The sequence below is a fragment of the Pseudomonas lini genome (genome assembly GCF_030812475.1).
Taxonomy (GTDB): Bacteria; Pseudomonadota; Gammaproteobacteria; order Pseudomonadales; family Pseudomonadaceae; genus Aquipseudomonas; species Aquipseudomonas lini_A.
Window position 1 is genome coordinate 1 of record NZ_JAUSSR010000003.1, and the last position, 56,006, is coordinate 56,006.

The window sequence follows — 56,006 nt, forward strand, 5'->3', positions numbered from 1 at the left end:
TCATAACCTCAATCTCTCGAACCGCCCGGTGCGGACCCGCATGCCGGGTGGTGTGGCAGGGGTACGGTCTATGAAGACCGTCCCCTATGCCGATTCTGGTCGGACGCCTTCGCGGGCAAGCCCGCTCCCACAGTGGTTTTTTGTCGTACACAACATGTGTGATCCATGAAGATCCAATGTGGGAGCGGGCTTGCTCGCGAAGAGGCCGGCACATACCCAATTACTTTCCGGGATACTCCCGATGCATCTGCTCCAGCAACGCATCCTTATCCAGCCACAACTGATTGATCCACTCCTGAAACTGCATCCGGTACTCCCCATCCTGCTCATAATTCTTGCCGATAAACTCCGGCGGAATCTTCAGCTCCTGAAAATGCACCACGACATCCTTCACATTCCCACAGAGCAAATCCCAATACCCCGGACGCCCGCCCGGGTAGTGAATCGTCACGTTGACGATCGACTCGAGCTGCTCGCCCATCGCATCCAGCACAAATGCAATGCCAGCCCTTGGGGTTGAGCAGGTACTTGAACGGCGATTCTGTTGCGCATGCTTGCCTTCGGTGAAGCGCCAACTTGCGTCTCGACCTGAACAAAGTTCTGCAACAGGATCGCGCTGGGCGAACCGAGAACTGACGTCGTACCGTGCACGTTGCGCGTCAGCTCAACCACGCCAGTCTGCTGAACTCGGCCCCCTTCGTAGCGCCAAGTGCCATAGTCGTGAGGAGGCCAGGGAACGGATCGGCAAGGAGCGTCTGTCGATGGTCTACGTCCAGGCCTCGCCGACATCTGTGCCGAGGGTGATCCGCAAGGTCTGTACGCAGCCGGTAGCGACAACATCCCGGGTTACTCTTTCCCGTACGACGTGCCGCTGATGCCGACCTCCTGGTCGACACCCAGTCGTTTTCGCTGGCAAGCCAGTTCCTACTGGATGCGTGCTGTCGCACCATTATCGTACTACTTGGACCCTGCAGAAGCTTGCTTACCAGGGAAGAGGCCGGGACAGGCAACTCAAGACTTGGCGCTCGCACTGCATCTGCCGTAACACCCCATCCTTTTCCATTCAAAAGTAGTCTTAAAACTTCAACGCTGTAGGAAAACTCCATTTGTAACCTTTTCCTATATGTAATTACCCAATTGACCATTCTTTGTCAGACGAGGACTACACCTTACTCGGAAGTCGGTAGCTGACATTAATTAAAGTGTCCGGGTAGTATTTTCGGCAGATGGAGCGAGTTGTTTTAGAATATTCAGCGCTTGGATTTGTGTAAGTCGCGAAAGCTATGGGTTGCTGTAGAGCCGGATCGGAGTAAACGATTTGTTTGGGGGTATGGTAATGAATTGGGGTTGTTGATAAGTCGTAAAGATATTTCGCTGTGGGTGCAATACAGGAAATCGGAAAATTATTTTGTGTTTGTTGCATGGGGTTTCTGTCTCTGTATTTGCTGTTGGTGCTTTTCAAACATGGTGTTTGGATAGTTTTTTAGCGGAATGGATAGCGTATGGAAATAGAGCAGATTGATAATGAAATATTCGTAATTGCGTCGGGTGGTGATTTTTGATGGGCGAATTCCCCACGCAGCAAGATCGCCTTCTGTGAAGTGTGATCAGGTAAGAATGACACTTGCATTTAAGACAGTGATTAAGGAGTAGCATATGGCAGGTAAAGCCGAAATATTTGTAGGCGTTATCAATGACGGTGCAACTGTTGGTGCGGGTGCGGGTGCGGGTGCGACTGCAGTCTCAGATCAGTTTTTCGTTAATGGGACTGGAATGGTACTGTTGAACCAAACGGCGCAAACAGATATCAGGGATGGTGCTGAATTCAAGACAGGTGATGTAGTTAGTCTTGTCGGCAATGTAGCAGGCGTGATTGCTACAATGGCAGTCCAGAATGAATGAGCTAAAGTGTGAGCTATGCTCGCATGAAATGTTTGTGTTAACGGAAGGGGAGTTGTAGTGTGCGAAACAGAATATTCACCATTTCTAGCGGGTATGTACTGAGTGGGTTTGAAATTGTTTTATTTATAGTTATCATTGTGTATTTTTCTGTTGTTTCTTTTTTGTGTTTTGAGAAAATAGTAGAAATTCCTTCAGCTCCAGAAAAAGTGGTCTTAGAAAATGCATTCATACATAAGGGGCTTTCGGAGGCGTCAAGGACTACGTCGTTTTTATATCTGAGGGTCGGAAAGGGTAATGATACGTACGATCATGTTATCGAAGTTTCTAGTCGAGATATTCAGCACTTGGATTTCAGTATGTCACGAGAGCTATGGGTCGCTGTAGAATCGGATCGAAGTACGCAATTTGTTTGGGGTGTATATGATGATCGGTTGGAGGTGGTAATAAGCCGTCAAGATATATTGGGGTGGGCCCTGCAGAATAATATTTCAAATTATTTTATAGTCTTTACTTGGAGCGTCGGTTCTATATTTTTGCTGTTTTTGCTGCTTAGAAATGGTGTTTGGAATAGATTCGTAGCGAAAAAATAGCGCGGAAAAATCGAGAATAGTAATGGTGGAATATTAATAGGCGCGGTGATGATAGGCTGGTTAACCTGGAAGAAGTGAAGATTAAATTAGTTTGATTAGTTTCGGATTAGCGATAAAAATCGCCGGTGACCGATTATTGGCGGTGTTTTTTGTGTCCTTTAGATCGTCTTCGCGAGCAGGCTCGCTCCCACTTTTGATCTTCAGCGCACACAAAATGTGTATTCCAAAGAGATCCATTGTGGGAGCGGGCTTGCCCACGAAGAGGCCGGTACATTCACCGCATTACTTCGCTGGATACTCCCGATGCATCTGCTCCAGCAACGCATCCTTATCCAGCCACAACTGATTGATCCACCCCTGAAACTGCATCCGGTACTCCCCATCCTGCTCATAATTCTTGCCGATAAACTCCGGCGGAATCTTCAGCTCCTGAAAATGCACCACGACATCCTTCACATTCCCACAGAGCAAATCCCAATACCCCGGACGCCCGCCCGGGTAGTGAATCGTCACGTTGACGATCGACTCGAGCTGCTCGCCCATCGCATCCAGCACAAACGCAATGCCGCCCGCCTTGGCCTTGAGCAGATGCTTGAAGGGTGATTTCTGCTGCGCATGCTTGCCTTCGGTAAAGCGCGTGCCTTCGACGAAGTTGAAAATTCCCACCGAGTCATGGCGGAATTTCGCACAGGTCTTGCGCGTGGTTTCCAGGTCCTTGCCTTTCTTCTCCGGGTGCTTTTCCAGGTAGGCCTTGGAGTAGCGCTTCATGAACGGAAAGCCCAGGGTCCACCAGGCCAGGCCAATCACCGGCACCCAGATCAGTTCTTGCTTGAGAAAGAACTTCAGCGGTTGGATGCGCCGGTTGAGCACGTATTGCAGCACCATGATGTCGACCCAGCTCTGGTGATTGCTGGTAATCAGGTACGAGTGGCGGTAGTCCAGGCTTTCGAGGCCGCTGAGGTGCCAGCGGGTGCGGCAGACCAGGTCCATCCAGGCTTTGTTGTTGCTGATCCAGGCTTCGTGGGTATGGCTCATCAGCCAGCGCGTGAGGCGCTGGGTGAGGGCGAAGGGCAATACCTTGAGGATCGCCACGCAGAACAGGAACGAGCACAGCAAAATGGTATTGAGGGCCAGCAATAACGATGCAATCACGCCGCGTACGGCGGCGGGCAGGAAATCCAGCATTTAAAGGTCCAGAGGTCGGTTGGCCGCTTGAATCGCGGTCAACGCGATGGTGTAGACGATGTCATCGACCTGCGCGCCGCGGGGCAGGTCGTTCACCGGTTTGCGCAGGCCTTGCAGCATCGGCCCGAGGCTGACGCAGTCGGCGCTGCGCTGCACGGCCTTGTGGGTGGTGTTGCCGGTGTTGAGGTCGGGGAACACGAACACCGTGGCGCGACCGGCCACCTGGCTGTTCGGTGCCAGTTGCCGGGCCACGTTTTCGTTGGCGGCGGCGTCGTATTGCAGCGGGCCGTCGATCAGCAGCGAGTGCTGTTGTTCATGGGCGAGCAATGTCGCCTCGCGCACCTTCTCGACTTCTTCGCCGCTGGCCGATTCGCCGCTGGAGTAGCTGATCATCGCCACACGCGGGGTAATGCCGAATGCCGCGGCCGAATCGGCGCTTTGCAGGGCGATCTCGGCCAGTTCGCTGGCGCTCGGGTGCGGGTTCATCACGCAGTCGCCGTAGACCAGCACCTCTTCGGGGAACAGCATGAAGAACACCGACGACACCAGGGTGCAGCCCGGTGCGGTCTTGATCAGCTGCAGCGCCGGGCGGATGGTATTGGCGGTGGAGTGAATGACCCCGGACACCAGGCCGTCGACTTCATCCAGCGCCAGCATCATGGTGCCGATCACCACGGTGTCTTCCAGTTGCTGCTCGGCCATCGGCGCGTTGAGGCTTTTGCTCTTGCGCAGGGCGACCATGGGTTCGACGTACCGCTCGCGGATCAGGTCCGGGTCAAGAATCTCCAGCCCCGGTGGCAGCTCGATGCCCTGGGCGCGGGCCACGGCTTCCACGTCCGCGGGTTTGGCCAGCAACACGCAACGGGCAATGCCACGGGCCTGGCAGATCGCCGCCGCTTGCACGGTCAACGGCTCGCTGCCTTCGGGCAGGACGATGCGCTTGTTGGCGGCCTGGGCGCGCTGGATCAATTGATAGCGGAACACCGCCGGCGACAGGCGCATTTCCCGTGGCGTGCCGCAGCGCTGGTGCAGCCAGTTGGCGTCAAGGTGGCTGGCGACGAAATCGGTGATGATCTCCGCACGTTCGCGGTCGTCGATCGGGATTTCCTTGTTCAAACCGTTCAACTGGTTGGCGGTTTCATAGGAACCGGTGCTCACCGACAACACCGGCAGGCCGGCCTGCAAGGCGCCGCGACACAGGTCCATGATGCGCGGGTCGGGCAGGGTGTCGCTGGTCAGCAGCAGGCCGGCCAGGGGCACGCCATTCATGGCCGCGAGGCTGACGGCGAGGATGATGTCGTCGCGATCGCCCGGGGTCACCACCAGCACGCCGGGCTTGAGCAGCTCCACGGTGTTGCGCATGGTGCGGGCGCAGATGATGATTCGGGTCATGCGCCGGGTTTCGTAATCGCCGGCATTGAGGATCTGCGCGCCCATCAGGTCGGCCACGTCGCGGGTGCGCGGCGCGTTCAGTTCCGGCTGGAACGGAATGCAGCCGAGCAATTTGAAGTCGCCGCTGCGCAGCAAGGGCGAGTGTTCCTTCATGCGCGAGGCGAAGGCCTCCATGCTTTCGTCGGTCTTGACCTTGTTGAGGATCACGCCGAGGACTTTCGGGTCTTTCGGCCCGCCGAACAATTGCGCCTGCAATTCCACCCGGCCGGACAGTTCGGCCAGCACTTCGTTTTCCGGGGCCGAGACCAGGATCACGTCGGCGTCGAGACTTTTGGCCAGGTGCAGATTGACCCGTGCGGCATAACTGGCGCTACGGGTCGGAACCATGCCTTCGACGATCAGCACGTCCTTGCCGACGGCCGCTTGCTGATACAGGGTGATGATTTCTTCGAGCAGCTCGTCGAGCTGGCCGTCGCCGAGCATGCGCTCGACATGGGCCAGGCCCAGGGGCTGTGGCGGTTTCAAGCCGTGGGTGCGGGCCACCAGTTCGGTGGAACGTTCAGGCCCGGTATCACCTGGATGGGGCTGGGCGATCGGTTTGAAAAAGCCGACCTTGAGGCCGGCCCGCTCGAGGGTACGCACCAGCCCGAGGCTGATGGAGGTCAGACCCACACCAAAATCGGTGGGTGCGATAAAAAAAGTCTGCATGCGGATTCTCTGGGGGTGCATGGCAATGGCGATCATCTATATCTGACGATCTACCGAATTTCAGTCGCCAAGGTTATCGCTAACCGAGCCTTGTGCACACCAACCGCAAGCAAAGGGCTGGCCTATTTTTTCATGACGCAGCAAAGGGTTCAGCACCCAGGCCCGGGACTGCCACGGTGGCTGATGGCGCAGGTGCTGGGTGTGGCCGCAGGAAAGCTCGACCACCCAGTGGCCATCTTCGTCCTGGTGAAAGCCTGTCACCGTCGAGCCTTGCGCTGCCGCGGTCCGTCTGTCCGGGTTGTGTTCGCTTTCGGGCGATGGCTTCGCTAAACTGGGTCTTTCAATATTCTTATGCAAAAGGTCTCGCCCCATGCTGATCGCCGCCAATAAGGCTGTCTCCATCGACTATACCCTGACCAACGACGCTGGTGAGATCATCGACAGCTCCGCCGGCGGCGCGCCGCTGGTCTACCTGCAAGGCGCAGGTAACATCATTCCGGGCCTGGAAAAGGCACTGGAAGGCAAGGCCGTCGGTGACGAACTGACCGTCGCCGTAGAACCTGAAGATGCTTACGGCGAGTACGCTGCCGAACTGGTCAGCACCCTGAGCCGCAGCATGTTCGAAGGCGTCGATGAACTGGAAGTGGGCATGCAGTTCCACGCGTCCGCTCCGGACGGCCAGATGCAGATCGTCACCATTCGCGATCTGGACGGCGACGATGTCACCGTCGACGGCAACCACCCGTTGGCCGGTCAGCGCCTGAATTTCCAGGTCAAGATCATCGACATCCGTGACGCCAGCCAGGAAGAAATCGCTCATGGCCACGTCCATGGCGAAGGTGGCCATCACCACTGATTTCTGCGCTAAGCTTTCGAGAACTGGAGAGGCGCCCGAGGGCGCCTTTTTAGTCCGCGGCTGTCCTTGATGGCACCGCCAAGTGGCTGTTTTGAGAAGAACGGGAATCTGGAGTTCGTCATGAGTGCTTTTCACGACCTTAAATTGACAGCCCTGGATGGTCAGGCGCTACCGTTGGCACCCCTGAAGGGGCATGTCGTGCTTGTGGTCAACGTCGCCTCAAAATGTGGATTGACCCCACAGTATGCGGCGCTGGAAAACCTCTACCAGCAATACAAGGCCCGAGGTTTCAGCGTGCTGGGCCTGCCGTGCAACCAGTTTGCCGGACAGGAACCGGGCACCGAGCAGGAAATCCAGGATTTCTGCAGCCTCAACTATGGCGTGACCTTTCCGTTGTCCCGCAAACTGGAGGTCAACGGGCACGAGCGCCATCAGTTGTACCGTCTGCTGGCGGGCGAGGGCGCCGAGTTCCCGGGTGACATCACCTGGAACTTCGAAAAATTCCTGCTCGGCAAGGATGGGCGCGTACTCGCGCGGTTCTCGCCGCGTACACCACCGGACGATCCTGCGGTCATCCAGGCAATCGAAAAAGCCCTGGGCTGATATCCCCTTGGTTATAGGTGTAGGAGCGAGCTTGCTCGCGATGGTCGTTAACGATAACGCTGACAGCCTGACATCCCGCGGCGCTCTCAGGTATATCGCGAGCAAGCTCGCTCCTACAGTATTCGCACCTTGTAGACCTTGATCACCGCAATCAATAGTGCTGTTCAATCCGTCGCGCACTCCATATTATCGCCATCATAAAGTCTATTCCCGTGGAGCGCCCCCATGCCCGTCAAAGCCCTGTTCAAACCGTTCCGCCTCGGCACCCTCGAACTGCCGACCCGCATCGTCATGGCCCCGATGACCCGTCGGTTTTCGCCGGGTGGCGTGCCGGATTCCAAAGTGATCGAGTATTACCGTCGCCGCGCCGCCGCCGGCGTTGGCTTGATCATCACCGAGGGCACCACCGTCGACCACAAGGCATCCAACGGCTATCCGAACGTGCCGCACTTCTACGGTGAAGCAGCATTGGCCGGTTGGAAGAAAGTCGTCGACGCAGTACATGCCGAAGGCGGCAAGATCGTGCCTCAGTTGTGGCATGTCGGCAGCGTGCGCCGCATCGGCACCGAGCCGGATGCCAGCGTGCCGGGTTACGGTCCGTCGGAAAAGCTCAAGGACGGCCAGGTCGTGGTTCACGGCATGACCCGCCAGGATATCCAGGACGTGATCGCAGCGTTCGCCCAGGCGGCCACAGACGCGCAGAGCATCGGCATGGACGGCGTGGAAATCCACGGTGCCCACGGCTATCTCGTCGACCAGTTTTTCTGGGAAGGCAGCAACCAGCGCACTGATGAATACGGCGGTAGCCTGGCCAAGCGCTCGCGTTTCGCCATCGAACTGATTCAGGCGGTGCGTGCCGCAGTCGGTGAAGGGTTCCCGATCATCTTCCGTTTCTCCCAATGGAAGCAGCAGGATTACACCGCGCGTCTGGTGCAAACCCCGCAAGCCTTGGGCGAGTTCCTCAAGCCGCTGTCCGACGCCGGCGTGGATATTTTCCACTGCTCGACGCGCCGTTTCTGGGAGCCGGAATTCGACGGTTCCGATCTGAACCTGGCAGGCTGGACGCGCACGCTCACCGGCAAGCCGACCATCACGGTTGGGAGTGTCGGCCTGGACGGCGAATTTCTGCAGTTCCTGGTCGAAACCGACAAGATCGCCCAGCCGGCCAGCCTGGAAAAACTGCTGGAGCGGTTGAATAACGATGAGTTCGATTTGGTGGCGGTGGGGCGTGCGTTGCTAGTGGACCCGGATTGGGCGCAGAAGGTGCGTGATGGGCGTGAGGGAGATATTTTGCCGTTCAGTCGTGAGGCGTTGATGACCCTGGTTTAAGCGGCGTCTGGAAGGGCCTCTTCGCTGGCAAGCCAGCTCCTACAGGTTTTGTGGTGATCACATGATATGTGAACACCCCGGAACCCTGTGGGAGCTGGCTTGCCAGCGAAGACGGCCTCAAGGTCAGCAAAGATTCAGGGCATGGTCGGTGCATTCGGCACCACCACCTCCCCCACACAAGCCCCCCGCAACTGCCCCTCGAACTGCTCGATAATCGCCGCCCAGCCCTGACGACTGGCATGCTGACGCGCATTGAGCCGCACGCAGCGCAAGGTCTCTTCCTCCTCCAGCAACCACACCGCTGCTTCGCAAAACGCTTCTTCATCTCCCGGCATCGCCAATACACCGTTGTAGCCATGGCGAATATGCTGAGCAGCCGCGGCCATATCGTAGGCCACTACCCCCAGCCCGGAAGCGAGCGCCTCAAGCACCACATTGCCGAAGGTTTCGGTCAGGCTTGGAAACAGAAAAAGATCCCCCGACGCATAGTGACTGGCCAAGGCTTCTCCACGTTGCGCACCACAGAAAATCGCCTCGGGCAGTTCCTTCTCCAGAATCACTCGCTGCGGCCCGTCACCCACCACGATCAGCTTGATCGTACGCTTTGGATACGCCGCTTTCAGCGCATCGAAACTGCGCTTGAGCAAACCGGTATTCTTCTCCGGTGCCAGGCGTCCCACGTGAATGACGGCGACGTCGTTCTCGGCCAGGCCCCACTGATCGCGCAGCGACTGCAGGCGTTTGGCCGGATGAAACAACAGGCTGTCGACACCGCGCGACAGCAACGCCAGGCGCTCGAAATGCCGGCGATCCAGCTCCAGGCGCTGGCTGATGCTCGGCACCAGGGTCAGGGTCGAACGATTGTGAAACCAGCGCAGATAGTGGGTCAGCAGGCGCGTCAGCAGTCCCAGCCCGTACTGGCTGGTGTATTGCTGGAAATTGGTGTGAAAGCCACTGACCACGGCGATCCCCAGGCGCCGAGCCGCGCGCAGCGCGGACAGTCCCAACGGTCCTTCCGTCGCGATGTACAGCACGTCCGGGCGACGGCGTTTCCAGCGTCGCAGTAATTTGTGCATCGATGACTGACCCCATTGCAACCCGGGATAACCCGGCAGCGGCCAGCCCCGACACAACAGCAATTCATCATTGCTGCCCAGATACTGGTCGCCAACCTGTCGAGGCCGCACCAGTTCCACCTGATGCCCCCGCGCGCGCAAGCCGTCGCACAAGCGGCCAAGCGTGTTGGCCACGCCGTTGATTTCCGGAGGAAAGGTTTCGGTGATCAGAGTGATATGCAGAGCTGTCGTCATGACCCCAGTATCGGCTGAGGCCATGTCGTCATTGTGGCGGTTTGATGATGGTTTTGTGACCCGTCAGCGCTGGACCACCAGGTTTTCCGCGCCGCGTTCACGGACCCAGAACAGCGTCGCCCCCGCCACGGCCGCCGGCATCATCAGGATGTTGACCACCGGAATCAGCAACACCAGGTACACACTGCCGCCGAAACCCAGGCTCTGCCAGCGTTTCTGCCGCAGCCAGGCGAGCATTTCGTTCCAGCCAAGCTTGTGGTTATCCGCCGGGTAGTCGATGTACTGGATCGCCATCATCCACACCCCGAACAGCAGCCACAGCGGCGCGGCGATGAGGTTGACCACCGGGATGAACGAGAGGATGAACAAGCCGATGGCGCGGGGCAGGAAGTAGCCCAGCTTGCGCATTTCCCGGGCGAAGGTGCGGGGAACCATGGCAATCAGTTCACCCCAGCTGAAGGCAGGGAAGTCGTCGGTGCCGCGCACCACCACTTCGACTTTCTCCGCCAGGAAGCCGTTGAATGGCGCGGCGATGACATTGGCGAGCATGGTGAAGGTGAAAAACACCATCAACACCACCAGCACCACGAACAGCGGCCAGAGGACGTAACTGAGGAAACTCAGCCATTCCGGCAGGGACGGCATCAAGGTATCGACCCATAGACTGAATTGATGGCTGGCCAAATAGATCAATCCGACGAACAGCACCAGGTTGATCACGAGCGGCAACAATACGAACAGGCGCAGGCTGGGACTCAGGACCAGCCTGAGGCCTTCGCGCAGGTATTGCGGGCCGGACAGAACGGGGGCGGGCATAGCGTGCTCCGAGCAAAGGGGAAACGCGCCGACCTTACCGGCTTTGCCTGACAGGCGAAAGCGCGGCAGCGGCATCGACATTAACTGTAACAAAGGCGCCTATGTATCCGCCGTATTGGAATAGAGACCGCCTATGAGCTGGATTGTTAAACCGTATTTCCTTAATCTTCGCCCCCTCGATACGCTGCACCCAATCTTTTTACAGGACTGTCGAGCTTCCCCAAGCGCTATCAACGGTTCTTTTTTATTCGCGCCGGCAACCCGGCGTACCGCGCCAGGTGTTCCAGGCCGGTCAACAGGAGCAGGTCATGTCTGAAGTCCGTCATTCGCGAGTGATTATTCTCGGTTCCGGCCCTGCCGGTTACAGCGCTGCCGTCTATGCGGCCCGTGCCAACCTCAAGCCTTTGCTGATCACTGGCATGCAGGCCGGCGGTCAACTGACCACCACCACTGAAGTCGACAACTGGCCGGGCGATGTCCATGGCCTGACCGGCCCGGCGCTGATGGACCGCATGAAAGAGCACGCCGAGCGCTTTGAAACCGAGATCGTCTTCGATCACATCAATGCCGTGGACTTCGCTGCCAAGCCGTACACCCTGACCGGCGACAGCGCGACCTACACCTGCGACGCCCTGATTATCGCCACCGGCGCCAGCGCCCGTTACCTGGGCCTGCCGTCGGAAGAAGCGTTCATGGGCAAAGGCGTTTCCGCCTGCGCGACCTGCGACGGTTTCTTCTATCGCAACAAGCCAGTGGCTGTGGTCGGTGGCGGCAATACCGCTGTGGAAGAGGCCCTGTACCTGGCCAACATCGCCAGCACGGTGACCTTGATCCACCGTCGCGAAACTTTCCGCGCCGAAAAGATCCTGATCGACAAGCTCAATGCCCGGGTTGCCGAAGGCAAGATCGTCCTGAAACTGAACGCGACCCTGGACGAAGTGCTGGGCGACAACATGGGCGTGACCGGTGCGCGCCTGAAGAACAACGACGGCAGCTTCGACGAGTTGACAGTCGACGGCGTGTTCATCGCCATCGGCCACACCCCGAACACTTCGTTGTTCGAAGGCCAGCTGACGTTGAAAGACGGTTATCTGGTGGTGCAGGGCGGCCGTGATGGCAACGCCACGGCTACCAGCCTCGAAGGTATCTTTGCCGCCGGTGACGTGGCTGACCACGTTTACCGTCAGGCCATCACCTCGGCCGGCGCCGGCTGCATGGCGGCACTGGATGCCGAGCGTTACCTGGACGATCTGCAGAACGCCAAGTTCTGATTTGGTCTTCATGAAAAAACCGGCTTCGGCCGGTTTTTTTGTGCTCGTAACAAATGCGCGTCCACCACATCCCCTGTAGGAGCGAGCCTGCTCGCGAAAAACCCACGGGCGCCGCGTGCATTCAGGCAACTCGCGTTATCGTTCACGTCCATCGCGAGCAGGCTCGCTCCCACAGGTCGTGTGTTGCCCGGGTCGATCTCGATCAGCCGCGCAACCGCTCCTGGACAAAATCCATCACCTTCAATGACTGATAGATCGCATTGGCCGCCACCCGGCCGAACGGCCCCCCGTTCCAATCCAGCAGGTACGGCTTGAACAAATCATACCGCGCACTTTCCCCGCACACCGCCTCGGCGATCACCCGTCCGCCAATCGAGCCGGTGTTCAAACCATGGCCACCAAACGAGGTGCAGGCCCAGACGCCTGGTTCGAGCATTCCCAGGTTGGGCATCTTGTTGGTGGAATAGCCCATCAGCCCGGACCAGGCCAGTTCGATCCTGACCGACGCCAGTTGCGGATAGACCGCGACCATGTCCGCCTTGAGCATGGCCGCCAGCGCTTGTTCGTTCTGTTCGTTGCGGGTAGTGATGCGTCCGCCCCACAACAGGCGATCGCCTTCGACGATGCGATAGTAGTCTGAAGCGCGGCGGTCGTCGGAAAACGCGGCACCGGAGTCGAGTACGGTTTTGATCGAGTCGCCCAGGTGTTCGGTCAGCACCACGTAGGTCGCGATGGGCAGGTAGGCGCGGCTGAGTTTTTGCAGTTCCGGGCCGCCGTAGCCGCCGGCGCAGAACACCAGGTCCTGGCAGCGCACGCTACCATGGGCGGTCTGGACGATGTTGTCGGCGCCCTCGCGACGCCAGGCGAGCATTTTCGATTGCTCGAACATCCGTCCGCCAATTGCTTCGATGGCCTGAGCCAGGCCCAGGCAATAGTTCAGCGGGTGGAAGTGCAGGGCGTTCGGGTCTTCGACTCCTTGGAAATAGCGCAAGGTGTGCGCCCGTTCGCGAACCTGGGCAGTGTCGAGGTAATTGAGTGCGTAGCCGAAGTCGCGGCCCATGCTATCGATGTGGTTTTTCACGCCTGTACTGTCGTCGTAACGCTTGACCCGAATTGTACCGGCAGACGGATCGCAACCGGTCAGGGCCAGCTCGGCGATGTTGCGCCGGACGATTTCCACGCCTTCGACCGACATCTGGAACAGCGCCTTGGCGTGTTCCAGGCCAAGTTTCTTGCGGATCGCCCCCGAGCCTTCGGCCCAGCCTGGCGAGACCACGCCGCCATTGCGACCGGACGCGCCCCAGGCGACTTGATGCGCTTCGAGGATGATCACGCGTTTGCCGCGACGGGTCAGTTCCAGGGCGGCGGTGAGACCGGCAATCCCGGCGCCGATGATGCAGGCGTCGCAGGTTTCATCTGTGTTCAATGCAGGCCTGACTGCGCGGGGCAGCGAGGTTTGGGAGTACCAGGTGGTGGGGAAGGACATGGTCAATCCTTAGTAGGAGCGAGCCTGCTCGCGAAAAACTCAAGAGCGCTATGTGCATTCAGACTGACCGCATCATCGTTGACGTCCATCGCGAGCAAGCTCGCTCCTACACAGGGCGTTGTCTCTGTTGGAGCGAGCCTGCTCGCGAAAAACGCAGGGGCGCCGCGTGCATTCAGACTGCCCGCATCATCGTTGACGTCCATCGCAAGGAGGCTCGCTCCTACACAGGGCGGTGTCTTCTGTAGGAGCGAGCCTGCTCGCGAAAAACGCAGGGCGCCGCGTGCATTCAGACTGCCCGCATCATCGTTGACGTCCTTCGCGAGCAGGCTCGCTCCAACAGGATCGGCGGTGTTTATTTGATGGTCGAGTAGTCGACGCCATACCACTTGTTCGACAGCTTGGTCAGCGTGCCGTCCTTGTGCATTGCGCCGATGATTTCACCGAGCTTGGCCTTCAACTCCGGGTCACCCTTATCGGTAGCAATCGCCAACGGTTCGTAGAACACGATGCTGTCGTCGACGGCACGCAACGGGTAATTCTTCTTGATCGCCGCTTCCAGGGTGCTGCGTTGGGTGAGGATGCCATCCAGGCGAACGCCGTCGCCCAGACGCAAATCATCCAGCGGCCCGAGGGAGCCGGCATAGGTTTTCATTTTCTTTGTCTGCACGTCATAAACCACAGGCGGCACATCAGTTGTTTCGATGGCCAGCGCCTGGCTGAAATAGTCCTCGGAGGTGGTGCCGCCTTCGACGCCGATGGTCTTGTCATTCAGCGCTTTGTGGTCGGTCAGCGCCGATTTGGTATGGACTGCAAACACATACGGCACGTAGTAATAGGTCGCGGGGAAGTCGAGGATCCGCGCGCGACTCTTGGTGGCAGTCATCGAGCCCACCGACATGTCCCAGCGCCCGTTCCACTTGCCCGCGGTGATCACGTCCCAGTCAGGGGTGATGAACTTGACCTCGACCCCGAGACGCTTGGCGATCTCCTTGGAAACGTCGATATCGAACCCGTCGATTTCGTTCTTGTCGTTGATAAAACCCTGGGGCGGCCAGGTCGCCGACGTGGCGACGGTCATGGTTTTGCTGCTCTGGATCTTGTCCAGGACGGCTCCGGCGTTGGCGGCGCCGACGAACGCCAGCGAGATTGCGGCGGCTATCAGGTGTTTTTTGCTGATCATGTCCATCTCCACTTATCGTTATTGTTTTGGGGCGGCAAAGCGGTGCTCAGTGACCAATGATCTGTGACAGGAATTGCTGCGCGCGTTCGGTCTGCGGGTTGTTGAAAAATTCGGCGGGGGTGGCTTGCTCGATAACCTGGCCCTGGTCCATGAACAGCACGCGGTCGGCGACCTTGCTGGCAAAACCCATCTCGTGGGTCACGCAAATCATGGTCATACCATCGGTGGCCAGTTCGCCCATCACGTCCAGCACTTCGTGAACCATTTCCGGGTCCAGGGCCGAGGTCGGTTCGTCGAACAGCATGACCTTGGGGTTCATGCACAACGCCCGGGCAATCGCCACGCGCTGCTGCTGGCCACCCGACAATTGCGATGGATACTTGTCGGCATGCTCGGCAATGCGCACCCGCTCCAGATACACCTGAGCGCGTTTTTTTGCCTCGGCGGACGACACGCCTTGCACCAGTTGCGGCGCCAGGGTCAGGTTGTCCATCACGCTCAAATGCGGGAACAGGTTGAAGCTCTGGAACACCATGCCGATTTCCCTGCGCACTGCGCTGACACTTTCCGCCTCGCTGGTGAGGGTGATGCCGTTGACCTGGATCTGGCCTTTCTGGAAGTTTTCCAGGTGGTTGATGCAGCGAATCATCGTCGACTTCCCCGAGCCGGATGGCCCGCACACCACCAGGATTTCACCGGTGGCGACGTTCAGGTCGACATCGCGCAAGGCGTGAAAATTGCCGTACCACTTGTTCAAGCCGATGATCGAAATCATCGAGGGGCTGGTCTGCGCAGCAGGTGCCAGGTCGGGCAGTTCGGCGGTATTGGTTCGAGTCATCAGCCATCAACCCCTTGCAATGGATCGATTGACCCGTTTTTCGATCCGCGCCTGCACCCGCTCGAGGATGAACGACAGTGCCCAGTAAATCATCGCGGCGGTGATCAGCATTTCCAGGTGGCGGAAGTCCGCGCGGCCCTGGGTCTTGGCCAGGTACATCAGTTCCCAGACGCCGATCACCGACACCAGCGAACTGTCCTTGAGCATGGCGATGAACTGGTTGCCGGTGGGCGGGATGATCACCCGCAAGGCTTGGGGCATGATCACCCGGCTCAGGGTCTTGAACGGGTTGATGCCCAGTGCCCGCGAAGCTTCCCACTGGCCCACCGGAATGCTCTGGATGCCCGCGCGAAAAATCTCGGTCATGTAGGCGCCGTAGCACAACGACAACGCGAGGATGCCCGCCGGCACAGCGTCGACCACGTAACCGAGCTGCGGCAGTCCCAGGTAAATCAGGTAGATCTGGATCAGCAAAGGCACACCGCGAAAGAACGAGGTGTAGAACGAGGCGATGGCATTGGCCAGGCCGTTGTTCGACAGCTTGGCCACGGCACCGATCAACGCCAGCAAGAAGGCAATCACAATCGCAATGGCGGAAATGTACAGCGTGGTGGCAGCGCCCTGGATGATCAGGAAGCCGATCTTGTCGAGGATGAAGCTGTAGGACAGGTCAAAGGTGTCGAAGAACGCCAGGAACAGGATCAACAGTTCGATCCAGACCACCGTGGTCTGCACCTTGAACTTCAAGCGCCCCAGGACGTGGAAGTTCAGCGTGCCCAATGCGGCGATTCCCAGGCCGATGGCGATATTGCGCGCGGTCAGGCTGTCCGGGGCGTTGCCCAGCAGCGGATGCAGGAAGTGACTGAGGGCGCTGTTACCCAGGTTCATCAGGTAGGAGCCGAGAAACAGCACCACGGCGACGCCAAGCAGGAATTGAGGATCGTTGGACTTTTTCTTATAAATTATATTGTCGTGATACATGACGACCTCAGGCTTGAAAGTTGTAATGATCTCGCTTCATGAAAGGGTTAATCCGAACGGTCAGGTGAACGCTTTTTGTAGGAGCCAGGCTTGCCGGCGAAGGCGGTCTTGAGGACGCATTCGCCGGCAAGCCTGGCTCCTGCGGGGCTCCTTTAACCGTTCGGCATTAAAGTCTTTGGCCAGTATTACGGCGCAAAATCGGGCACTGCAAGCGAACATAATTCGCTACGTCAGTCCGTGATCGTAGTTTGCTTTTCAGGAAAGTCGTGAGCAGCGACAACCGGCAAACGAAATAAAGTCACCGGGTCAATCTTGAAAGTCGGGGGGGGGGGGCGCGTTACTCAAGTCATTCAGACAACGCAGAGCTTTCGTAGGAGCTGGCTTGCCAGCGAAGGCGTCCTCAATGGCGATACATGATTCAAGGGCCCCTTCGCTGGCAAGCCAGTTCCTACAGGGGGGTTACCGGCGGGTCAGCGGTTGCTGGGTGAACGTGACGCCAGCCAATCCATGCGCAATCAACGCGCGGATATTGCCATGGTCGCTGCCTTCAGGCGTCGCCACCACCGAACGATAATGCTCGCCAAACGCCAACAGCGCTTCTTCATCGCTCAGGCTTTCCAGCAGTGCCAGACCCAGGGTCTTGCATGAACCTTCGTTCTGCCCGGCGGCGTTTTCCACGCCGCCATTGTTGAACGCCTGGGGCTGATAGTCGTAGCCGGCGGCGATAAAGGCCAGGGTGTCGGCGAAAACGTGTTCGCCACTGTTGAGGCTGGCGCGCAGGGTGTTCAAATCACTCATGGGGTTTTCCTTTGGCGAACGCCGCTTGTTGTTCGGCGTTGGCTTCTTGCTGGTATTGGGCTTTCCACTCGGCGTACGGCATGCCGTAGACCACTTCGCGGGCGTCGTCGAGGCTGACGTCGATCTGGCGTTCGTCGGCAGCGGCCTTGTACCACTTGGACAAGCAGTTGCGGCAGAAACCGGAGAGGTTCATCAGGTCGATGTTCTGCACATCCTTGCGGCTGTCCAGGTGGGCGACCAGCCGGCGAAAGGCGGCGGCTTCGAGTTCCAGGCGTTGTTGATCAGTCATAGGTCTCTCTGAGACAGCTTCAAGCGGCAAGCTCCAAGCTGCAAGATGTGGGTTGCGGTGGCTCGCAGTTTACAGCTTGAAGCTTGCAGCTTGTAGCTAGCGGCTCGCTGCAAGCGTAATCGACACCGACTCGGCGAAACGCAGGGCGTGGGGCTTGTCGACTTCGACCTCGGCATACAACACCGATTCGTTGCCCATGACCAGGTCGAGAATTTCCTGGGTCAGGCGTTCGAGCAGGGCGAAGCGATTGCCCTCCACGTGGGCGATGATCGCCTTGGTAATGGTCCGGTAGTTCAGCGCGTGATCGATGTCGTTGTCACGCACCGCTTCCTGGGCGGCATAGAGGATGGTCAGGTTGATGAGCACATCCTGCTTGTTGAGGATTTCATCCTCGTTGATCCCGATGAAAGTGCGCAGGCACAGGTCCTTGACCCGGATGCGCGCCATTCCTGGTTGAAGTTGTGGCATTGCTACTTGCTCCGTCCGATCAATTGCAGAAACTCCTGGCGGGTGTTGCTCGACTCGCGGAAGGCGCCGAGCATCACCGAGGTGTTCATGGTCGAGTTCTGTTTCTCGACGCCGCGCATCATCATGCACATGTGCCGGGCTTCGATGACCACCGCGACGCCGGCCGCGCCGGTCACTTGCTGCACCGCTTCGGCGATTTGCCTGGTGAGGTTTTCCTGGATCTGCAGGCGACGGGCGAACATGTCCACCAGCCGCGCAATCTTCGACAGGCCCAGCACCTTGCCCGTTGGAATATAAGCCACATGGGCCTTGCCGATGAAGGGCAGGATGTGATGTTCGCAGAGCGAGTACAACTCGATGTTGTCGACGATGATCATTTCATCGTTGTCGGACATGAACAGCGCACCGTTGACGATCTCTTCGACACTCTGCTCATAGCCATGGCAGAGGTACTTCATGGCCTTGGCTGCGCGCACCGGGGTGTCGCGCAGGCCTTCACGGTCGGGGTTCTCACCGAGACCGATGAGGATCTCGCGATAGCTCTGGGACAGGGATAACGTCATGGAACATCCTCGCGGAGGCATTTATTTGAGGTGCCGTCCGCCGTTGACGGTCAGGGTCGTGCCCGTGACATAAGGGTTGTCGAGCAGATAGCGCAAGCTTTGATAGATCACTTCGCTGCCAGGTTCGATGCCCAGCGCGGACTTGGCCAATGCCTTGGCGCGGTACGCCGCGTCGTCGTCGGGGTTGAACAGTAGCAGGGCTGGCGCGATACCGTTGACCTTGATGGTCGGCGCGTATTTGGCGGCGAACGACAAGGTCAGGCTGTCGAGCCCGGCTTTGCTGGCGCAGTAGCCGATGTGCTTGCTGCTGCCCTTGCGGGTCACGTCATCGCCAATGTGCACGATGTCGGCGGGGCGTGAGCGTTCGAGCAAGTCGGCACAATGCAGATTGATCAGGTAGGGCGCCAGCATGTGTACGTTGAACATGCGGGTGAAGGCGGCAGCGTCGGTGTCCGGGGTTTCGGCCAGCCATTCGGAGGCATTATGGACGATCGCCCGCAGGCTGTCGGTGTGGGTTTTCAGTTCGCTGATGAAGGCGAAGATTCCGGCTTCGGTGGAGAAGTCCGCAAACACCGCGGTCGCCCCCAGGTCGCGCAGGATTTGTACACCGGGGCGCTCGCTGCGGTAGCTGAAGATTACCGGGTGGCCGTCTTCGAGCAAGCGCTGCGCACAGTGCAGGCCGACTCGCTGGCCGGCACCGGTGATCAGGATCGGAGCGGTGGAAGAGGTCATGAACGGCTCGCGTCGCGGTGAGAGCAAAACTATACCAGCGAACGGGGCGCCTACATCTATTACGGGTGTGTCTTCTGCAGGTCTTGAATTGTGATAGGGCAAGCGCGGTACAATAGGATCCAATTCACATGGACGTAAATCTGTACATGCCAGTGTTGACCGACGATGTCCCGACTGTGCAAGGCGCTGCCTTGCTTGAAGAGGAAGAACTGTTTCCGATTCGTGAAGTGGCGCGCCTGACCGGCGTCAACCCGGTCACGCTGCGTGCCTGGGAACGACGTCATGGGCTGATCCGGCCTACTCGCACCGACAGTGGGCATCGTTTGTATTCGATGAACGATATCGAGCGGATTCACAGCATTCTCAGCTGGATCGAACGCGGCGTTGCAGTCAGCAAGGTCGGCAAGATTCTGGCCAGGACCGCACCACTTCACGCGCTGTCGTCCATTATCCCCAATGAGCTGGTGCACGCTGACTATGCGCAATGGCAGGAGCAGGTCCAGGCGGCGGTCAGTGCCTTTGACGAGGTTCAATTGGAGCAGGTCTACGGACAGATCTTTTCCAGTTACCCACTGACCGTGGTGTTTCAGAACATCCTGCTGCCGTTATGGAAGCTGTTGCTGCTACGCCAGGATGCCTTTGGCCAGACCAGCGAATGGCTGTTCCTGGATGGTTTCCTGCGGTCTCGCGTGTTGCAACGTCTGCTGCTGGCGCGGGTCCTGCAACCGCGGCGCGTGATTGTCTGCCCGCTGAACGATCAGTGCCGTGAACTCGAACTGCTGGTCACGGCGCTGTTTCTGAGCAGTGTCGATTCGGCGATTCAAGTGCTGGCGCTGGGTCAGCCTTTCGACGAGTTGACCCTGGTCTGCGAAAGGATCCAGCCCCGGGCGCTGGTACTGTTTTCCAATCATATGCCCGCTTGCGAGTTGCCACGACGCTTGAATCGCCTGGCCTTGAGCCTGGATTGTCAGGTGATGCTGGCGGGGGAAGCGTCTGATCTCGCCCAGGAGAGCCTGGCCGGATCGTCGATCGGTATTTTGGGAAGCGAGGGCACGGTGATGCGCCAACGGTTGAAACAATTCCTGGCAGGCAATCTCGATACTTGAGTTACAGATGCAGGGCGGGATGCGTCAGCCGATGCTGCTGCAGGATGAATTGGCGCAGACGCTCGGTTTCGTCCTTGTCGGCCTGGTTCAGCTGATAGGCATAGAGGCCGTTTTGGGTTTCTTTCTCCAAGGTGCCACGCAACGCAATCCGTTCATAGCCTGACGGGCTGAACCACAAGGCGAAATGCCGGGGTGGTTTGGTCTTGTTGCGAACTTCCAGCAAAACCCCTTTGAACGACACTTCGTGTACCCGCAACGTGCCAGGCTGGCCGCGGGCATTTTCCAACGCGACCGGCTCTTCGAGCACCAGGCGCCAGGGCCGGATCATGGGTCCGTCTTCATAGATGCTGGGCACGCCGAGGCGTAAATGCAGGGCGTGAAACTCGTCTTCCACCAGATGCAGCGGGAAGGTCATCTGCTGGTTTTCGAACGTGGCCTGGAGGGTGACTTGCTCATGGGCGGCAAGGCGCGTCAGCAGATCACGGATCTGCGAACCACCGTTGACCAGCAGGCTCGACGTCGCATCCCGCACATTGAGTTGCGGGTTATGCTGCATGGTCTGGATAAAATCCAGTTCATCCTGAGTCAGGAGTGCGTCGCGCTGCATGATCGGCTCGAAAAAAAATTACACAGTCATCGGTGATTGTAGTAACTGACCATTAATCCGCGGTTTTGTTTGCACCGTTCGTCGCTTTGAGTGCGGCCAGTTCGGCTTGGGCTTCAGCCAGTTGCGCCTCCAGCTGCGCCACTCGCTGCTGCGCCTTGATCTGAATGCTGACGTCCTTCTGCACGCCGATAAAATAAGTCTGCCCGTCGTGCGGATTCTTCGCCGTCGAAAGCGACAGTTCGTTCCAGAACGGAGTGCCATCCTTGCGGTAATTGCGGATAATTTCCCTGCAGGAACCGCCACTGAGCAATGCTTCTCTAATCAATGGCAGGGCTTCCTGATCGCGGTCCCCAGCCTGAAGAAAGCGGCAATCCTGATAGAGGATTTCTTCGCTGGTATACCCGGTCAGCCGCTCGAATGCCGGGTTGACGTAAATCAGGATGTTGTCATGCTCGCCTTCCTTTTCGGCAATCACGATGCCGTCGTTGGAAGCGTTGATCACCATTTGCAGCAGTTGGGCGTTGATCATCGGAGGATCCTTTCCAGATTGATTGAGCGCAGCATTCTAAAAGAACTCTAGCGGCCATCAAGGCTGAATGAGAGCTAATCGCAGCTTTTTTGCTGTGGCTGTTAATATCCCCCTCTTTTTTACTCAGCTTCAGGATCAGATTGATGAAAGTTGCCATCCTTTCCGGCTCGGTGTACGGCACGGCTGAAGAAGTCGCCCGCCACGCTGCGAGCATTTTGAAGACAGCAGGTTTCGAAACCTTCCATAACCCGCGCGCGAGCCTCGCCGAGGTTCAGGCTTTTGGCCCCGAGGCCTTTCTGGCAGTGACCTCCACCACTGGCATGGGCGAACTGCCGGACAACCTGCAGCCGTTGTATTTCGCCATTCGCGACCAATTGCCGGCAGCTTGGCGTGGCTTGCCGGGTGCAGTGATCGGTCTGGGCGATGCGAGCTACGGCGACACCTTCTGCGGCGGCGGGGAACTGATGCGTGAACTGTTCAGCGAACTGGGCATTCGCGAAGTCCTGCCCATGCTGCGCCTGGATGCCAGTGAAAGCGTCACTCCGGAGACCGACGCAGAGCCCTGGCTGGCAGAGTTGGTCAGCACCCTGCGGGGCTGACCGGCTGCTCGCGCAGCAAGGTACTTTTGACTGGATCCAGCCTGCCAGCGCCCTGACTCGCTCGGCCATCAAGCTGGCTGCCAATGCAACTACACGATTCCTGGTGGGTGACTAGACTCGGTAGTCATTGGCAACACTCCATAATAAAAAGTCGAGGTTCCTTGCCGTGAGCGTAACCCCCGTGCATTCACCCTCCAGTGTCAAAGGGCCGGCGCTGCCGCGCAAACTCGATAAACTCGACCCGGGTTATAACTTTTGATGCCTCTCGCCGAGATCCCCCTGTGTGTCTGGCGCAAGCGCGCCCAAACCCTGGTATTCCGTGGCCAGGCCATCCGTTACTGGACGGCGGGGCAGGGTGAGCCGCTATTGCTCATCCATGGCTTCCCGACCGCCAGTTGGGACTGGCATTACCTGTGGCAACCCCTGGTCCAGCGATATCGGGTAATTGCCTGCGACATGCTCGGCTTTGGCGACTCAGCCAAACCGCTGAACCATGAATACAGCCTGCTTGAGCAGGCCGATCTACAGCAGGCGTTGCTGGTTCATTTGAACGTCGATCAGCCAGTCCATGTGCTCGCACATGATTATGGTGACAGCGTCGCCCAGGAACTGTTGGCCAGGCATTACGAAACGCACATCAATATCGCCAGCTGCGTATTCCTCAACGGTGGCCTGTTCCCCGAAACCCATCGCCCGGTGCTGATGCAAAAACTGTTGCTCAGCCCCCTGGGCTGGATGATCGGGCGAGCCTTTTCCCGTGACGGCCTGGTGAAGAGTTTCCACCAGATATTCGGCCCGCAAAGCCGTCCCACCGAGAGCGAGATGGATGATTTCTGGAGCCTGATCGAGAGCAATCACGGAACACGGGTCATGCACAAGTTGATCAACTATATTCCCGAGCGGCGTGTGCAGCGTGAGCGCTGGGTCGGCGCGATGCAGCGCGGTGAGGTGCCGTTGCGGGTGATCGATGGCGAGGTCGATCCGGTCTCCGGGGCGCACATGGTCGAGCGCTATCGGGAGCTGATCCCGAACCCGGACACGGTCCTGTTGCCCGGCATCGGCCACTACCCGCAGACCGAAGCGCCGGGGCTGGTGCTCAAGCACTATCTGGAGTTTCGCGATCAGCAGATTTCGCCGCCGCGCAAGGTGGCGTGTTCCTGAGTTCTACTGTCGCGAGGCAGCTTTTGTGGCGAGGGAGCTTGCTCCCGCTGGGCTGCGAAGCAGTCGCAGCCCACTATGAATCAATAATAATAACTGACTCGCTCATTGGAGGTTTGGGGCTGCTTCGCAGCCCAGCGGGAGCAAGCTCCCTCGCCACAGGCTCATTGCGGCCCACCGGCGCACTCATCATCCCCCAGCCTTATCGCACACCATTCAGCCTCCCCCGTGTTCATTGTGACCAGCATCGCCGTGCCTGACACTCGGCCCATTGTCCCTGGCCTGCTGGAGTCCCCTCAATGAACGAGTCTGTGCGTTTCGAAGATAAAGTCGTGATCATCACCGGTGCAGGTGGCGGCCTGGGACGGGCGCATGCGCTGTTGTTCGCAAAACAAGGCGCCAAGGTGCTGGTCAACGACCTCGGCGGCTCGACCCAGGGCGAAGGCGCAAACGCTTCGGCGGCGGACCGTGTGGTGGCCGAAATCCGCGAGGCGGGCGGCATTGCCGAGGCCAACCATGACTCTGTCACCGACGGCGACAAAATCGTCCAGAACGCCCTCGACGCTTTCGGTCGGGTCGACGTGGTAGTCAACAACGCCGGGATCCTGCGGGACAAGACCTTCCATAAAATGGACGACGGCGACTGGGACCTGGTTTACCGGGTCCACGTCGAAGGCGCCTATAAGGTCACCCGCGCCGCCTGGCCGCACCTGCGCGAGCAGAACTACGGCCGGGTGATCTTCACCGCCTCGACCTCGGGCATCTACGGCAACTTCGGCCAGTCCAACTACGGCATGGCCAAGCTCGGCCTCTACGGCCTGACCCGCACCCTGGCCATCGAAGGCCGCAAGAACAACATCCTGGTCAACGCCATCGCCCCCACCGGCGGCACCCGCATGACCGAAGGCCTGATCCCGCCGCAAGTGTTCGAACAACTCAAGCCGGAACTGGTCAGCCCGCTGGTGGTGTACCTGGCCAGCGAAACCTGCCAGGAAACCTCCGGATTGTTCGAAGTCGGTGGTGGCTGGATGGGCAAAGTGCGCTGGGAACGCAGCCTGGGCGCCGGGTTTGATCCGCGGGTGGGGTTCTCGCCGGAGGATGTGGCGGCGCATTGGCAGCAGATCTGTGATTTCGAGGGGGCGGCGCATCCCAAGGACAATATTGAGGCGTTGAAGGAGATGATGGGGAATTTGCAGAGGTATTCGATTTAAGCGCTGAAGCTACCAAGCCGCTGGGGCGAGTGGCTTGGTAGTTAGTTCTAGACGTATCGATTTTCTACAACGAAGCCGGGAGCTCTCCAGTTGGGGCCTTTGATCGCGATCGCGCTGACACCTTCGGTCAGAACGCTCTCCTCGAAAAGCCGCTCATAGATGCTCACCAGCTCACCATTGGCAATCGCTTCGAATCGATACCGCCCAAACATCTGGTCGATTGATGGGAAAGCAAGACCGATCGCAAAAATCAGAAGCAGGTCTCTGACTGACTCGCTTTTCACCATTTGCTCGAGTGCCGCTACTGAAAGGTTCGATCCAGCAACGATTTCAAAAGCCTTGATTTCCTGCCTCATGGCTGCCTCTATTGCGTCAGCGGTATATCGAAGCGATTCGTCATTTCCAAGCTGGTAGTCTTCCAGCGCAGCGCTATGGGCGTTATTCCAGATCGAAGGGTTTTTCTTTGGAATGAAATCGTCAGCAATACCCATGGCTCGAAATCTTTCAAGTGTTCGCAGACAATGAGCTTGGAAGCGCTTATCGGTATCGGTTATTTCAATTGTACCTTGCAGAATGTTATGAAGACGTTCAATCATGATCCTGTCTGCGTCCGAGCAAGTCGCCGGTATAGGATGTGAATGTCGCTGAGTGTTTTCATCAGTCATAGGTGTAAGCGCTCTCCATAAAACTGCTACTGTTGATTGAGGTATCGTTGTTAGTTGGATCTAAGCCACACAGATGCCAATCTGTATAATCAAAAAATTAGCGCCCGGCCATTTGTTTTACAGTCCGGTCTAGCCTTTCTGTCATGCCCTGTGTGTATCTCGGGTGGTTTTTTAGTTGGGCGGGTAGGGTGGTGCCAAGCCGCCGGATGCAGCGGCTTGGTGTCAGCTAGTTATTCAGGTTTGAAGCCTGGTTTACCGTTGGCTGCCCGCCATTGCTTGAAGACATTCACTACGCTATGTGGGCTGTCTTCAATCCCTTTTTCTGGGTGACACAAAACATCGGAAGCATGAGGGTGTTCTGACGTGCTAATTATATTTTCAAAAATGTTGTCTAGCTCTTCTTCAGAAGAGTAGGTTCCATTAAATAATGAACTCACAAGGGTTAAGTATTCGTGTTCCGTATAGTCTTCAAATTTGCTTTTTAAGATCATCTTCAATCTCCTTAACCTTTTTTAGAGTGAGTTTGTATGTGTTGTTTCGGAGTTAGTATTCGCAGGTTGTCTATGTCGTACACAGCACCTCCATGTTCGATCGGCATTATATGATGGATTTCGAATTTTCGCCGTCCACCTACATGTTCGATGTCATGAGGCTTTGGTGAGTAACCATTGCGTATGGTGGCTTTATCTATAAGGTTGAACTGTTCGAATAAATATTCATCACTAGCCACTGCCGTCCAGAATGCCCTGCGAAATTTTGTGAAACTCGAAAACCGTCGCCCTTTAAGCTTATCCGCGATTTGTGTCGGAATGGGTGCTCCCTCGCCTGAAGCTGCAGCCCCTAACCAATTCCCTGAAACCTCCTGCCCAACTCCACTGGCGACCCCGGGCTCGTTCCGTCGATCCCTGAACATCGTGAACGTTGGAGTAATCCCCGAATCGGCCGGGAATACCGTGATGAATCCACCAAAGCTGTACAGATCCAACTCTGGAAATTCATCGAGCCGTCCTTCCAGTGTCGTCACGGTAGCGCCGTCATAGACAGCAATCTTCTGCTCGTCCGCTGGCAACGTAGTGGACGTATCGTTCGGCTTTACAATTGGCGTCCAGGTCATGCCAATGGACGGCACATCCGGGTTGTAAGACGTATAGGCGTTCAGACCTGGATCGAAAGCGGCGAGCTGCACCGGCACTTTTGCAGGCACCGTCGTGCCGTTGGTGGCGGCAACGAAGAACTCCGTTGTGTTACCCACAGTCCTGGAGCCAATCGCGACTGGCAGTGCGATTTCCCCATTAGCCTCGGCAATCCTGTGCAAGTCATGGGGATCGAGGGATGTGAGGTCCGTTAGCGGCACGCTCAAGGCGTAGCGATCACTATTACCCAGTGGCGAGGGCCACAACAGTGCGGCGAATCCACCGACAACCGCGCCTGCCGATGCTGCCGCTGCGTCGAGCACAGCCAAGACTGCTGCGCGCAAACTGGTCTGAATGGCCTGGGTGGTGGCCGTGTTTGTGGCGGCGCTTCCTGCTGCAGCGGTAAACACCGGACCCGTTGCTGCAGCCGAACCGGATACGAAAAAAGGTCTGTTGGCCCGGGCGGCTTTCTGCGCTTCCATCGCCTCAAGAAGCTCTTTTATCTGCTCATCGCGGTCTGCAAGCTCCTTTACGGCAGCCTCTTCCCGTGCTCTTGCTTCTTGCGCTTTGCGTGCCTCTTCGGCCGCCACACGCAGTGCTTCCTGTTCTGCTGCCACTCGTGCCTGTTCAGCGGCTTGCATGACACTGAGGGTGTGTTGAAGATTGACGGTTCGCTGTTGGAGTGATTGGAGGGTTTGAGACAGCAGTCTGGCGTCGATCGCGGCTCTGAGTGATTCATTCAAGGCCTGCATGGCAATGCCATTCGGTCCCGGCCACTTCTCTATCTTTGTGGCTTTGACCATGAACTCATTGATATGCCGGTTAAATGGATCACCTCCATAAAACGCATTGGCAGTCGCTGTTTTATTGTTGAACTCTGCGGTTTTACGTTCTGTAAGCTTGTTCAGTACGCCCAGTTCGCGGACAATTGATTCCAATGGCGAAACTGGATCTGTGGGTCCTTCATGTCGGGTCGCCGCCAGTTCTGCCTCGATGGTTTGCGGTAACTGGCTGGACCTGGTCTGATATTCCTCTTCCAGGGCTTGGGTCGTATTTATTACTGTGCCTCTGTTTTGGTTATAGGTCGATACGCCGCGCCCAAAGGGGCCAGGTTGCAAATTGTTTCCCGTTCGTTGCGGGGGTATAAAATGATCGGGTGCGATCCCTTTTATATCAACAGGTTTGGTTAACTCAAAGTAACCAGGCCTTGAGTTGTTTCCCTGTGGCGGTTTAGGTGGTTTTTGCATACTCGTGTCCTTTTGAATTTGCTTGATGTTCGATGGCGTTTTTTTGTCAGGGGTATGGCGGCGAACTATTGCTTCGTGCAATTTCAAGTTATGACAAAAACCGAAAGAGTGGGTCTGAGTTGGGCGTAGGCCTTTACTTATAAAATTGAGAGATATTTCGATGTAGAATCGATGCAGATGGAATTATCTACGGTAAAACAAGATTTTTCGTACGCTGTTATAGGAAATGTTTTGTGGGGCGTTGTTTAATGGTTGTTGTTTTGTTGTTGGGCAAAGCGCCGTTGCAATCGCAACGGCTCAAATAAATATCTCTCTGGAAAAATACTTACGAACCAACGCCGTCAGATTCGCAGCCGTTTGCGCATCCATGACCCCATTATATTTTTCCGGGCGAAAGTGCAACTGAAATGCCCGGACAAGCTGGGTGAAGCCTTGTTCGGTCGTCGCGCCGGAAATGTCATACCCGTAAGTCTTGAACATCTTCAGTAATTCGGAACGGACCGGAATACCAGATTCGACATATTGCTGCTCAATGGCATCTCGAGTGGCCTTGTCAAACCAAGCACCGATGCCTTTCAGGGAAAGAGCATGCCAGGGAAATTTTGGCCCAGGGTCGCTCTTGCGGCCGAGTGCAATATCAGAGTGGCCCAGGACTTGGGTCGGGGTGATATCCGGATAGCGTTCAAGGATGTTCAGCGCCAGCGCTTCAACTGCCTTGATTTGTACGGGATGATAGGGTGGAAAATTGAATTTGCCTTGGTTGAAAGAAGCAAGATTGACCATTTCAATGCCGATAGAGGTGTCGTTCAGATTGCTTCGGTCACCCCAATGGCTGGTGCCTGCATGCCACGCGCGCTGGGTTTCGTCGACGAGATTGAAGATTACCTGATCAGTATGACCCGCTTTCAGATAGCTCTGATCCGTAATGTCGGGGACCAGATAATGGGCGCTGACATCCGGACCAGTCAGCGCATTGACCGAACTGGAGAAGTTGCCGGCTGTGTAATGAAAAATCAGAAAGCGGACCCGGCTGTTGAAGCCCTTGATGGAGCGATAAGTGGTGGCATCGGTAGGTATCATAAGGAAACGCTCTTGATGAATAAGGTTGAAGTAGCGTGCGACGCAAATGAGTGCCTGCAGCTAATACCTTTAATCATCGGGCGCTTCGTATGTTTACCGATTCATGTAGTCACTTTCTGGGAATTGCGTAGGTGAAAGCGAATGCTGACCCCTGTAGGAGCAAGCTCGCTCCTACAATTTACGCCCATAAAAAAGGCCGCTGCAAACGCAGCGGCCAAAGTAAGACGTGGATCAAGGAGCAACAAATCAACATCAGTAAACACAGGGTGACGAATCGAAAATCCTCGATTCATCTGAAGTCCGTCGCCTATGGAATGGAACACACGCCATGGCTTCGCTGCTTTCAGGCTGTCTGCCGTGAAAGCCCGATAAGAATAAGCCTTTGGCCACAAAGGAAAAACAGTGATTTCAGGCATGAACTGTTGCGAATTGAGTAACAGTCGTCGCCTGCTCGGCGCTGCGCCATGCCTTGCGCTGATGATCGTCCATCCAGTTCATCCATATTGCGAGCAGAACCCCCGCCTGGTGCAGCCATTCATCCTTTGGAGCGACACCACGAATACCTCCTTGGTGCGCTTATCGCCCCTGTCATGCAGCAGTAGGGTGTGGCCTTCTGTCACTCACCGGGGAAGACGCATGACAAAAACAACAATGCGCGCCATCTTCACACCGCAGGCCCTGGCCACCGCGGTGGCCTTGGGTTGTTGCGCCCAGGCGCAGGCCGTTTCATTCAACATCGGCGAAATCGAGGGGACCTTCGATTCCTCGTTGTCCGTCGGCGCGAGCTGGGGCATGCGCGATGCCGACAGGGCGCTGGTGGGCACCGTCAATGGCGGAACCGGCCAGGCGTCGACCGGTGACGACGGGCGGCTGAACTTCAAGAAGGGCGAAACCTTCTCCAAGATCTTCAAGGGCATCCACGATCTCGAACTGAAGTATGGCGACACCGGGGTGTTTGTCCGAGGCAAGTACTGGTACGACTTCGAACTGAAGGACGAAGACCGCGAGTTCAAGCCGATCAGCGACCACAATCGCAAGGAAGGTTCCAAGTCCGCCGGTGCGCAGATCCTCGACGCCTTCGTCTATCACAACTATTCCATCGCCGATCTGCCGGGCACTGTGCGTGCTGGCAAGCAGGTGGTCAGCTGGGGCGAAAGCACCTTCATCGGCAACTCGATCAACAGCATCAACCCGGTCGATGTGTCAGCCTTCCGCCGTCCCGGGGCCGAGATCAAGGAAGGCCTGATACCGGTGAACATGCTGTTCGCCTCCCAGGGCCTGACAGACAAACTCACCGTGGAAGGCTTCTATCAGCTGGAGTGGGACCAGACCGTTCTCGACAACTGCGGCACCTTCTTCGGCGGTGACGTGGCGGCAGACGGTTGCACCACGGGCTACACCGTGGGCAGCCCTGCCATCGCGCCATTGCAACCGATCGCCGCCGCATTTGGCCAGGGCTTCCAGGTCGGCAGGGAAGGGGTGATCGTGCCCCGCGGCGGCGACCGCGACGCCCGTGACTCCGGGCAATGGGGGACGGCGTTGCGCTGGTTGGGCGACGATACCGAATACGGCCTGTACTTCATGAACTACCACAGCCGCACACCGAACGTCGGCACCACCACGGCCGGCCTGGGCACGCTGTCGCAAATCCCGGGTATCGTCGGTGCCGCCAACGCTATTGCGCCCGGTACCGGATCGGCGCTGGCCCAGAGTGTGATGCTTGGTCGCGGCCAATACTATCTCGAGTATCCGGAAGACATTCGCCTCTATGGCGCGAGCTTCTCTACCACCTTGCCCACCGGCACCGCGTGGACCGGCGAGATCAGCTATCGCCCCAATGCGCCGGTGCAGCTCAACAGCACCGACCTGACCCTGGCGATGCTCAACCCGATCGCTGGCGGCGCGGCATCGCCTATCGCGACGACGCCCGGGGCCGACAACAAAGGCTATCGCCGCAAGGAAGTGACGCAGATCCAGAGCACCCTGACCCACTTCATCGATCAGGTGATGGGCGCGGACCGCCTGACCCTGGTCGGTGAAGCGGCGGTTGTCCACGTTGGCGGGCTGGAGAGCCGCTCGGAGCTGCGTTACGGCCGCGACTCGGTGTACGGCCAATACGGTTTTGGCGGCGATACCGACGGCTTTGTCACCGCTACCTCCTGGGGATACCGCGCCCGCGCCATCCTCGACTACAACAACGTCATCGCCGGGATCAACTTCAAACCCAACCTGTCCTGGTCCCATGACGTCGCCGGTTACGGCCCCAACGGGTTGTTCAACGAAGGCGCCAAGGCAATCAGTGTCGGCGTCGATGCCGACTACCGCAATACCTATACCGCGAGTTTGAGTTACACCGATTTCTTCGGCGGTGACTACAACACCCTGGAAGACCGCGACTTCATGGCGTTGAGCTTTGGCGTGAACTTCTGATCTGGCTGAGAGGATGAAATCAATGCGCAAGATGATTCTGCAATGCGGTGCCCTGGCCCTGAGCCTGCTGGCCGCCAACGTCATGGCCGCGGTGTCGCCGGAAGAAGCGAACAAGCTCGGCACCAGCCTGACCCCGCTAGGCGGCGAGAAAGCCGGCAACGCCGATGGCTCGATCCCGGCCTGGACCGGTGGCCTGCCGAAGAACGCCGGTGCCGTGGACAGCAAGGGTTTTCTGGCCGACCCGTTTGCCAACGAAAAGCCGTTGTTCACCATCACCGCGGCGACGGTGGACAAGTACAAGGACAAGCTCTCCGATGGCCAGATAGCGATGTTCAAGCGCTATCCCGAGACTTATAAAATCCCGGTTTATCCCACCCACCGTACCGTGGCCGTGCCAGCGGACATCAATGAGTCGGCCAAGCGCAGCGCCCTGAACGTGACACCGATCAACGACGGTAACGGCCTGGCCAATTTCACCGGCAATCGCTACTACGCCTTTCCGATTCCGAAGAATGGCGTCGAGGTGATCTGGAACCACGTCACCCGTTATCACGGCGGCAACCTGCGCCGTACCATCACCCAGGCGACCCCTCAGTCCAATGGTGATTTCACCGTCATCCGCTTCAAGGACGAGGTTGCCGTGCCTTCGCTGCTGGGGGATCTGAAGTCGGGCAGCGATGAGAACGTGCTCAGCTATTTCAAGCAGGAAGTCACCGCGCCGGCGCGGCTGGCGGGCAACGTATTGCTGGTGCACGAGACCCTCGATCAGGTCCAGGAACCGCGCAAGGCCTGGATCTACAACGCCGGCCAGCGCCGTGTGCGCCGTGCGCCGCAAGTCGCCTATGACGGCGTGGGCACCTCGTCCGACGGGCTGCGGACCACCGACAACTTCGACATGTTTTCCGGCGCGCCGGATCGCTACGACTGGAAGTTGATCGGCAAGAAGGAAATGTACATCCCGTACAACAGCTACAAGCTCGACTCGCCCAACCTCAAGTACACCGACGTGATCAAGGCCGGGCACATCAATCAGGACCTGACCCGGTATGAGTTGCACCGTGTCTGGGAAGTGGTCGCGACGGTCAAGCCGAACGAGCGGCACGTGTATGCCAAGCGTCACATGTACATCGACGAAGACAGCTGGCAAGTCGCACTGGCCGACCACTACGACGGTCGCGGCCAACTGTGGCGTGTCGCCGAAGGGCATGCGCAGTTCTACTACGATCACCAGGTTCCGGCCTATACCGTGGAAGCGCTGTATGACCTCATTGCCGGTCGCTACATTGCCTTGGGGATGAAGAACGAGGAGAAGCGCAGCTTCGAGTTCGGTGTCGTCGCCAAAGCAGGGGACTACACGCCAGCAGCCTTACGGAGTACGGGGGTGAGGTAACTTTCCCACAGTGGTCCTACAGAAAAGGGTGACATAAGTCACCTTTTTTATACGTGCCAATAAGTATGTTGAATACTTCTTCAACAAGCTGTCGAGACAGGGCTAGGGTGGCGCCACAATTATAAAAAGGCGCACCACTATGACTGCCATGACGCTGTGTCTGGACCGTCCTGGATTCCTGCCCCGTTTGTCTTGCCACCACCAGTCGCGCGACCGGTTGATCGAACCCTTGCTGGCATCGACGGCGCGGGTGAAATTGCTCTGCGCACCGGCGGGCAGTGGCAAGAGTGCGTTGCTCGTCGAATGCCTGTTGCAGGCGCCCGCCCAGTGTCAGGTCCATTGGCTGCCGTTGGCGGGGGAGCCGATCAGTGTGGTCGATTTTCGCCAGCGCCTGGCGCAAACCCTGGGCCTGCCAGCATCGGATGAACCGGCATTGCTGGCGCATCTGGCGCGGCTGCAAACAGCCACCTGGCTGTTTCTCGATGACTATTGCCGTATCCCCCATCCGGACCTGGATCTGTTGCTCGACCGGTTGCTGGCGATCAGCAGCCCGCGGGTCATCTGGTGGCTCAGTGGTCGGCGCCGTCCGCAATGCAATTGGCCACGCCTGTTACTGGATGATGAACTGTACGACTGCGAGCGCGCCACGCTGGCGTTCGATCAAGCTGAAATTGCAAAGCTGTTGCATCGCCTGGAGCCGGCCCAGGCTGCAAAAGCCGCCGAGCTTGTTTTCCAGCGCAGTGGTGGCTGGTGCGCCGGCGTGCGGATTGCGCTGCTGCAAAAGTGCGACTGGTCACGCAACGACACGCTCCACGGTCGCCCGGACACGCTGCACGATTACCTGGAGCATGAGCTCTTCGCCAGCCTGACCCCGGAGCTTGCCGAAGCCTGGCGGGTGCTGGCCCACTTGCCCCGCTTCAATGCCCGGCTTTGCGATCACCTGTTCGGTGCGGGCGAGGGCGCTCAATACTTGAGCACGTTGCTGGAACGTGGCTGCTTCATCGAGCCCTGGCGAGACTCGACTGACTGGCTGCAGATTTTCGCGCCCCTGACCCGGTTGATGCGCGACGAACAATGGCCGGCCGGGCGTTCCTGGCATCGGCGTGCCTGTCAGTGGTTCGCCGCCGAACTGGACTGGAAGGCCGCGTTCGAACAGGCATTGCTGGCCGAAGAGTACGAGGTCGCCGTCAGCCTGTTGCAGCATTTCAATTTCGAGCAGCTGTTCGAAGAACAGACCGTGGTGTTGCTGTTGCGCTTGCACGAGCAACAAGGCGAGGAACTGATGCTCGGTTCGCCACAACTGGTCGGGCTGGTCACCGCAGCCTTATTGTTTGCCGGGCGCTTCGAGCAGGCGGGTCAGTGCATCGCCCATATGTCCCGCTTCCTGCCTCAACCCTCAGCCTTCCATCAACGGCAATTGATCGCGCGTTGGCAGGCGCAACAAGGTTGGTTGCTGCATTTGCAGGGGCGCATGGACGCCTCACGGACACACTTTCTTGAGGCGCTCGACGAACTGGGTCCACAGTTCTGGCCCGCCCGGTTGATGTGCCTGTCCGGTTTGACCCAACAGGCTTTGGTCCGGGGTGAGCTCGAGGTGGCACAGGCGCTCAACCGAGACGCGTTGTGCCTGGCCCGGGCGCAAGGCTCGCTGGTGTTTGAAGGCCTGCTGGAGCTCGATCACGCGCAGTTGCTCGAGCAGCGGGGGGCCTGCGGCAGAGCCGAGCACTTGCTCGCCAATATGGACGGCCTGCTCTCCCGGCAACAACCGCTGGCCGAACCCTTGCTCGGCCGGATTGCCCTGCATCGTGGGCGTCTGAGCTTGAGTCAGGGCCGGGAAATGCAAGCGGCGGCGTACTTCGAGACCGGCCTGCAGATCTGTCTGCGCAACCAGGATAAACGCGCGCTGTATGGGTTCCTCGGCCTGGCACAATTGGCGGCCAATCGGCTGGATTACGCGCAAGCTTTCCTCCTTCTGCGTGACGCCGAACGGTTGATGCAACAACGGCGGATTCCAGACACGGTGTACCGCAGTGTCCTGCTGCAAATGAGCTGCCATTTCTGGCTACAGCAGGGGCGGGCGCAATTGGCCCACGAAGCCCTGACCCGGGTGCTGCGCCATTATCAAGGGCCCCACGGGCGTCAGGCTCCGCCGGCCACGCTGGAGCTGATTCCCGGCCTGGAATATCTGCTGGTACTGACCGAGGTTTATCTGGGCCGGGCGCAAATGCCACTGGCCCGGCTCGAGGCGCAATTGCAGTGGGCAAGACAACGGGGGATGTCGGGGCTGCAAGCACAATTACACCTGGCCCTGGCCGAAGTCGCCTGGCTGTCCGACCACCCGGCCGCTGCCCGACAATCATTGCGAGAAGGCCTGGCCCTGGTCGAGCGTTGTAACCTGCAACAGGCCTTGCGCGATATGCAGTTGCGTCAGCCGCGGTTGCCGCAAGCCATCGGGCGGGGGGAACCGGGTGATGATTGCGAGGTGAGTGCGATCCGGAACCCGCTGAGTCAACGTGAAATCGAAGTGCTCACCCTGGTGGCACAGGGCAATTCGAACAAGCAAATTGCTGATCTGTTATTCATCTCGTTGCATACGGTGAAAACCCACGCGCGCCGCATCAATGGCAAGTTGGGGGTGGAGCGCAGGACTCAAGCGGTGGCCAGGGCGAAAGTATTGGGCATTGTCATTTGAGGGCGGGCGATTCATAGCCCATGCGCCAGCTCACGGCCCGTGTCGCCGCCAGCAATCGCCGGGCCGCCGGGCCGTTTTCGTCGGCATGAAACAACGAGGCCGGGCCGACAATGGTGATCACTGCAGCCACGTTCCCGACGGCGTTGAACACCGGTGCCGACAGCGCATCGACCCCAGGCATCAGCAAGCCATGCACATGATGCAGGCCGCGGTCACGGATCTGCCCGAACAGGGTTTCATAGGCCTGATCGTCGGCGAGGGCGTGAGCACTGTCGTTTTGCAGTTCCTGCTCGCGCAGATCCACGGTTTCACGCTTGGGCAGGAAAGCGCCGAAGACCAACCCGGTCGATGAGCTGAGCAATGGCAGTACCGAGCCCAATTGCGTGACCACCGTGACGGCACGCACCGCCGGCTCGATATGCACCACGGTTGCGCCCTGATTGCCCCACACCGCCAGAAAGCAGGTTTCGTTCAGTTCATCGCGCAACTCGGCCAAGGGCAGGGCGGCGACTTTGAGCACGTCCATACTGTTGAGGGCGGCCAACCCCACGCGCAAGGCTTCGCGACCCAGGCCGTAATGGTTGGTGGTGGCGTTCTGTTCGGCAAAGCCGCTGGCGATCAAGGCCTGCAGATAGCGGTGAACCTTGCTCGCCGGCATCTGCACGTGTTCGGCCAGGCGCGAAAGGGACGTCGAGGGTGACAATTGCGCCAATGCCTTGAGGATATCGGTACCCACCTCGGCCGAGCGGACTTTCTGTTTACCGTTGCTTTCGCTGCCCATGGAGGTGATCCCGTTACAAATGGACGTCTTTATAGCTTGACGGTCATTACCAATCAAATTACGTTATGCGTAATTGAATTACGATAAAAATAACCCGGCGTGCCAGGACCTCCTTTACCGAGCGAAAGGCCACTGCCTATTCTCTGTTCAGGAGGCTCCATGAACCTCGATTCAACGGCGCCCGCGCTGGCTTATCAGTCAGGCTTCGGCAACGAATTCAGCAGCGAGGCCTTGTCCGGCGCATTGCCCGTCGGCCAGAACTCCCCGCAAAAAGCCCCCTATGGCCTTTACACCGAATTGTTCTCCGGCACGGCGTTCACCATGGCCCGCAGCGAAGCGCGGCGCACCTGGATGTACCGCATCCAGCCATCGGCCAACCACCCGGCATTCGTCAAACTGGATCGGCAACTGGCCGGCGGCCCGTTGGGTGAAGTCACCCCCAACCGCCTGCGCTGGAACCCGTTGGATATCCCCGGCGAGCCCACCGACTTCATCGACGGGCTGGTGAGCATGGCGGCCAACTCGGGCGCGGAAAAACCGTCCGGGATCAGCATCTACAGCTACCGCGCCAACCGCTCCATGGAACGGGTGTTTTTCAATGCCGACGGCGAACTGCTGCTGGTACCGCAACTGGGCCGACTGCGCATCGCCACTGAATTGGGTGTACTGGATCTTGAGCCGCTGGAAATCGCGGTACTGCCGCGCGGCCTGAAATTCCGCGTCGAACTGCTCGACCCGCAAGCTCGCGGCTACATCGCCGAGAACCACGGCGCGCCGTTGCGCCTGCCGGACCTGGGGCCGATCGGCAGCAACGGCCTGGCCAATGCGCGGGACTTCCTGACCCCCGTTGCCCGGTACGAAAACCTGAAGCAACCGACCCCCCTGGTGCAGAAATTCCTCGGCGAGTTGTGGGGGTGCGAGCTCGATCATTCGCCGCTGAACGTGGTCGCCTGGCATGGCAATAACGTGCCGTACAAATATGACCTGCGCCGCTTCAACACCATCGGTACGGTCAGTTTCGATCACCCGGACCCTTCGATCTTCACGGTCCTGACCTCGCCCACCAGCGTGCACGGCCTGGCCAACCTCGACTTCGTGATCTTCCCGCCACGCTGGATGGTGGCCGAGAATACCTTCCGTCCACCGTGGTTCCACCGCAACCTGATGAACGAATTCATGGGCCTGATCCAGGGCGAATACGACGCCAAGGCCGAAGGCTTCCTGCCGGGTGGCGCGTCGTTGCACAGCTGCATGAGCGCCCACGGCCCGGACGGCGAAACCTGCACCCGGGCGATCAACGCCGAACTGGCGCCGACGAAAATCGATAACACCATGGCTTTCATGTTCGAGACCAGCCAGGTGCTGCGCCCGAGCCGTTTCGCCCAGGACTGCAAGCAATTGCAAACCACCTACGATGCCTGCTGGGCCACGCTGCCCGCCACTTTCGATCCGACCCGGAGATAACCCATGACTCAGACTTCCATCACTCGTAGCTGGGTTGCCTCCGCCAACGGCCACGCTGATTTCCCCCTGGAGAACCTGCCATTGGGCGTGTTCAGCGTGAAGGGCGCGACACCCCGCAGTGGTGTGGCCATCGGCGAGCATATATTCGATCTGGAAGCGGCACTCGATGCCGGTCTGTTCGACGGCGCGGCAAAAACCGCAGTCGAAGCCACCCGTGGCGGTCAGTTGAACGCGTTCTTCGAGCTGGGCCGCGACGCGCGTGTTGCCCTGCGCGAACGGCTGCTGGAACTGTTCGCCGAAGGCAGCACCCTGCACGGCAAGATCGAAGCCCAAGGCTCGAAACTGCTGCCGCTGGCGGCGAATTGCGAGATGCACCTGCCGGCGAAAATCAACGATTACACCGACTTCTACGTCGGGATCGAGCACGCGCAGAACGTCGGCAAACTGTTCCGTCCGGACAATCCGCTGCTGCCGAACTACAAGTATGTGCCGATCGGTTACCACGGCCGCGCCTCGACCATTCGCCCATCCGGCACCGACGTGCGCCGTCCGAAAGGCCAGACCCTGCCGGCCGGTCAGACCGAGCCGACCTTTGGCCCCTGCGCCCGCCTGGATTACGAACTGGAGCTGGGCATCTGGATCGGCCAGGGCAACGAGCTAGGCGACTCGATCGCCATTGGCGACGCCGCCGATCACATCGCCGGTTTCTGCCTGCTCAACGACTGGTCGGCCCGGGACATCCAGGCCTGGGAATACCAGCCACTGGGGCCATTCCTGTCGAAAAGCTTCATCACCAGCATTTCGCCGTGGGTGGTGACGGCCGAAGCGCTGGAGCCGTTCCGTCGCGCGCAACCGGCCCGTCCCGAAGGCGATCCGCAGCCACTGCCTTATCTGTTCGACAAGCGTGACCAGGCCGCCGGTGCCTTCGACATCGAACTGGAAGTGCTGCTGCTCACCGAAGCCATGCGCGAGCAGAACCTGCCGGCCCATCGCCTGACCCTGAGCAACACCCGGCATATGTACTGGACCGTGGCACAACTGGTCGCGCACCACAGCGTCAACGGCTGCCAACTGCAAGCCGGTGACCTGTTTGGTTCGGGCACCTTGTCGGGCCCGGAAAACGGTCAGTTTGGCAGCCTGCTGGAAATCACCGAGGGCGGCAAAAAGCCGATTGAACTGGCATCGGGCGAGGTGCGCAAGTTCTTGGAAGACGGTGACGAAATCATTCTGCGCGCCCGCTGCAACCGCGAGGGTTTTGCCTCAATCGGTTTCGGCGAATGCCGCGGCAAAGTGTTGCCGGCGCGCTGAGAGGATCGGCTCATGGAACTCTATACCTACTACCGTTCGACTTCGTCCTACCGGGTGCGGATCGCGTTGGCCCTCAAGGGCCTGGACTACCAGGCGCTGCCGATCAATCTGATCGCACCGCCGGGTGGCGAGCACCGACAGCCGCCCTACCTGGGCATCAACCCGCAAGGCCGGGTGCCGGCGTTGCGCACGGATGAAGGTGACCTGTTGATCCAGTCACCGGCGATCATCGAATATCTCGAGGAACGTTATCCACAGGTGCCGCTGCTGGCGAAAGACCTCGCTGCCCGCGCTCGGGAGCGTGGCGTCGCGGCATTGATTGGCTGCGATGTGCACCCGCTGCACAACGTCAGCGTGCTCAACAAGCTGCGGCAACTGGGTCACGATGAAACCCAGGTGGTGGAGTGGATCGGGCACTGGATCAGCCAGGGACTGTCGGCGGTGGAGCAGTTGATCGGCGATGAAGGTTATTGCTTTGGTCCGCAGCCCGGGCTGGCGGATGCCTACCTGATTCCGCAGCTCTACGCCGCCGAACGCTTCAACATCTCGCTTGAGGCCTATCCACGAATTCGTCGAGTGGCGGCACTCGCTGCGACACACCCGGCATTCATCAAGGCGCACCCGGCGAACCAGCCCGACACCCCCTGAAGCCTCACCTCGGCCTGATGTGGGAGCGGGCTTGCTCGCGAAGGCGGACTGTCAGTCACATCGATGCTAAATGTGCCACCGCCTTCGCGAGCAAGCCCGCTCCCGCAAGGAGCCTGTGTTCAATGGACTATCGAGTTCGGCGGCAGGTGCCCCAACCGTTCCGTCAGCCGGATCCGCTGGATCGGGTCGTCGCTGAGCAGCAACGCATGCTCAAGGTCGAAGCGTTCGGCGTTCGGGCAGTCCAGCCGTTGATAAAGGCTGGCCCGGGCGAGGTAATCGGCGGCGCTGGCGTTGCCTAATTCCAGCACCCGTTCGGCATCGATCAGGGCGCCGATGTAGTCATCGTTGGAGAGATGTAACTGGCGCAGGTTGCGTGACAGCCGTTGCAGCATTTGCACCGGCTCGGCGCTCAGCAAGTGCTCGGCGTTGAGTTTCATGTTCGGGCCGTACTGGCGTTGCAACAGTTCCCGGCAATCATTGGGGTACAGGCGACGGCCACCGCAGGGGTCGAGCAGGTGATCGGCGCCCGGTACGCGCAGCAGGAAATGCCCGGGGAAGTTGACCCCGACCATGGGGATTTCCAGCCCCTTGGCCAACTCCAGCGCAATCAACCCCAGAGCCAGCGGCTGGCCACGCCGACGTTCCAGCACTTTGTCGACCAAGGCCACATGCGGGCGCAAGGGCGTGAAGCCGTCTTGGGCGAAGCCCAGGTCATTCATGCGCCGCAACAAGGGCTGGGCCAATTCGCTGACCGGCAACATCGGCAAGCCATAACTGACCCGCTGCTGCAGGTCCTTGAAATTTTTCAGCACCGCCTCGGTATTCAGTTCTTTGTCGTGTTCGGCCGCGATCCACAACGCCGCCTCGAACAGCGCGGGCGGTGATCGTTGCAGACAGGCGAAAAAGCATTGGCGCGGGGTCATCAAAATCTCCGGGGTATGCCTCGTTTTAGCCTCGTCTGCGGCATTCGTCCAGTACCCTGCGCAAGCCCTTTGCGGTTATTTCCGAAAGCCTGCTTGGTGGCTGCGCTTATTCCGGCGCGCTTCTGCAATTTTTGAGCGCAAGCCTATACTGGCGACTACGAGTAGTCATTCGGGAGCCCTGCAATGTTCGCTCTCATGCAAAGCACTCGCCTTGAATCGCTGCATTTGAGCGTCGACCCGGTCACCGGGTTGAAGGCGGTGATTGCCATTCATAACAGCCGTCTCGGACCTGCCTTGGGCGGCTGTCGATACCTGCCCTATCCTGACGACGAGTCCGCGGTCGAGGACGCTGTTCGCCTGGCACAAGGCATGAGTTACAAGGCAGCGCTCGCCGGCCTGGCCCAGGGTGGCGGCGTGGCGGTGATCATGCGCCCGGTGCATGTGGAAAACCGCGCCGCGCTGTTCGAGGCCTTCGGCCGTTGCATCAATCAGCTCGATGGCCGCTACATTACGGCCATCGACAGCGGCACCTCGGTGGCGGACATGGATTGCATCGCCCAACAGACCCAACACGTGACCAGCACCACCTCGGCAGGTGACCCGGCGCCCCATGCGGCCATGGGCGTGTTCACCGGCATTCGTGCCACCGCCATGGCCCGCCTGGGCAGCGACAACCTCGAAGGCCTGCGCGTGGCGATTCAAGGTCTGGGCAACGTAGGTTATGCCCTTGCCGAGCAACTGCATGCCGCCGGCGCCGAACTGCTGGTCAGCGACATCGATCACGGCAAGGTGCAATTGGCAATGGAGCAGTTGGGCGCTCACCCGATCGCCAACGACGCATTGCTCAGCACGCCGTGCGACATCCTCGCGCCTTGCGGCCTGGGCGGCGTGCTCAACAGCAACAGCGTGACGCAACTGCGCTGCGCGGCGGTGGCCGGCTCCGCCAACAATCAGTTGAACCATCTGGATGTCGCCGATCAACTGGAGCGGCGGGGCATCCTGTATGCGCCCGACTATGTGATAAATGCCGGCGGGTTGATCTACGTCTCGCTCAAACACCGCGGCGAAGCGCTGACGACCATCACCGCGCACCTGTCGAAAATCAGCTCGCGCCTGACCGAAGTCTTTGCTCATGCCCAGGCGGAAAAACGTTCCCCGGCGCGAGTGGCGGACGAATTGGCAGAGAAAGTGCTTTATCGCTAACCGCTGAATGATGGCCCCCCCTGTAGGAGCCGGCTTGCCGGCGAAGGCGGCCTTGAGCCTTGCATCTCCCCAGAGGACACCTTGGCCGCACCGCAGCGAAGGCGTCGTCATGGGCGCTGCCGGCTCAAGACAGGGTACAAACGATCTTTTGATTTTCGGACATGAAAAAGGCCCTGAACCATTCGATTCAGGGCCTGTTCAATTCGGGCGCCGCTTACTTCGGCGTCTTGGCCGCTTTGGCTGGCTTGGCCGGCGCAACGCTCGGCACTTCAACCGGTTCAACGGGGACAGCCGGTGTAGCGGGTGCAGCCACTTCCACAGGCTCGGCGACTTCAGCAGGCGCGTTCAGCAATTCGGACAACGCATCCGGCTGGCTCTTGAATGCCTTGGCGAACACGTCGCGATTTTTCGCCATGTAGATCCCGGCTTCTTCCACTTGCTGTTCAGTCAGGGACGGAACGGCTTTGTGCAACACCTCGGCCAGCAATTCAGCCAGTTCGAGCATTTTGTCATGACGGTCAGCTTCGGCTTTATCCATGAACAAACGCTCCAGATCTCGGCTGCTGCGGTATACCACTTCGACGGCCATTCACCACCTCACATGCCTTCACATTAAGTTGTCTGTATCAACTACTGTATCTATATACAGCTAAGGATAAGCGATTCCTGTCGTTGTGGGTAGTGGCTTTTGACTGTAGATCGATTTCAGGGTTTGTCAGGTAGACCGTGGCGCTCCAATCGCGGGCAGGTCGAATCGTCGCACCGCCGCTCCCACATGCTGGGTGCCGGCCCGACGGGTGCGACCAAACGCCACGGAGCGCGTTTTAGAGCACCTCGCCATCATGTAGCAGGCGCCCCTGGCCTTTTTTCTGCATGCAGAACAACCGTCACGTCCAACCCGCATCATCCGCTCGAACCGAGCTAAGGAAGAATCATCGTGAAAATCAACTGGGCCGAGAAGCTGCGGCAGAACGTGCACCAACTGGCCGAGTCCCTGGGCAATCTGTTCGTCGAGACTTTCCACTACCTGGCGCTGTTCGCCATCGGTGCGGTGACCGCGTGGGCGGCGGTGATGGAGTTTCTGGGGATGCTCGAAGAAGGGCACATCAAGATCGATGACATCTTGCTGCTGTTCATCTACCTGGAACTGGGGGCGATGGTCGGGATTTACTTCAAGACCAACCACATGCCGGTGCGCTTTTTGATCTACGTGGCGATCACGGCGCTGACGCGACTGCTGATCTCCAACGTGTCGCACCACAATCCGCCGGATGTGGGAATCATCTACCTGTGCGGCGGGATTCTGCTATTGGCGTTTTCGATCCTGGTGGTGCGTTATGCCTCGTCACAATTCCCCTCGGTGAAGATCGAACACCCGCAACGCAAGATCGGTGCGGGTTCCGGTGAACATCCCGAGGTGGAGAAGGGCGAGATTTAAAGCCCCATGGCCGGTCGGCCGTGGCGCTTGACCTGGGGTGGCGGCAGGTTGCGATTGTCGCCGTCGGTCATGGCTTCGAGGATCGCCACGGCGCTGTGGCCCTGTTCGATGGCGATGCCGAACTGGATGCTTTCCACCAGGCGTTTAAGACGCTTGGGGTCATTGCGTTGTTCGGCGCTGATCATCCGTTTGGCGACCACGTGGCCGCTGTTGGACAGGGTCAGCATGATTCTTCCGTCCAGGCCCTGGATGCTCAGGTTGACCTGGTAATCCGCTGCAAAGGCATCGGTAATAAGCTGAAAAGGGTTGTCCATGATGCGTTACCGCCTGATTGAACGTGCAGTTGTTGACCTGCCGTGATCGGATTGGTTCGCAACTCCGGACCATTGGCATTTCATAGCCATGAGTCAAAGCAAGGGGCATGCCGGGAACATTGTCGTGCAAGGAGTGGGGGAGGAGGGACTGTCGCTGACATTACTGTAGTAGCGAGCCTGCTCATGAAGGACTGGAGGATTACGCGTTTAGTCAGAAGCAACGCGTTATCGTTAACGTCCATCGCGAGGGAGCTCGCTCCTACAAGGGGCTGCCCGTTTCAGGGCATGAATGAGTCAATGATCGTAGAGAGTGCAATCAAACCGATCAGCACCACGAGCACGTTCGAGGTCTGGCCGAGTGCTGGCGCAATGCCAGCGCGCGATGTCGGCGGGAAATGCTCCTCAGCACTCCACCCAGCTCACCGCAAGGCCGCCCCGTGAAGTTTCTTTGTATTTGTCATGCATGTCGGCGCCGGTATCGCGCATGGTGCGGATCACCCGGTCCAGGGAGATGAAGTGTTTGCCGTCGCCGCGCAGGGCCATTTGCGTGGCGTTGATCGCCTTGACCGCGGCGATTGCGTTGCGCTCGATGCAGGGCACCTGGACCAGGCCGCCGACCGGGTCGCAGGTCAGTCCGAGGTTGTGTTCCAGGCCGATTTCGGCGGCGTTTTCCAGTTGTTCCGGGGTGGCGCCGAGCACATCGGCCAGACCGGCAGCGGCCATCGCGCAGGCCGAACCGACTTCGCCCTGGCAACCGACTTCGGCACCGGAGATCGACGCGTTTTTCTTGCAGAGGATGCCGACGGCCGCAGCCCCAAGGAAGAACGCGACCACGTCGTCGTCCGACGCGTCCGGGTTGAATTTCATGTAGTAGTGCAGGACTGCCGGAATGATCCCGGCTGCGCCGTTGGTCGGTGCCGTGACCATGCGGCCGCCGGCGGCGTTTTCTTCGTTCACCGCGAGGGCGAACAGGTTGACCCACTCCATGGCCGACAGGGTCGAAGTGATGACATTCGGCTTGCCGATTTCCAGCAGGCTGCGGTGCAATTTCGCGGCGCGGCGCGGAACATTCAGGCCGCCGGGCAGGATGCCTTCATGCATCAAGCCTTGCTCGACGCACTCGCGCATCACCGACCAGATGTGCAGCAGGCCCTGGCGGATTTCGCTTTCGCTGCGCCAGGCCAATTCATTGGCCATCATCAATTCGGAAACCCGCAACCCATGTTGGTTGCAGAGCTTGAGCAATTCGGCGGCGCTGGAAAAGTCGTAGGGCAGCACTACATCACTGGCCGGCGCAATACCCGACTCGGCTTCGGCCGCTTCGATAATGAAACCGCCACCGATCGAGTAATAGGTTTGCTCCCACACCTCACCGGTGTCGCCGAAGGCGGTCAGGGACATGGCGTTGGGGTGGTAGGGCAGGCTCTCGTCCAGCAGCAGAAGATCATGCTGCCAGTGGAAGGCGATGGTCTTTTTGCCCGCAAGGTTCAACTCGCCGGTTTCGCGCAGGGTCTGGATCCGGCTATCAATGGACTCGGGATCGATGCTGTCCGGCCATTCGCCCATCAAACCCATGACACAGGCGCGGTCGGTGGCGTGGCCCACGCCGGTCGCCGACAGGGAGCCATAAAGGCGGATTTCAACCCGCCGTACATCGTCGAGCACATGCTGGTCAATCAGGGCTTGGGCGAAGGTCGCCGCGGCGCGCATCGGACCGACGGTATGGGAGCTGGACGGACCGATGCCTACTTTGAAAAGATCGAAAACGCTGATAGCCATGCTAAAGCCTCTACAAGCAAGGGAGTAGGAATCGACGCCATGTTTTGTAGGACAAGCGCAATGTGGGTGATACTGCATCTTCCTGGTCCTACGTGACCAACGAAACTTCCTAAGAAAGCCTTTAGCAGGACTAAACGATGAGTCGTCAGTTACACGCCCAGACTTATGTCTGGCTGCACGTGTTTTCCTGTGCCGCGCGGCACTTGTCGTTCACCCGCTGCGCCGAAGAACTGCACATCACCCCGGGTGCGGTCAGTCAGCAAATCCGACAACTGGAGGAGCGGTTGGGTTTTCGCCTGTTCCATCGTCGTGCGCGCGGAGTGGAATTGAGCGCCGAAGGCCAGCGACTGGCCATCACCGTTAACGAGGCCTACGGCAGCATCGATGCAGAATTACGCCGACTGGATGCGGGAATGATTAGCGGAACTTTGCGCCTGCGCTCGATTCCATCCTTCCTGGGCAAATGGCTGACCCCGCGATTACCGCGATTGCAGCAGCGTTTCCCCGATATTCAGTTGCGCCTGGTGGCCGAGGACAGCAGCGTGCCCTTGCATGAGGGCGATTTCGATCTGGCCATCGACCTGAATGACGGTAGCTATCCCGGCTTGTTATCCACAACCTTGCTCGACGAACAGATCTTTCCGGTCTGTGCCCCGGGGTTGTTGCGTGGCCGCCCGCCGCTGCATGGCCCGGCAAACCTTGTGCACTTCCCGTTGCTGCACGACATCACCGCCTGGCGCGGCAGCTATGAGTATGCGGAATGGGAGTTTTATCTCAATGCCATCGGTTTTGAAGGTGCGGACGTACGGCGTGGGCATACGTTCAATCGCAATCACCTGACCATCGAAGCGGCGATTGCCGGGATGGGCGTGGCGATTGCGCGGCGAACGCTGCTCAACGATGAGCTGGAGCGCGGGACCCTGATCGTACCGTTTGGCCTGGCGGTGCCCAACCACAAGCGGTATGTGTTGCTCTATGCGCCGGGCGCGCTGAGTCATCCGGGTGTGCGTGCGGTGCATGACTGGCTGGTGGAAGAGGCGGAGATGTTCCGTAGCCTGCACCCGCTGGGAGAGCAGCAAATGTGAGCCGCTCGTGAGTCGCAGCGAGGCAACCCAACTCCCGACCATAGCAGCGCTTTTACCGGTTGTCCGGCTTTTTTTGCAAATCCATATTTATCTTTATTCAGGGGTTGAATTGTTTCGCGCGCACACCGATTGTGTAAGTAAGAGGTCACGGTGATGACGCCCAAGGGCCAGCCGATGCGCCTCTCGCGAGCTAGCTGAAATAAGGGATGAACTATGCAAATCCAAGTCAACAGCGATAACCATATTCAAAGCAGCATCCGACTGGAGGAGTGGGTACGTACTACCATTGAGAGCACGCTCGAACGTTACGAAGAGGACCTGACCCGTGTCGAGGTCCACCTGCGGGACGAAAACGGCGACAAGCCCGGACCGCACGATATGCGCTGCCAGCTGGAAGCGCGGCCAAAAGGCCACCAACCGATTTCTGTAACCCATAAAGCCGACTCCCTGGAACTGGCGATCGACGGGGCGGCTGAAAAACTCGAACATGCGCTGGAACACCTGTTCGGCAAACTGCGGGGCAAACCACGTGCCGCCGTAGTGCCGTTCGAGCGACCGACTGCCGATGCGTTGCTGGAAGACGAGTTTCTCGAGAACGAACAGGCCGCGCAAAACGGCTGAAGTCTGATTCACTTTTTACCTTCCCACACAGAACGGGCCTGCTGATGCAGGCCCGTTCGCGTTTGTGCGCCATGCGCGGTCATGACTCATTCAAACCGCCTCGGATCGCTGATCGATAATGTCGATCTCATCGGATCTGTTTTGCGTATGAGAATATTTATCATTAATATTGCGGCCTTGCTGATCCCGTGACTTCACGCGATCCCACCCTGGTTTCAAGGTCGAAACATGAAAGGCAAAAGTCTCCCCGTTTCCTATCGCATGGCGGTCACTTCCCGGGTGCTTGCCGCGGTGCTGGGCGGTTACCTCGTGGCGGCGCTGGCCAGTGTCAGCCTGAGCCTGTGGTTGCCCATGGCCCGCGCCGAAGCCGTGGTGATCGGGATGTTGACCTCGTTCCTGGCCTACCTCGTCGCGGTGCTGTGGTGTTTTGCCTGTCGTAGCGCATGGCGGGCCTGGTTGGGGCTGATCGTGCCGAGCCTGGTGCTGGCGGCGTTGTCGGGCCTGGCGTACTGGATGGGCCACAGATGAAAGAGGGTTTTCGCCAGGCCATGGCCTGGTTGCACACCTGGGCCGGACTGGTCTTCGGCTGGTTGCTGTTCGCCATTTTCCTGACCGGCACCCTGGCCTATTTCAAGGACGAGATCAGTCACTGGATGCAGCCGGAAATCCCCGCCCGCGCCGTGACGTCCGAGGCCAGCCTGACCATGGCCCAGGGCTATCTGCAGCAGCATGCCGCTGGTGCTTCGCGCTGGCTCATCGATTTGCCCGATGCGCGGGAGCCCGGCCTTTCGGTGCGGTGGCAGCAAACCCAGGCCAAACGTGGCGAGCGGGGTCAATTCACAGAGAAACTCCTCGACCCGCAAACCGGCGCCGAAGTGCAGGGGCGGGAAACCAGGGGTGGCGACTTCTTCTATCGCTTCCACTATCAGCTGCAGATGCCGTATCCGTGGGGCCGTTGGTTGTCGACCATCGCTGCCATGGTGATGTTTGTCGCGTTGATCAGCGGAATCATCACCCACAAGAAAATTTTCAAGGACTTCTTCACCTTCCGCCCGCGCAAAGGCCAGCGTTCCTGGCTCGACGGGCACAATGCCGTGGGCGTGCTGGTGTTGCCGTTCCACCTGATGATCACCTACAGCAGTCTGGTGATTTTCATGACGATGGTGATGCCGGCCAGCATTCTTGCTTCGTACGAGGGCGATGCGCGGGTGTTTTTCGATGAGGTGTTTCCGGCCTCCAGTACGCCTGAGCGCGCTGGCAAACCGGGTCAATTGACCGCGATGGCGCCGCTGCTGGAACAGGCCCGCGAACGATGGTCGGGCGGTGGAGTGGGGCGGCTGACAGTCAATAATCCGGGCGATGCGAATGCCTCTGTCGTGCTTTTCCGTGATGGCGTCGACCGTGTGGTGCACGATTTCGGCAGTGCGCTGACCTTCAATGGCGTCACCGGCCGGATCCTCGGCACGACCCCGGAACGGCCTTTGCCCATGGCGATCACCGGTGCGTTCTACGGTTTGCACATGGGCCATTTCGCGGGCCCGGTGTTGCGCTGGCTGTACTTCATTTGCGGGCTGGCAGGTACGGCGATGATCGGCACCGGGCTGGTGATCTGGCTCGGCAAGCGTCAGCTCAAACATGCGAAAAGCGCGGTGATGCCGTTCGAGTTGCGGCTGGTGGAGGTGCTGAACATCGCCAGCATGCCGGGGTTGCTGGTCGCGGTAGCGGCGTTCTTCTGGGCCAATCGCTTGTTGCCGATCGACATGGCCGGGCGCGCGGATTGGGAAGTGAATAGCTTCTTCATCGCCTGGGGTTTGAGCGTGTTGCATGCCATGGTTCGCCGTGGTCGTGCGGCGTGGGTCGATCAATTGTTGCTGGCAGCGTTGCTGTTTTGCGCGGTGCCGTTGTTGAATGCCATTACCACGCCCTATCACTTGGGTGTCACCTTGATGCAGAGTGACTGGGTCATGGCCGGTTTCGATCTGACGTGCCTGGGCAGCGGTGTGTTCCTCGCCTGGGCTGCATGGAAAATGCGGCGCTCGGGGCAGCCTGAAAGTGTCCCCCGCAAACAACGTGCGCAATCGATCGCAGTTGACCGAGGGCCGTACTGATGTTGCTGGCCTTGTTGCTCTGCTATGGCGGGTTCACTGCGCTCTGTTTGTCCATGGATCGGCATCACACCGAACTGCTGGGTCGCAAACCTTCGGTCCGACGCCGCCAAGGCATGCGCATTCATGGCTGGCTATTGCTGGCCTTGTCCTTGTGGGCCGCAGTGTCGGCGACGGGTTGGGGACTCGGGCTGGTGCAATGGTTTGCGGTGTTGATGCTCAGTGGGTTGTTGCTGGTGCTGTTGATGCCGTATCACCCGCGGTTGATGCTGTCGTTGGCCGGGGTGAGCCTGCTCGCCAGTCCCGTTTTCGCGTTTGCGCAGTGCTGACCGGATGATCTCCGGTCCTCCGCAATCCCGCGATGATGAGCATCGGGGCGCCCGTGCGCATTTCCTCCAGGTATTTCTTTCCCAGCGTTCGCAAATGGAAGCGCTGGTGAGTCGGCGCGTCGGTTGTCGGGCGACAGCGGCGGACCTGGTGCAGGACTTGTTCCTGCGCTTCTGGCGCCGGCCACTGGTGCAGGTCGAAGAACTCAGCACCTACCTGTTGCGTTGCGCTGGCAACATCGCCATCGACCATTTGCGCAGTGAGGGCACGCGGGCGCGGGTCAATGAAGGCTGGATGCCCGATGCGCCGGATAGTCACGGCAGTGAACCGCAAGCCGCCCTCGAGGCGGGCAACGATTTGCGCCACGTCGAAGCTGCGTTGCGTGCCTTGCCCGAGCGCACACGGCAGATTTTTTTGCTCAACCGCATCCACGGTCGCAAATACGCCGAGATCGCCAAGGCCATGGGTTTGTCCCAAAGCGCCGTGGAAAAACATATGATGCGCGCCCTCGAAGCCTGCAAGGCCAGTCTTCGCGAACCGCAACCGCGCACGTCAGGAAAAGCACCGTGAACACGATCGAACGCGTCATCCCGACGCGGGCTCAGGAACAGGCGGCATTGGCCTGGCTGAGTCTGTTGCATGATCAGCCCGGCAGTGGCGATCAGGCCGACTTCAGCCATTGGTTGCAGGCGGACCCCGCCCATGCCGAGGCGTATGCCCAGGCTCAAGTCATGTGGGAGCTGACCGAAGCACCGGCGCGAACCTTGGCCGATGAAGACGCCCTGGCGTTGCAGGGTTACCTCAACGCCATGCATCGCACGCACCGGACCGGCGTGCGGCGTTGGTCCGGTGCGTTGGCAATGGCGGCGTGCCTGCTGTTGATGATCGGCCTTGGCGCAGGCTGGCAACCGTCGCGCTGGATGGACGATCTGGGGGCGGACTATGTCTCGGCGCCGGGGGAGATCCGCACTGTCACCCTGGCCGATCAGTCGCAAGTCACCCTGGATGCCGACAGTGCGATTGCCGTGGATTTCAGTCGCGGCGAGCGGCATGTCCAGTTGCGTCGCGGTGCCGGATTTTTCAACGTGACGCACACGGGCGATCCGTTTGTGGTGGACGCTGAACAGGGTCGGACGCGGGTGCTGGGCACGCAGTTCGAAGTCCGTCTGCAACCCGATGGCGCACAGGTGACAGTGCTGTCCGGGCGGGTTGGCGTCACGGCGGACAAAGCGGCCGGGCAGCAGGTTCTCACCGCCGGCCAGCAAGTGACTTATGGCAATGGCGTGGCGGAAAAACGCCACAGCGTCGACAGCGAAGCACAGTTGGCCTGGCGACAGGGTTGGCTCAATTACTACAAGGCGACACTGGCCGAGGTGGTGCAGGACCTGGGGCGTTATTACCCGGGGCGGATCCTGTTGCTTGACGATGAACTGGCGGCGCGGCGGGTCAGTGGCAGTTTCCCGAGCAAGGATCCGCAGGCAGTGTTGAGTTCGTTGCAGGGGGTGTTGGGGTTTAAGCAGCACAGCGTTCTGGGGCATTTGATTCTTTTGCGGTGAAGCATAGGGCCCCTTCGCTGGCAAGCCAGCTCCTACAGGGGATTGCATTCCAGACGCGACGGCGCCACCGCGCGTCATGACGCCGTGTCGCCGTCGGGAGGTGAATGCATTCCAAATGAACTGACCCCCTAAATGTAGGAGCTGGCTTGCCAGCGAAGACGTCAGATCAAACACCACATCCTCCCGATAAAAATATTTTCAACTTTCTGATGAGGTAAACCCGATCCCCATCCGTGTAGTGACTGAAACTGCGATTCATTCGCATCCGTATCGGTTCCACACAGGTCATGAGCAATGAAGTCCAGGGCAAAATCAGGTTCGGTCAAACAATGGTTGGGTGTATCTGCCTTGAGTCTTTCGACGCTGGCATGGCTGCCGTCGAGTCTGGCGCTGGCGGCTGAGGCCGGCACCGACCAGCAGCGTACCCAATTCAGCTTTGCGCTGGCCGCCAAACCGCTGCCCCAGGCATTGAGCGATTTCAGCCGGGTCACTGGCATCAGCGTGGTCTATACCGATGAGGCGCCGTACACCATCACCGCGCCAGCGGTCAGCGGGCAGATGAGTGCCGAGCAGGCGCTCCAGCGTTTGCTCGGCGGCTCGGGATTCACCTTTCGTCGCAGCGACGGCCACACCCTGGTCCTGGAACCCTTGCCCACCGAAGGCACCCTGAACCTGGGCGCGACCACCATCACTTCGGTGATGAATCAAACCACGAGCTACCAACCGCCGCCCACCAGTTCGGTGATGCGCTCCTCGGCCTTGCTCCAGGAAATCCCCCAGACAGTCAACGTGATTCCTGCCCAGGTCGTTCGCGATCAGGCACCCCGCAATCTGGACGATGCGCTGGCCAATGTCAGCGGCATCACCCAGGGCAATACCCTGGGCAGCACCCAGGACTCGGTGATGACCCGCGGCTTCGGCGACAATCGCAACGGCTCGATCATGCGCGACGGCATGCCGGTGATACAGGGCCGTGGCCTCAATGCCAGCGTCGACCGTATCGAAGTGCTCAAGGGTCCGGCTTCCTTGCTCTATGGCATCCAGGACCCGGGTGGCGTGGTGAACATGGTCAGCAAGAAGCCCGAGCTGGAGCAATACAACGCACTGACCCTGCGTGGCTCGACCTACGGTGAAGGCAAGAACGGCAGCGGTGGCGGCCTCGACAGCACCGGTGCCCTGGGCGATTCCGGGCTGGCGTATCGCATGATCCTGGACCATGAGGACGAAGACTATTGGCGCAATTTCGGCACCCATCGCGAGACGCTGGTGGCGCCGTCCCTGGCCTGGTTCGGTGAAAGCACCCAACTGTTGTTTGCCTATGAACACCGCGAATTCCTGACCCCGTTCGACCGTGGCACGGTCATCGATCCGCGTGACAACCATCCGCTGGACATCCCCCGTGATCGTCGCCTCGACGAGCCGTTCAACAACATGGAAGGGCGCTCGGACCTGTATCGTTTCGAGGCCGATCACGCGCTCAACGACGACTGGAACGCCCACTTCGGCTACAGCTGGAACCGCGAAACCTACGACGCCAGCCAGGTGCGCATCACGGCCATCGACACCGACGCCGGCACACTGACCCGGAGCATGGATGGCACGCAGAACGCCATCAGCACCGACCGCTTCACCACCGCCAGTCTCGAAGGCAAGGTCAATGTCGCGGGCATGCAGCATGACCTGGTGTTCGGCATCGATGACGAATACCGCAAGATCTACCGCGAAGACCTGATCCGCCAGAAAAGCCTGAGCACCTTCAGCTACGCCAATCCGGTTTACGGCCGCGAAGTCGCCGGCACCACCGTCAGCCCGGCCGACAGCGCCCAGACTGATAAATTGCGCAGTGATTCGGTGTTCGTGCAGGACTCGATCCACCTCACCGACCAGTGGATCCTGGTGGCTGGCGCACGCTTTCAGGAATACGACCAGTACGCCGGCAAAGGCGTACCGTTCCGGGCCAACACCGACAGCAATGGGCAGAAATGGGTACCGCGCGCCGGCCTGGTCTATCGCTACACCGACGCGTTGTCGTTCTACGGCAGCTACACCGAATCGTTCAAACCCAACTCGACCATCGCCCCGCTCAGTGGCAGCAGTACTGTGCTCGACGGCAGCATCGCCCCGGAAGAGGCCAAGTCCTGGGAAATGGGGGCCAAGCTCGATATCCCAGGCCGGGTGACCGGTAACGTCGCGCTGTTCGACATCAAGAAGCGCAACGTGCTGGTGGCCAATTCCGAAGGCCCGGTGACGCTCTACAGCGCTGCCGGTGAAGTGCGTTCCCGTGGCCTGGAGGTGGATTTGACCGGCCAGCTAAGCGACCGCTGGAGCATGATCGGCAGCTATGCCTACACCGATGCCGAGGTCACGCAAGACCCGACCTACAAAGGCAAGAAACTGCAGAATGTCGCCAAGAACACTGGCTCGTTGTCGGCGGTCTACGACTTCGGCACCCTCGTCGGTGGTGACCAGCTGCGGGTGGGCGCGGGGGCGCGGTATGTGGGGGAGCGGGCGGGTAACGCGGTGAACGATTTCGACCTGCCGAGCTACACCGTGGCCGATGCGTTCGCCAGCTACGACACCAAAGTGGAAGGGCAGAAGGTCAAGTTTCAGCTGAATGTGAAGAACCTGTTCGACCGTACTTACTACACCTCGGCGGCGAGTCGGTTTTTTGTGTCGATGGGGGATTCGCGACAGGTGATGTTGTCCAGCACCCTGGAATTCTGACCGGAGACCGCGTCATCGTTCTTCGCGAGCAGGCTCGCTCCCACAGTCGACCGAGTTATTTGAATGAATGCGACCCCCTGTGGGAGCGAGCCTGCTCGCGATGGCGGCCTCACAGGCACCGAAGATCTGAGCGCCTAGCGCAAAAACGCCTGCCGATACTCCCCAGGCGTCCCGCCCAACACCTGACGAAACCGGTTGGTAAAGTGACTGGCACTGGCAAACCCGCACGCCAACGCGATGTCCCCCAGCGGCTGCGACGTCGTGCGCAGCAATTCCTGTGCCCGGCTCAGTCGGCGAGCCAACACATACTGATGCGGCGGCAAGCCGAAACTCTCCCTGAACATCCGTGCAAAGTGATACTCCGACAGCGCACACAACCCCGCCAGTTGCCCCAGGCTGATGGCTTCTGCCAATTGGCTGTCGACGAACTCGACCAACTGCCGACGCTGATGCGCCGCCAATCCACCCTTGAGCCGCAAGCCCTCGCGCATTCCGACCTGGCCGAGCAGTACGTGACTGAGCATTTCATGGGCCAGGCTGCTGGTGAGCAGCCGTTCGCCGGGCTCCTGCCAATTGAGCGTGATCAACTGCCGAAAGCGTCGGGCTTGCTGCGGGTCGTCCAGGAAGGTGCTTTCACGTAACTGAAGTTCGCGCGGTTCGCGGTCCAGCAGCGTGACGCAACCGAGGGCAAATTGCTCCGGGCTGAAATAAACATGGGCGAGGCGAATGTCGCCGTTGATCACCCAGGCTGACCGGTGTTCGGCCGGCAGGATGCACAGCTTGTCCGGGCCGCCCTTGTTGCCGGGGCGGTCGCGGCGAAAGGTGCCGGTGCCGCCAGCGATATAGCAGGACAGGGTGTGGTGACTGGGGGCTTCGTAATCCTGAGCGTCGTGATGGTTGCTCCACAAGGCTGCAGCCATGCCGTCACCGAGCTCGGCGCTGTGCTCCAGGCGAGCATTGGGCGAGCGGTTGAGGGCTTGAAACACTTGCAGGCTTTCCAGTGCGGGCATGATCGGTTCTCTCCAACGCCTTGCATCCTACTCCGTAGACGTTGACCTGCCAGCCCGACGGCCGACAAAAGCGCAAGTTTATGCAAGTGCGAAAAGGTTTGGCGCAGGACACTGGGCACTATTGAGGAGTCTTTGCCATGAACCTTTCGTTGTACCTGCTGACCGTGCTGATCTGGGGCACCACCTGGATTGCCCTGAAATGGCAACTGGGCGTGGTGGCCATCCCCGTGTCGATTGTGTATCGCTTCGGCCTCGCCGCGCTGGTGCTGTTCGTCATGTTGCTGCTCAGCCGAAAGCTGCAAGTGATGAATCGCCGTGGGCATCTGATTTGCGTCGTGCAGGGGCTGTGCCTGTTTTGCATCAATTTCATGTGTTTTCTCACCGCCAGCCAGTGGATCCCCAGCGGCCTGGTGGCGGTGGTGTTTTCCACCGCCACGCTGTGGAACGCCTTCAATGCGCGGGTGTTCCTGGGTCAGAAGATTGCCCGCAATGTGCTGACGGGCGGTGCGCTCGGGTTGCTCGGGCTCGGCCTGTTGTTCTGGCCTGAACTCGCCGGTCATACCGCCAGCCCGGAAACCCTGCTCGGGCTGGGGCTGGCCCTGCTCGGTACCCTGTGCTTCTCGGCCGGCAACATGCTGTCGAGCCTGCAGCAGAAAGCCGGCCTTAAACCACTGACCACCAACGCCTGGGGCATGGCCTATGGTGCGGCGATGCTCTCGGCCTGGTGCCTGGTCAAGGGCATTCCGTTCGATATGGAGTGGAATGCCCGTTACATCGGCTCGTTGCTGTATCTGGTTATCCCCGGTTCAGTCATTGGGTTTACTGCCTATCTGACGCTGGTCGGGCGCATGGGCCCGGAGCGGGCCGCCTATTGCACGGTGCTGTTCCCGGTGGTGGCGCTCAACGTGTCGGCTGTTGTCGAGGGTTACCAGTGGACCGCCCCGGCGCTGGCGGGCCTGGTGATGGTCATGCTGGGTAATGTGCTGGTCTTTCGCAAATCCGCAGCAAGCGGCAAGCCAGTGACGGGCAAGTTGGCGTAAGCTGAACAGTGATTATTTATCATTTACCAGCGCCAGATATATGAGTGCGAAGAACATGTATTGAACGTTACTTTGTGCCCAATCAAAGAAATGGCGCTGTGTGGAATAGTCCATGTCGAACCATTCATTAAGCAGGATGGTGTACAGGATGTAGTAAACAAAGATAGCGGTGGTCAAACCCACTATGGCAAATTTTTTGGCCTCGTGAAAATCGCTGCGTGGCGCATTGAGTTTCCGATAAAGCTGATAAGTCCCATATAGGCAACTGAACGTGTATATGATCTCGAGCGTGATGATCGCCCAGTAAAAACGGTGGTGAAACAGGGGCGAGGTGACAGCCCTGTAACGTCGGGAATCGTTACCTTCAGTATGACTCATGCTGATGATTTGCCCGATGTACTCGGTGTAGGCCGCGTAGTCGGTAAAGTTATTGATAAGGGTGGCTATGCCGAAGAGTGCCGCCATCAGGACAATCAGTACTTTGCTCCGCCGGATGGCGCACACGGTGGTGAATGGACTCATTCTGTATGTTCTCC

General features: G+C 59.1%; 53 protein-coding genes and 4 pseudogenes. 28 read left to right on the forward strand and 29 right to left on the reverse strand.

All coding sequences use genetic code 11. The annotated features are described in order from the left end of the window. Positions 1-220: 220 nt before the first annotated feature. Positions 221-571, reverse strand: a pseudogene (locus J2W17_RS06430) (acyltransferase); the annotation flags it as partial. Between the two features lie 2 nt (positions 572-573). On the opposite strand from J2W17_RS06430, the pseudogene J2W17_RS06435 reads away from it, so the two are divergent. Then, positions 574-903, forward strand: a pseudogene (locus tag J2W17_RS06435) (adenylyl-sulfate kinase); the annotation flags it as partial. Positions 904-1,656: 753 nt separating this feature from the next. Further along, positions 1,657-1,902 (forward strand): hypothetical protein, encoded by a 246-nt coding sequence (locus J2W17_RS06440; protein WP_307331029.1) that lies wholly within the window; start codon positions 1,657-1,659, stop codon positions 1,900-1,902. Positions 1,903-2,774: 872 nt separating this feature from the next. Here J2W17_RS06440 and J2W17_RS06445 read toward each other — a convergent pair. Genes J2W17_RS06445 through J2W17_RS06455 form a run of 3 tightly spaced genes read right to left on the reverse strand, consistent with a single transcriptional unit; the run spans position 2,775 to position 6,179 of the window. Continuing rightward, a complete protein-coding gene (locus J2W17_RS06445; protein ID WP_307331032.1) occupies positions 2,775-3,677 on the reverse strand; it encodes an acyltransferase in 903 nt (300 codons plus the stop codon). After that, complete coding sequence (gene pta / locus J2W17_RS06450) at positions 3,678-5,777, reverse strand: phosphate acetyltransferase (RefSeq protein WP_307331035.1); 2,100 nt, start codon at positions 5,775-5,777, stop codon at positions 3,678-3,680. It abuts the gene before it with no gap. 60 nt (positions 5,778-5,837) lie between these two features. After that, positions 5,838-6,179 carry a DUF3565 domain-containing protein gene (locus J2W17_RS06455; protein WP_307331038.1) on the reverse strand — a complete coding sequence of 114 codons (342 nt, stop codon included), beginning with the start codon at positions 6,177-6,179 and terminating at the stop codon, positions 5,838-5,840. Between J2W17_RS06455 and J2W17_RS06460 the strand changes: the two genes are divergently transcribed. The 4 genes and pseudogenes from J2W17_RS06460 (at position 6,148) to J2W17_RS06475 (ending at position 8,565) form a co-directional block, all read left to right on the forward strand. Then, entirely contained in the window at positions 6,148-6,633 is a 486-nt protein-coding gene (locus J2W17_RS06460; RefSeq protein WP_307331042.1) for an FKBP-type peptidyl-prolyl cis-trans isomerase, read from the forward strand. The genes J2W17_RS06455 and J2W17_RS06460 overlap by 32 nt on opposite strands. Before the next feature lie 120 nt (positions 6,634-6,753). Beyond that, a complete protein-coding gene (locus J2W17_RS06465) occupies positions 6,754-7,236 on the forward strand; it encodes a glutathione peroxidase (RefSeq protein ID WP_307331046.1) in 483 nt (160 codons plus the stop codon). Positions 7,237-7,276: 40 nt separating this feature from the next. Beyond that, positions 7,277-7,360 (forward strand): annotated as a pseudogene (locus tag J2W17_RS06470) (outer membrane lipoprotein carrier protein LolA); the annotation flags it as partial. A 101-nt stretch (positions 7,361-7,461) separates the two neighbouring features. Beyond that, complete coding sequence (locus J2W17_RS06475) at positions 7,462-8,565, forward strand: NADH:flavin oxidoreductase (protein ID WP_307331050.1); 1,104 nt, start codon at positions 7,462-7,464, stop codon at positions 8,563-8,565. A 134-nt stretch (positions 8,566-8,699) separates the two neighbouring features. On the opposite strand, the gene J2W17_RS06480 is transcribed toward J2W17_RS06475, so the two are convergent. Together J2W17_RS06480 and cysZ are read right to left on the reverse strand one after the other, a co-directional pair. Further along, positions 8,700-9,899: a glycosyltransferase family 4 protein gene (locus J2W17_RS06480; protein ID WP_307331053.1), complete on the reverse strand. Its 1,200-nt coding sequence runs from the start codon at positions 9,897-9,899 to the stop codon at positions 8,700-8,702. A 39-nt stretch (positions 9,900-9,938) separates the two neighbouring features. Then, on the reverse strand, positions 9,939-10,691 hold the full coding sequence (gene cysZ / locus J2W17_RS06485) for a sulfate transporter CysZ (RefSeq protein WP_307331055.1): 753 nt from the start codon (positions 10,689-10,691) through the stop codon (positions 9,939-9,941). A 308-nt stretch (positions 10,692-10,999) separates the two neighbouring features. On the opposite strand from cysZ, the gene trxB reads away from it, so the two are divergent. Then, positions 11,000-11,962, forward strand: a complete 963-nt coding sequence (trxB, locus tag J2W17_RS06490; RefSeq protein WP_150798920.1) for a thioredoxin-disulfide reductase — start codon at positions 11,000-11,002, stop codon at positions 11,960-11,962. 202 nt (positions 11,963-12,164) lie between these two features. Here the strand turns inward: trxB and J2W17_RS06495 are convergent, their stop codons facing one another. From J2W17_RS06495 to folM, 9 genes are all read right to left on the reverse strand, one after another. After that, positions 12,165-13,448, reverse strand: coding sequence for an NAD(P)/FAD-dependent oxidoreductase (locus tag J2W17_RS06495; protein WP_307331064.1), 1,284 nt, complete (start codon positions 13,446-13,448; stop codon positions 12,165-12,167). 352 nt (positions 13,449-13,800) lie between these two features. Further along, positions 13,801-14,628 carry a transporter substrate-binding domain-containing protein gene (locus J2W17_RS06500; RefSeq protein ID WP_307331067.1) on the reverse strand — a complete coding sequence of 276 codons (828 nt, stop codon included), beginning with the start codon at positions 14,626-14,628 and terminating at the stop codon, positions 13,801-13,803. Positions 14,629-14,674: 46 nt separating this feature from the next. After that, entirely contained in the window at positions 14,675-15,466 is a 792-nt protein-coding gene (locus tag J2W17_RS06505; RefSeq protein WP_275671997.1) for an amino acid ABC transporter ATP-binding protein, read from the reverse strand. Between the two features lie 6 nt (positions 15,467-15,472). After that, on the reverse strand, positions 15,473-16,447 hold the full coding sequence (locus tag J2W17_RS06510; RefSeq protein ID WP_307331072.1) for an amino acid ABC transporter permease: 975 nt from the start codon (positions 16,445-16,447) through the stop codon (positions 15,473-15,475). A gap of 459 nt (positions 16,448-16,906) precedes the next feature. Next, on the reverse strand, positions 16,907-17,245 hold the full coding sequence (locus tag J2W17_RS06515; RefSeq protein ID WP_307331074.1) for a HopJ type III effector protein: 339 nt from the start codon (positions 17,243-17,245) through the stop codon (positions 16,907-16,909). Continuing rightward, positions 17,238-17,534 carry a DUF1244 domain-containing protein gene (locus J2W17_RS06520; RefSeq protein WP_307331077.1) on the reverse strand — a complete coding sequence of 99 codons (297 nt, stop codon included), beginning with the start codon at positions 17,532-17,534 and terminating at the stop codon, positions 17,238-17,240. Before J2W17_RS06520 ends, J2W17_RS06515 begins: the two co-directional genes overlap by 8 nt. Before the next feature lie 96 nt (positions 17,535-17,630). Beyond that, on the reverse strand, positions 17,631-18,002 hold the full coding sequence (gene folX, locus J2W17_RS06525; protein ID WP_122540966.1) for a dihydroneopterin triphosphate 2'-epimerase: 372 nt from the start codon (positions 18,000-18,002) through the stop codon (positions 17,631-17,633). 2 nt (positions 18,003-18,004) lie between these two features. Next, a complete protein-coding gene (folE, locus tag J2W17_RS06530; protein ID WP_307331081.1) occupies positions 18,005-18,565 on the reverse strand; it encodes a GTP cyclohydrolase I FolE in 561 nt (186 codons plus the stop codon). 21 nt (positions 18,566-18,586) lie between these two features. After that, positions 18,587-19,297 carry a dihydromonapterin reductase gene (gene folM / locus J2W17_RS06535; RefSeq protein WP_307331084.1) on the reverse strand — a complete coding sequence of 237 codons (711 nt, stop codon included), beginning with the start codon at positions 19,295-19,297 and terminating at the stop codon, positions 18,587-18,589. Between the two features lie 128 nt (positions 19,298-19,425). Here folM and J2W17_RS06540 point away from each other — a divergent pair, with 128 nt between their 5' ends. Next, positions 19,426-20,403 (forward strand): MerR family transcriptional regulator, encoded by a 978-nt coding sequence (locus J2W17_RS06540; protein WP_307331087.1) that lies wholly within the window; start codon positions 19,426-19,428, stop codon positions 20,401-20,403. A 1-nt stretch (position 20,404) separates the two neighbouring features. Here the strand turns inward: J2W17_RS06540 and J2W17_RS06545 are convergent, their stop codons facing one another. Continuing rightward, positions 20,405-21,010, reverse strand: a complete 606-nt coding sequence (locus J2W17_RS06545) for a hypothetical protein (RefSeq protein ID WP_307331090.1) — start codon at positions 21,008-21,010, stop codon at positions 20,405-20,407. A gap of 52 nt (positions 21,011-21,062) precedes the next feature. Beyond that, entirely contained in the window at positions 21,063-21,539 is a 477-nt protein-coding gene (locus tag J2W17_RS06550) for a PAS domain-containing protein (RefSeq protein WP_307331092.1), read from the reverse strand. Positions 21,540-21,682: 143 nt separating this feature from the next. Between J2W17_RS06550 and J2W17_RS06555 the strand changes: the two genes are divergently transcribed. The 3 genes from J2W17_RS06555 to J2W17_RS06565 all read left to right on the forward strand — a co-directional run bounded on the left by J2W17_RS06555 (position 21,683) and on the right by J2W17_RS06565 (position 24,507). Further along, complete coding sequence (locus J2W17_RS06555; RefSeq protein WP_307331095.1) at positions 21,683-22,138, forward strand: flavodoxin; 456 nt, start codon at positions 21,683-21,685, stop codon at positions 22,136-22,138. A 258-nt stretch (positions 22,139-22,396) separates the two neighbouring features. Continuing rightward, positions 22,397-23,299 (forward strand): alpha/beta fold hydrolase, encoded by a 903-nt coding sequence (locus J2W17_RS06560; protein WP_307331099.1) that lies wholly within the window; start codon positions 22,397-22,399, stop codon positions 23,297-23,299. Between the two features lie 296 nt (positions 23,300-23,595). Further along, a complete protein-coding gene (locus tag J2W17_RS06565; protein ID WP_307331102.1) occupies positions 23,596-24,507 on the forward strand; it encodes an SDR family oxidoreductase in 912 nt (303 codons plus the stop codon). Positions 24,508-24,554: 47 nt separating this feature from the next. Here the strand turns inward: J2W17_RS06565 and J2W17_RS06570 are convergent, their stop codons facing one another. The 5 genes from J2W17_RS06570 to J2W17_RS06590 form a co-directional block, all read right to left on the reverse strand. Further along, a complete protein-coding gene (locus tag J2W17_RS06570) occupies positions 24,555-25,103 on the reverse strand; it encodes a hypothetical protein (RefSeq protein WP_307331105.1) in 549 nt (182 codons plus the stop codon). A 299-nt stretch (positions 25,104-25,402) separates the two neighbouring features. Beyond that, on the reverse strand, positions 25,403-25,663 hold the full coding sequence (locus tag J2W17_RS06575; RefSeq protein ID WP_307331107.1) for a bacteriocin immunity protein: 261 nt from the start codon (positions 25,661-25,663) through the stop codon (positions 25,403-25,405). 11 nt (positions 25,664-25,674) lie between these two features. Further along, the gene (locus J2W17_RS06580) at positions 25,675-27,552 is read right to left on the reverse strand and encodes an S-type pyocin domain-containing protein (RefSeq protein WP_307331110.1); all 1,878 of its coding nucleotides are present in this window, start codon (positions 27,550-27,552) and stop codon (positions 25,675-25,677) included. A gap of 297 nt (positions 27,553-27,849) precedes the next feature. Continuing rightward, positions 27,850-28,632 (reverse strand): N-acetylmuramoyl-L-alanine amidase, encoded by a 783-nt coding sequence (locus J2W17_RS06585; protein WP_307331113.1) that lies wholly within the window; start codon positions 28,630-28,632, stop codon positions 27,850-27,852. Positions 28,633-28,733: 101 nt separating this feature from the next. Next, a complete protein-coding gene (locus tag J2W17_RS06590; RefSeq protein WP_307331116.1) occupies positions 28,734-29,048 on the reverse strand; it encodes a hypothetical protein in 315 nt (104 codons plus the stop codon). Positions 29,049-29,268: 220 nt separating this feature from the next. Between J2W17_RS06590 and J2W17_RS06595 the strand changes: the two genes are divergently transcribed. The 3 genes from J2W17_RS06595 (at position 29,269) to J2W17_RS06605 (ending at position 35,144) form a co-directional block, all read left to right on the forward strand. Next, positions 29,269-31,062 carry a DUF1302 domain-containing protein gene (locus tag J2W17_RS06595; protein WP_307331119.1) on the forward strand — a complete coding sequence of 598 codons (1,794 nt, stop codon included), beginning with the start codon at positions 29,269-29,271 and terminating at the stop codon, positions 31,060-31,062. A 22-nt stretch (positions 31,063-31,084) separates the two neighbouring features. Further along, positions 31,085-32,452 (forward strand): DUF1329 domain-containing protein, encoded by a 1,368-nt coding sequence (locus tag J2W17_RS06600; RefSeq protein WP_373459966.1) that lies wholly within the window; start codon positions 31,085-31,087, stop codon positions 32,450-32,452. A gap of 139 nt (positions 32,453-32,591) precedes the next feature. Further along, a complete protein-coding gene (locus J2W17_RS06605; protein WP_307331124.1) occupies positions 32,592-35,144 on the forward strand; it encodes a helix-turn-helix transcriptional regulator in 2,553 nt (850 codons plus the stop codon). Here J2W17_RS06605 and J2W17_RS06610 read toward each other — a convergent pair. Further along, positions 35,137-35,925 carry an IclR family transcriptional regulator gene (locus tag J2W17_RS06610; RefSeq protein WP_307331129.1) on the reverse strand — a complete coding sequence of 263 codons (789 nt, stop codon included), beginning with the start codon at positions 35,923-35,925 and terminating at the stop codon, positions 35,137-35,139. The genes J2W17_RS06605 and J2W17_RS06610 overlap by 8 nt on opposite strands. 159 nt (positions 35,926-36,084) lie before the next feature. On the opposite strand from J2W17_RS06610, the gene hmgA reads away from it, so the two are divergent. From hmgA to maiA, 3 genes are read left to right on the forward strand one after another with little or no spacing between them, the layout of a single operon-like run. Then, a complete protein-coding gene (gene hmgA / locus J2W17_RS06615) occupies positions 36,085-37,389 on the forward strand; it encodes a homogentisate 1,2-dioxygenase (protein ID WP_307331132.1) in 1,305 nt (434 codons plus the stop codon). A gap of 3 nt (positions 37,390-37,392) precedes the next feature. After that, positions 37,393-38,697 (forward strand): fumarylacetoacetase, encoded by a 1,305-nt coding sequence (fahA, locus tag J2W17_RS06620; RefSeq protein WP_307331136.1) that lies wholly within the window; start codon positions 37,393-37,395, stop codon positions 38,695-38,697. Positions 38,698-38,709: 12 nt separating this feature from the next. Next, the gene (gene maiA / locus J2W17_RS06625) at positions 38,710-39,345 is read left to right on the forward strand and encodes a maleylacetoacetate isomerase (protein ID WP_307331139.1); all 636 of its coding nucleotides are present in this window, start codon (positions 38,710-38,712) and stop codon (positions 39,343-39,345) included. Positions 39,346-39,464: 119 nt separating this feature from the next. Here maiA and J2W17_RS06630 read toward each other — a convergent pair whose 3' ends face one another. Next, positions 39,465-40,268, reverse strand: coding sequence for a SirB1 family protein (locus J2W17_RS06630; protein ID WP_307331143.1), 804 nt, complete (start codon positions 40,266-40,268; stop codon positions 39,465-39,467). 183 nt (positions 40,269-40,451) lie between these two features. Here J2W17_RS06630 and J2W17_RS06635 point away from each other — a divergent pair, with 183 nt between their 5' ends. Beyond that, positions 40,452-41,471, forward strand: a complete 1,020-nt coding sequence (locus J2W17_RS06635; RefSeq protein ID WP_307331146.1) for a Glu/Leu/Phe/Val dehydrogenase family protein — start codon at positions 40,452-40,454, stop codon at positions 41,469-41,471. A 334-nt stretch (positions 41,472-41,805) separates the two neighbouring features. Here J2W17_RS06635 and J2W17_RS06640 read toward each other — a convergent pair. After that, positions 41,806-42,060: pseudogene (locus J2W17_RS06640) on the reverse strand (YebG family protein); the annotation flags it as partial. Between the two features lie 348 nt (positions 42,061-42,408). On the opposite strand from J2W17_RS06640, the gene J2W17_RS06645 reads away from it, so the two are divergent. After that, on the forward strand, positions 42,409-42,909 hold the full coding sequence (locus J2W17_RS06645; protein ID WP_064679662.1) for a phosphate-starvation-inducible protein PsiE: 501 nt from the start codon (positions 42,409-42,411) through the stop codon (positions 42,907-42,909). Here the strand turns inward: J2W17_RS06645 and J2W17_RS06650 are convergent. After that, on the reverse strand, positions 42,906-43,223 hold the full coding sequence (locus J2W17_RS06650) for a DUF3509 domain-containing protein (RefSeq protein ID WP_307331151.1): 318 nt from the start codon (positions 43,221-43,223) through the stop codon (positions 42,906-42,908). The two genes, J2W17_RS06645 and J2W17_RS06650, sit on opposite strands and share 4 nt — an antisense overlap. A 402-nt stretch (positions 43,224-43,625) precedes the next feature. After that, complete coding sequence (locus J2W17_RS06655) at positions 43,626-45,002, reverse strand: L-serine ammonia-lyase (RefSeq protein ID WP_307331154.1); 1,377 nt, start codon at positions 45,000-45,002, stop codon at positions 43,626-43,628. A 137-nt stretch (positions 45,003-45,139) separates the two neighbouring features. Between J2W17_RS06655 and J2W17_RS06660 the strand changes: the two genes are divergently transcribed. From J2W17_RS06660 to J2W17_RS06695, 8 genes are all read left to right on the forward strand, one after another. After that, entirely contained in the window at positions 45,140-46,087 is a 948-nt protein-coding gene (locus J2W17_RS06660; protein WP_307331157.1) for a LysR substrate-binding domain-containing protein, read from the forward strand. Positions 46,088-46,300: 213 nt separating this feature from the next. Continuing rightward, entirely contained in the window at positions 46,301-46,708 is a 408-nt protein-coding gene (locus J2W17_RS06665) for an HPF/RaiA family ribosome-associated protein (RefSeq protein WP_223486143.1), read from the forward strand. A 228-nt stretch (positions 46,709-46,936) separates the two neighbouring features. Continuing rightward, the gene (locus tag J2W17_RS06670) at positions 46,937-47,236 is read left to right on the forward strand and encodes a DUF3649 domain-containing protein (RefSeq protein WP_307331163.1); all 300 of its coding nucleotides are present in this window, start codon (positions 46,937-46,939) and stop codon (positions 47,234-47,236) included. Beyond that, positions 47,233-48,816, forward strand: coding sequence for a PepSY-associated TM helix domain-containing protein (locus J2W17_RS06675; RefSeq protein WP_307331166.1), 1,584 nt, complete (start codon positions 47,233-47,235; stop codon positions 48,814-48,816). The genes J2W17_RS06670 and J2W17_RS06675 overlap by 4 nt, the downstream gene beginning before the upstream one ends. Then, complete coding sequence (locus J2W17_RS06680) at positions 48,816-49,142, forward strand: DUF3325 domain-containing protein (protein WP_307331169.1); 327 nt, start codon at positions 48,816-48,818, stop codon at positions 49,140-49,142. Before J2W17_RS06675 ends, J2W17_RS06680 begins: the two co-directional genes overlap by 1 nt. A gap of 4 nt (positions 49,143-49,146) precedes the next feature. Then, a complete protein-coding gene (locus tag J2W17_RS06685) occupies positions 49,147-49,710 on the forward strand; it encodes an RNA polymerase sigma factor (RefSeq protein ID WP_307331172.1) in 564 nt (187 codons plus the stop codon). After that, on the forward strand, positions 49,707-50,696 hold the full coding sequence (locus J2W17_RS06690) for a FecR family protein (protein WP_307331175.1): 990 nt from the start codon (positions 49,707-49,709) through the stop codon (positions 50,694-50,696). The genes J2W17_RS06685 and J2W17_RS06690 overlap by 4 nt, the downstream gene beginning before the upstream one ends. Positions 50,697-50,990: 294 nt before the next feature. Beyond that, positions 50,991-53,420: a TonB-dependent siderophore receptor gene (locus J2W17_RS06695; protein ID WP_307331178.1), complete on the forward strand. Its 2,430-nt coding sequence runs from the start codon at positions 50,991-50,993 to the stop codon at positions 53,418-53,420. 134 nt (positions 53,421-53,554) lie between these two features. Here the strand turns inward: J2W17_RS06695 and J2W17_RS06700 are convergent, their stop codons facing one another. Next, a complete protein-coding gene (locus J2W17_RS06700) occupies positions 53,555-54,430 on the reverse strand; it encodes an AraC family transcriptional regulator (RefSeq protein ID WP_307331181.1) in 876 nt (291 codons plus the stop codon). A gap of 137 nt (positions 54,431-54,567) precedes the next feature. Between J2W17_RS06700 and J2W17_RS06705 the strand changes: the two genes are divergently transcribed. Next, positions 54,568-55,470, forward strand: coding sequence for a DMT family transporter (locus J2W17_RS06705; protein ID WP_307331186.1), 903 nt, complete (start codon positions 54,568-54,570; stop codon positions 55,468-55,470). A 12-nt stretch (positions 55,471-55,482) separates the two neighbouring features. Here J2W17_RS06705 and J2W17_RS06710 read toward each other — a convergent pair whose 3' ends face one another. Next, positions 55,483-55,992 carry a DUF2165 family protein gene (locus J2W17_RS06710; protein WP_307331189.1) on the reverse strand — a complete coding sequence of 170 codons (510 nt, stop codon included), beginning with the start codon at positions 55,990-55,992 and terminating at the stop codon, positions 55,483-55,485. Positions 55,993-56,006 lie beyond the last annotated feature (14 nt).

Bases quoted from the DNA above. Each gene is read 5' to 3' on its own strand.
- J2W17_RS06605 (WP_307331124.1), top strand. From the start codon at position 32,592: ATGACTGCCATGACGCTGTGTCTGGACCGTCCTGGATTCCTGCCCCGT.
- J2W17_RS06550 (WP_307331092.1), bottom strand. From the start codon at position 21,539: ATGATCAACGCCCAACTGCTGCAAATGGTGATCAACGCTTCCAACGAC.
- J2W17_RS06660 (WP_307331157.1), top strand. From the start codon at position 45,140: ATGAGTCGTCAGTTACACGCCCAGACTTATGTCTGGCTGCACGTGTTT.
- J2W17_RS06560 (WP_307331099.1), top strand. From the start codon at position 22,397: ATGCCTCTCGCCGAGATCCCCCTGTGTGTCTGGCGCAAGCGCGCCCAA.
- J2W17_RS06685 (WP_307331172.1), top strand. From the start codon at position 49,147: ATGATCTCCGGTCCTCCGCAATCCCGCGATGATGAGCATCGGGGCGCC.
- J2W17_RS06565 (WP_307331102.1), top strand. From the start codon at position 23,596: ATGAACGAGTCTGTGCGTTTCGAAGATAAAGTCGTGATCATCACCGGT.
- folM (WP_307331084.1), bottom strand. From the start codon at position 19,297: ATGACCTCTTCCACCGCTCCGATCCTGATCACCGGTGCCGGCCAGCGA.
- J2W17_RS06655 (WP_307331154.1), bottom strand. From the start codon at position 45,002: ATGGCTATCAGCGTTTTCGATCTTTTCAAAGTAGGCATCGGTCCGTCC.
- J2W17_RS06670 (WP_307331163.1), top strand. From the start codon at position 46,937: ATGAAAGGCAAAAGTCTCCCCGTTTCCTATCGCATGGCGGTCACTTCC.
- J2W17_RS06665 (WP_223486143.1), top strand. From the start codon at position 46,301: ATGCAAATCCAAGTCAACAGCGATAACCATATTCAAAGCAGCATCCGA.
- J2W17_RS06710 (WP_307331189.1), bottom strand. From the start codon at position 55,992: ATGAGTCCATTCACCACCGTGTGCGCCATCCGGCGGAGCAAAGTACTG.
- J2W17_RS06680 (WP_307331169.1), top strand. From the start codon at position 48,816: ATGTTGCTGGCCTTGTTGCTCTGCTATGGCGGGTTCACTGCGCTCTGT.
- J2W17_RS06555 (WP_307331095.1), top strand. From the start codon at position 21,683: ATGAAAGTTGCCATCCTTTCCGGCTCGGTGTACGGCACGGCTGAAGAA.
- J2W17_RS06515 (WP_307331074.1), bottom strand. From the start codon at position 17,245: ATGAGTGATTTGAACACCCTGCGCGCCAGCCTCAACAGTGGCGAACAC.
- J2W17_RS06610 (WP_307331129.1), bottom strand. From the start codon at position 35,925: ATGGGCAGCGAAAGCAACGGTAAACAGAAAGTCCGCTCGGCCGAGGTG.
- J2W17_RS06650 (WP_307331151.1), bottom strand. From the start codon at position 43,223: ATGGACAACCCTTTTCAGCTTATTACCGATGCCTTTGCAGCGGATTAC.
- J2W17_RS06580 (WP_307331110.1), bottom strand. From the start codon at position 27,552: ATGCAAAAACCACCTAAACCGCCACAGGGAAACAACTCAAGGCCTGGT.
- folE (WP_307331081.1), bottom strand. From the start codon at position 18,565: ATGACGTTATCCCTGTCCCAGAGCTATCGCGAGATCCTCATCGGTCTC.
- J2W17_RS06675 (WP_307331166.1), top strand. From the start codon at position 47,233: ATGAAAGAGGGTTTTCGCCAGGCCATGGCCTGGTTGCACACCTGGGCC.
- hmgA (WP_307331132.1), top strand. From the start codon at position 36,085: ATGAACCTCGATTCAACGGCGCCCGCGCTGGCTTATCAGTCAGGCTTC.
- J2W17_RS06570 (WP_307331105.1), bottom strand. From the start codon at position 25,103: ATGATTGAACGTCTTCATAACATTCTGCAAGGTACAATTGAAATAACC.
- J2W17_RS06600 (WP_373459966.1), top strand. From the start codon at position 31,085: ATGCGCAAGATGATTCTGCAATGCGGTGCCCTGGCCCTGAGCCTGCTG.
- maiA (WP_307331139.1), top strand. From the start codon at position 38,710: ATGGAACTCTATACCTACTACCGTTCGACTTCGTCCTACCGGGTGCGG.
- J2W17_RS06480 (WP_307331053.1), bottom strand. From the start codon at position 9,899: ATGGCCTCAGCCGATACTGGGGTCATGACGACAGCTCTGCATATCACT.
- J2W17_RS06460 (WP_307331042.1), top strand. From the start codon at position 6,148: ATGCTGATCGCCGCCAATAAGGCTGTCTCCATCGACTATACCCTGACC.
- folX (WP_122540966.1), bottom strand. From the start codon at position 18,002: ATGCCACAACTTCAACCAGGAATGGCGCGCATCCGGGTCAAGGACCTG.
- J2W17_RS06575 (WP_307331107.1), bottom strand. From the start codon at position 25,663: ATGATCTTAAAAAGCAAATTTGAAGACTATACGGAACACGAATACTTA.
- J2W17_RS06500 (WP_307331067.1), bottom strand. From the start codon at position 14,628: ATGATCAGCAAAAAACACCTGATAGCCGCCGCAATCTCGCTGGCGTTC.
- J2W17_RS06635 (WP_307331146.1), top strand. From the start codon at position 40,452: ATGTTCGCTCTCATGCAAAGCACTCGCCTTGAATCGCTGCATTTGAGC.
- J2W17_RS06520 (WP_307331077.1), bottom strand. From the start codon at position 17,534: ATGACTGATCAACAACGCCTGGAACTCGAAGCCGCCGCCTTTCGCCGG.
- J2W17_RS06705 (WP_307331186.1), top strand. From the start codon at position 54,568: ATGAACCTTTCGTTGTACCTGCTGACCGTGCTGATCTGGGGCACCACC.
- J2W17_RS06545 (WP_307331090.1), bottom strand. From the start codon at position 21,010: ATGCAGCGCGACGCACTCCTGACTCAGGATGAACTGGATTTTATCCAG.
- J2W17_RS06590 (WP_307331116.1), bottom strand. From the start codon at position 29,048: ATGCCTGAAATCACTGTTTTTCCTTTGTGGCCAAAGGCTTATTCTTAT.
- pta (WP_307331035.1), bottom strand. From the start codon at position 5,777: ATGCAGACTTTTTTTATCGCACCCACCGATTTTGGTGTGGGTCTGACC.
- J2W17_RS06510 (WP_307331072.1), bottom strand. From the start codon at position 16,447: ATGTATCACGACAATATAATTTATAAGAAAAAGTCCAACGATCCTCAA.
- J2W17_RS06695 (WP_307331178.1), top strand. From the start codon at position 50,991: ATGAAGTCCAGGGCAAAATCAGGTTCGGTCAAACAATGGTTGGGTGTA.
- fahA (WP_307331136.1), top strand. From the start codon at position 37,393: ATGACTCAGACTTCCATCACTCGTAGCTGGGTTGCCTCCGCCAACGGC.
- J2W17_RS06475 (WP_307331050.1), top strand. From the start codon at position 7,462: ATGCCCGTCAAAGCCCTGTTCAAACCGTTCCGCCTCGGCACCCTCGAA.
- J2W17_RS06595 (WP_307331119.1), top strand. From the start codon at position 29,269: ATGACAAAAACAACAATGCGCGCCATCTTCACACCGCAGGCCCTGGCC.
- J2W17_RS06540 (WP_307331087.1), top strand. From the start codon at position 19,426: ATGGACGTAAATCTGTACATGCCAGTGTTGACCGACGATGTCCCGACT.
- J2W17_RS06445 (WP_307331032.1), bottom strand. From the start codon at position 3,677: ATGCTGGATTTCCTGCCCGCCGCCGTACGCGGCGTGATTGCATCGTTA.
- J2W17_RS06465 (WP_307331046.1), top strand. From the start codon at position 6,754: ATGAGTGCTTTTCACGACCTTAAATTGACAGCCCTGGATGGTCAGGCG.
- J2W17_RS06455 (WP_307331038.1), bottom strand. From the start codon at position 6,179: ATGGAGACAGCCTTATTGGCGGCGATCAGCATGGGGCGAGACCTTTTG.
- J2W17_RS06440 (WP_307331029.1), top strand. From the start codon at position 1,657: ATGGCAGGTAAAGCCGAAATATTTGTAGGCGTTATCAATGACGGTGCA.
- J2W17_RS06495 (WP_307331064.1), bottom strand. From the start codon at position 13,448: ATGTCCTTCCCCACCACCTGGTACTCCCAAACCTCGCTGCCCCGCGCA.
- cysZ (WP_307331055.1), bottom strand. From the start codon at position 10,691: ATGCCCGCCCCCGTTCTGTCCGGCCCGCAATACCTGCGCGAAGGCCTC.
- J2W17_RS06585 (WP_307331113.1), bottom strand. From the start codon at position 28,632: ATGATACCTACCGATGCCACCACTTATCGCTCCATCAAGGGCTTCAAC.
- J2W17_RS06505 (WP_275671997.1), bottom strand. From the start codon at position 15,466: ATGACTCGAACCAATACCGCCGAACTGCCCGACCTGGCACCTGCTGCG.
- trxB (WP_150798920.1), top strand. From the start codon at position 11,000: ATGTCTGAAGTCCGTCATTCGCGAGTGATTATTCTCGGTTCCGGCCCT.
- J2W17_RS06630 (WP_307331143.1), bottom strand. From the start codon at position 40,268: ATGACCCCGCGCCAATGCTTTTTCGCCTGTCTGCAACGATCACCGCCC.
- J2W17_RS06700 (WP_307331181.1), bottom strand. From the start codon at position 54,430: ATGCCCGCACTGGAAAGCCTGCAAGTGTTTCAAGCCCTCAACCGCTCG.